General features: G+C 51.1%; 61 protein-coding genes and 1 pseudogene (2 of these 62 only partly in view). 31 read left to right on the top strand and 31 right to left on the bottom strand.

Annotated features, from left to right (window positions below; genetic code table 11):
- Positions 1-55, top strand: partial view of an urea ABC transporter ATP-binding subunit UrtE gene (gene urtE, locus ACMGGS_RS17835; RefSeq protein WP_414166308.1) — the 3' end only. 644 nt of this gene lie to the left of the window's left edge; only the last 55 of its 699 coding nucleotides appear in the window; the start codon falls outside the window, past its left edge; its stop codon occupies positions 53-55.
- Between the two features lie 235 nt (positions 56-290).
- On the opposite strand, the gene ydeE is transcribed toward urtE, so the two are convergent.
- The gene (gene ydeE / locus ACMGGS_RS17830; RefSeq protein ID WP_414163741.1) at positions 291-1,481 is read right to left on the bottom strand and encodes an efflux MFS transporter YdeE; all 1,191 of its coding nucleotides are present in this window, start codon (positions 1,479-1,481) and stop codon (positions 291-293) included.
- A 183-nt stretch (positions 1,482-1,664) separates the two neighbouring features.
- Between ydeE and eamA the strand changes: the two genes are divergently transcribed.
- Positions 1,665-2,564 carry an O-acetylserine/cysteine exporter gene (eamA, locus tag ACMGGS_RS17825; RefSeq protein ID WP_414163740.1) on the top strand — a complete coding sequence of 300 codons (900 nt, stop codon included), beginning with the start codon at positions 1,665-1,667 and terminating at the stop codon, positions 2,562-2,564.
- Positions 2,565-2,635: 71 nt separating this feature from the next.
- On the opposite strand, the gene ACMGGS_RS17820 is transcribed toward eamA, so the two are convergent.
- From ACMGGS_RS17820 to ACMGGS_RS17780, 9 genes are all read right to left on the bottom strand, one after another.
- Positions 2,636-3,997: a hypothetical protein gene (locus ACMGGS_RS17820; protein WP_414163739.1), complete on the bottom strand. Its 1,362-nt coding sequence runs from the start codon at positions 3,995-3,997 to the stop codon at positions 2,636-2,638.
- 24 nt (positions 3,998-4,021) lie between these two features.
- Positions 4,022-5,377, bottom strand: coding sequence for a gluconate:H+ symporter (locus ACMGGS_RS17815; RefSeq protein ID WP_414163738.1), 1,356 nt, complete (start codon positions 5,375-5,377; stop codon positions 4,022-4,024).
- 97 nt (positions 5,378-5,474) lie between these two features.
- Complete coding sequence (locus ACMGGS_RS17810) at positions 5,475-6,266, bottom strand: DeoR/GlpR family DNA-binding transcription regulator (RefSeq protein WP_414163737.1); 792 nt, start codon at positions 6,264-6,266, stop codon at positions 5,475-5,477.
- A gap of 10 nt (positions 6,267-6,276) precedes the next feature.
- Positions 6,277-6,933 (bottom strand): aldolase, encoded by a 657-nt coding sequence (locus tag ACMGGS_RS17805; RefSeq protein WP_414163736.1) that lies wholly within the window; start codon positions 6,931-6,933, stop codon positions 6,277-6,279.
- Positions 6,926-8,185 carry a 3-oxo-tetronate kinase gene (gene otnK, locus ACMGGS_RS17800; protein ID WP_414163735.1) on the bottom strand — a complete coding sequence of 420 codons (1,260 nt, stop codon included), beginning with the start codon at positions 8,183-8,185 and terminating at the stop codon, positions 6,926-6,928. The genes ACMGGS_RS17805 and otnK overlap by 8 nt, the downstream gene beginning before the upstream one ends.
- A 332-nt stretch (positions 8,186-8,517) precedes the next feature.
- Entirely contained in the window at positions 8,518-8,736 is a 219-nt protein-coding gene (gene marB, locus ACMGGS_RS17795) for a multiple antibiotic resistance protein MarB (protein WP_414163734.1), read from the bottom strand.
- A 30-nt stretch (positions 8,737-8,766) separates the two neighbouring features.
- Complete coding sequence (gene marA, locus ACMGGS_RS17790; protein ID WP_176917351.1) at positions 8,767-9,150, bottom strand: MDR efflux pump AcrAB transcriptional activator MarA; 384 nt, start codon at positions 9,148-9,150, stop codon at positions 8,767-8,769.
- A gap of 17 nt (positions 9,151-9,167) precedes the next feature.
- Positions 9,168-9,602: a multiple antibiotic resistance transcriptional regulator MarR gene (gene marR / locus ACMGGS_RS17785; protein ID WP_176917352.1), complete on the bottom strand. Its 435-nt coding sequence runs from the start codon at positions 9,600-9,602 to the stop codon at positions 9,168-9,170.
- 239 nt (positions 9,603-9,841) lie between these two features.
- Entirely contained in the window at positions 9,842-11,032 is a 1,191-nt protein-coding gene (locus ACMGGS_RS17780; RefSeq protein ID WP_414163733.1) for a sugar transporter, read from the bottom strand.
- A 199-nt stretch (positions 11,033-11,231) separates the two neighbouring features.
- Here ACMGGS_RS17780 and ACMGGS_RS17775 point away from each other — a divergent pair, with 199 nt between their 5' ends.
- Positions 11,232-12,020: a PhzF family phenazine biosynthesis protein gene (locus ACMGGS_RS17775; protein WP_414163732.1), complete on the top strand. Its 789-nt coding sequence runs from the start codon at positions 11,232-11,234 to the stop codon at positions 12,018-12,020.
- Positions 12,021-12,055: 35 nt separating this feature from the next.
- On the opposite strand, the gene ACMGGS_RS17770 is transcribed toward ACMGGS_RS17775, so the two are convergent.
- From ACMGGS_RS17770 to ACMGGS_RS17755, 4 genes are all read right to left on the bottom strand, one after another.
- The gene (locus ACMGGS_RS17770) at positions 12,056-13,375 is read right to left on the bottom strand and encodes an MFS transporter (protein WP_414163731.1); all 1,320 of its coding nucleotides are present in this window, start codon (positions 13,373-13,375) and stop codon (positions 12,056-12,058) included.
- A gap of 64 nt (positions 13,376-13,439) precedes the next feature.
- On the bottom strand, positions 13,440-14,390 hold the full coding sequence (locus ACMGGS_RS17765; RefSeq protein WP_414163730.1) for a phosphoglycerate dehydrogenase: 951 nt from the start codon (positions 14,388-14,390) through the stop codon (positions 13,440-13,442).
- A gap of 52 nt (positions 14,391-14,442) precedes the next feature.
- Entirely contained in the window at positions 14,443-15,324 is an 882-nt protein-coding gene (locus tag ACMGGS_RS17760) for a dihydrodipicolinate synthase family protein (RefSeq protein WP_414163729.1), read from the bottom strand.
- A gap of 16 nt (positions 15,325-15,340) precedes the next feature.
- Positions 15,341-16,486, bottom strand: a complete 1,146-nt coding sequence (locus ACMGGS_RS17755) for an iron-containing alcohol dehydrogenase (RefSeq protein ID WP_414163728.1) — start codon at positions 16,484-16,486, stop codon at positions 15,341-15,343.
- A 176-nt stretch (positions 16,487-16,662) separates the two neighbouring features.
- Here ACMGGS_RS17755 and dtnK point away from each other — a divergent pair, with 176 nt between their 5' ends.
- Genes dtnK through ACMGGS_RS17740 form a run of 3 tightly spaced genes read left to right on the top strand, consistent with a single transcriptional unit; the run spans position 16,663 to position 19,652 of the window.
- Positions 16,663-17,910, top strand: coding sequence for a D-threonate kinase (dtnK, locus tag ACMGGS_RS17750; protein WP_414163727.1), 1,248 nt, complete (start codon positions 16,663-16,665; stop codon positions 17,908-17,910).
- Entirely contained in the window at positions 17,903-18,889 is a 987-nt protein-coding gene (locus ACMGGS_RS17745) for a D-threonate 4-phosphate dehydrogenase (protein WP_414163726.1), read from the top strand. The genes dtnK and ACMGGS_RS17745 overlap by 8 nt, the downstream gene beginning before the upstream one ends.
- A gap of 1 nt (position 18,890) precedes the next feature.
- A complete protein-coding gene (locus ACMGGS_RS17740; protein ID WP_414163725.1) occupies positions 18,891-19,652 on the top strand; it encodes a DeoR/GlpR family DNA-binding transcription regulator in 762 nt (253 codons plus the stop codon).
- An 11-nt stretch (positions 19,653-19,663) separates the two neighbouring features.
- Here the strand turns inward: ACMGGS_RS17740 and ACMGGS_RS17735 are convergent, their stop codons facing one another.
- Positions 19,664-20,608: an L-lactate dehydrogenase gene (locus ACMGGS_RS17735; protein ID WP_414163724.1), complete on the bottom strand. Its 945-nt coding sequence runs from the start codon at positions 20,606-20,608 to the stop codon at positions 19,664-19,666.
- A 94-nt stretch (positions 20,609-20,702) separates the two neighbouring features.
- Positions 20,703-21,572: a putrescine utilization regulator PtrR gene (ptrR, locus tag ACMGGS_RS17730; protein ID WP_414163723.1), complete on the bottom strand. Its 870-nt coding sequence runs from the start codon at positions 21,570-21,572 to the stop codon at positions 20,703-20,705.
- 106 nt (positions 21,573-21,678) lie between these two features.
- On the opposite strand from ptrR, the gene sad reads away from it, so the two are divergent.
- The 8 genes from sad to ACMGGS_RS17690 all read left to right on the top strand — a co-directional run bounded on the left by sad (position 21,679) and on the right by ACMGGS_RS17690 (position 30,443).
- Positions 21,679-23,064 (top strand): succinate-semialdehyde dehydrogenase, encoded by a 1,386-nt coding sequence (gene sad, locus ACMGGS_RS17725; RefSeq protein ID WP_414163722.1) that lies wholly within the window; start codon positions 21,679-21,681, stop codon positions 23,062-23,064.
- A 78-nt stretch (positions 23,065-23,142) separates the two neighbouring features.
- The gene (locus tag ACMGGS_RS17720) at positions 23,143-24,732 is read left to right on the top strand and encodes a methyl-accepting chemotaxis protein (RefSeq protein ID WP_414163721.1); all 1,590 of its coding nucleotides are present in this window, start codon (positions 23,143-23,145) and stop codon (positions 24,730-24,732) included.
- Between the two features lie 47 nt (positions 24,733-24,779).
- Positions 24,780-25,706 (top strand): glutaminase B, encoded by a 927-nt coding sequence (gene glsB, locus ACMGGS_RS17715; RefSeq protein WP_414163720.1) that lies wholly within the window; start codon positions 24,780-24,782, stop codon positions 25,704-25,706.
- The gene (locus ACMGGS_RS17710) at positions 25,706-26,068 is read left to right on the top strand and encodes a DUF4186 domain-containing protein (protein WP_414163719.1); all 363 of its coding nucleotides are present in this window, start codon (positions 25,706-25,708) and stop codon (positions 26,066-26,068) included. The genes glsB and ACMGGS_RS17710 overlap by 1 nt, the downstream gene beginning before the upstream one ends.
- Before the next feature lie 182 nt (positions 26,069-26,250).
- On the top strand, positions 26,251-27,243 hold the full coding sequence (locus tag ACMGGS_RS17705; protein WP_414166307.1) for a diguanylate cyclase: 993 nt from the start codon (positions 26,251-26,253) through the stop codon (positions 27,241-27,243).
- 52 nt (positions 27,244-27,295) lie between these two features.
- Positions 27,296-28,264, top strand: coding sequence for a sensor domain-containing diguanylate cyclase (locus ACMGGS_RS17700; protein WP_414163718.1), 969 nt, complete (start codon positions 27,296-27,298; stop codon positions 28,262-28,264).
- 82 nt (positions 28,265-28,346) lie between these two features.
- Positions 28,347-28,874, top strand: a complete 528-nt coding sequence (locus tag ACMGGS_RS17695; protein WP_414163717.1) for a GNAT family N-acetyltransferase — start codon at positions 28,347-28,349, stop codon at positions 28,872-28,874.
- A gap of 117 nt (positions 28,875-28,991) precedes the next feature.
- Complete coding sequence (locus tag ACMGGS_RS17690; protein WP_414163716.1) at positions 28,992-30,443, top strand: tagaturonate reductase; 1,452 nt, start codon at positions 28,992-28,994, stop codon at positions 30,441-30,443.
- Between the two features lie 139 nt (positions 30,444-30,582).
- Here ACMGGS_RS17690 and ACMGGS_RS17685 read toward each other — a convergent pair whose 3' ends face one another.
- Positions 30,583-31,512: a LysR family transcriptional regulator gene (locus ACMGGS_RS17685; RefSeq protein ID WP_414163715.1), complete on the bottom strand. Its 930-nt coding sequence runs from the start codon at positions 31,510-31,512 to the stop codon at positions 30,583-30,585.
- Between the two features lie 115 nt (positions 31,513-31,627).
- Here ACMGGS_RS17685 and ACMGGS_RS17680 point away from each other — a divergent pair, with 115 nt between their 5' ends.
- The 6 genes from ACMGGS_RS17680 to ACMGGS_RS17655 all read left to right on the top strand — a co-directional run bounded on the left by ACMGGS_RS17680 (position 31,628) and on the right by ACMGGS_RS17655 (position 36,371).
- Positions 31,628-32,641, top strand: coding sequence for an amidohydrolase family protein (locus ACMGGS_RS17680; protein WP_414163714.1), 1,014 nt, complete (start codon positions 31,628-31,630; stop codon positions 32,639-32,641).
- Positions 32,642-32,859: 218 nt separating this feature from the next.
- Positions 32,860-33,774: a bestrophin family protein gene (locus tag ACMGGS_RS17675; protein ID WP_414163713.1), complete on the top strand. Its 915-nt coding sequence runs from the start codon at positions 32,860-32,862 to the stop codon at positions 33,772-33,774.
- Positions 33,775-33,790: 16 nt separating this feature from the next.
- Positions 33,791-34,018: a DUF1272 domain-containing protein gene (locus tag ACMGGS_RS17670; RefSeq protein WP_414163712.1), complete on the top strand. Its 228-nt coding sequence runs from the start codon at positions 33,791-33,793 to the stop codon at positions 34,016-34,018.
- The gene (locus tag ACMGGS_RS17665; RefSeq protein ID WP_414163711.1) at positions 34,015-34,467 is read left to right on the top strand and encodes an NUDIX hydrolase; all 453 of its coding nucleotides are present in this window, start codon (positions 34,015-34,017) and stop codon (positions 34,465-34,467) included. The genes ACMGGS_RS17670 and ACMGGS_RS17665 overlap by 4 nt, the downstream gene beginning before the upstream one ends.
- Positions 34,468-34,587: 120 nt before the next feature.
- On the top strand, positions 34,588-35,295 hold the full coding sequence (locus tag ACMGGS_RS17660) for a phage antirepressor KilAC domain-containing protein (protein WP_176917365.1): 708 nt from the start codon (positions 34,588-34,590) through the stop codon (positions 35,293-35,295).
- Between the two features lie 215 nt (positions 35,296-35,510).
- Positions 35,511-36,371, top strand: a complete 861-nt coding sequence (locus tag ACMGGS_RS17655; protein ID WP_414163710.1) for an aldo/keto reductase family oxidoreductase — start codon at positions 35,511-35,513, stop codon at positions 36,369-36,371.
- An 18-nt stretch (positions 36,372-36,389) separates the two neighbouring features.
- On the opposite strand, the gene ACMGGS_RS17650 is transcribed toward ACMGGS_RS17655, so the two are convergent.
- Positions 36,390-36,605 carry a hypothetical protein gene (locus ACMGGS_RS17650; RefSeq protein ID WP_414163709.1) on the bottom strand — a complete coding sequence of 72 codons (216 nt, stop codon included), beginning with the start codon at positions 36,603-36,605 and terminating at the stop codon, positions 36,390-36,392.
- A 283-nt stretch (positions 36,606-36,888) separates the two neighbouring features.
- Here ACMGGS_RS17650 and ACMGGS_RS17645 point away from each other — a divergent pair, with 283 nt between their 5' ends.
- From ACMGGS_RS17645 to ACMGGS_RS17625, 5 genes are all read left to right on the top strand, one after another.
- On the top strand, positions 36,889-37,125 hold the full coding sequence (locus tag ACMGGS_RS17645) for a DUF2171 domain-containing protein (protein ID WP_414163708.1): 237 nt from the start codon (positions 36,889-36,891) through the stop codon (positions 37,123-37,125).
- Between the two features lie 215 nt (positions 37,126-37,340).
- On the top strand, positions 37,341-37,922 hold the full coding sequence (locus ACMGGS_RS17640) for a YrbL family protein (protein WP_414163707.1): 582 nt from the start codon (positions 37,341-37,343) through the stop codon (positions 37,920-37,922).
- Positions 37,923-38,065: 143 nt separating this feature from the next.
- A complete protein-coding gene (locus ACMGGS_RS17635) occupies positions 38,066-38,578 on the top strand; it encodes a GNAT family N-acetyltransferase (RefSeq protein ID WP_414163706.1) in 513 nt (170 codons plus the stop codon).
- A gap of 453 nt (positions 38,579-39,031) precedes the next feature.
- Positions 39,032-39,883: an aldo/keto reductase gene (locus ACMGGS_RS17630; RefSeq protein WP_414163705.1), complete on the top strand. Its 852-nt coding sequence runs from the start codon at positions 39,032-39,034 to the stop codon at positions 39,881-39,883.
- 26 nt (positions 39,884-39,909) lie between these two features.
- Positions 39,910-40,899 (top strand): aldo/keto reductase, encoded by a 990-nt coding sequence (locus ACMGGS_RS17625; RefSeq protein WP_414163704.1) that lies wholly within the window; start codon positions 39,910-39,912, stop codon positions 40,897-40,899.
- Positions 40,900-40,909: 10 nt separating this feature from the next.
- On the opposite strand, the pseudogene ACMGGS_RS17620 reads toward ACMGGS_RS17625, so the two are convergent.
- Positions 40,910-41,050: pseudogene (locus ACMGGS_RS17620) on the bottom strand (LysR family transcriptional regulator); the annotation flags it as partial.
- A 52-nt stretch (positions 41,051-41,102) separates the two neighbouring features.
- Positions 41,103-42,275 carry an MFS transporter gene (locus ACMGGS_RS17615; protein ID WP_414163703.1) on the bottom strand — a complete coding sequence of 391 codons (1,173 nt, stop codon included), beginning with the start codon at positions 42,273-42,275 and terminating at the stop codon, positions 41,103-41,105.
- An 84-nt stretch (positions 42,276-42,359) separates the two neighbouring features.
- On the opposite strand from ACMGGS_RS17615, the gene ACMGGS_RS17610 reads away from it, so the two are divergent.
- The gene (locus ACMGGS_RS17610) at positions 42,360-42,860 is read left to right on the top strand and encodes an Lrp/AsnC family transcriptional regulator (protein ID WP_414163702.1); all 501 of its coding nucleotides are present in this window, start codon (positions 42,360-42,362) and stop codon (positions 42,858-42,860) included.
- A 59-nt stretch (positions 42,861-42,919) separates the two neighbouring features.
- On the opposite strand, the gene ACMGGS_RS17605 is transcribed toward ACMGGS_RS17610, so the two are convergent.
- Positions 42,920-44,158 (bottom strand): MFS transporter, encoded by a 1,239-nt coding sequence (locus ACMGGS_RS17605; protein WP_414163701.1) that lies wholly within the window; start codon positions 44,156-44,158, stop codon positions 42,920-42,922.
- A 250-nt stretch (positions 44,159-44,408) separates the two neighbouring features.
- Between ACMGGS_RS17605 and ACMGGS_RS17600 the strand changes: the two genes are divergently transcribed.
- A complete protein-coding gene (locus ACMGGS_RS17600; RefSeq protein WP_414163700.1) occupies positions 44,409-45,737 on the top strand; it encodes a glycoside hydrolase family 10 protein in 1,329 nt (442 codons plus the stop codon).
- Between the two features lie 5 nt (positions 45,738-45,742).
- On the opposite strand, the gene ACMGGS_RS17595 is transcribed toward ACMGGS_RS17600, so the two are convergent.
- The 4 genes from ACMGGS_RS17595 to ACMGGS_RS17580 form a co-directional block, all read right to left on the bottom strand.
- Positions 45,743-46,282 (bottom strand): RNA polymerase sigma factor, encoded by a 540-nt coding sequence (locus ACMGGS_RS17595; protein WP_414163699.1) that lies wholly within the window; start codon positions 46,280-46,282, stop codon positions 45,743-45,745.
- 5 nt (positions 46,283-46,287) lie between these two features.
- On the bottom strand, positions 46,288-46,710 hold the full coding sequence (locus ACMGGS_RS17590; RefSeq protein ID WP_414163698.1) for a hypothetical protein: 423 nt from the start codon (positions 46,708-46,710) through the stop codon (positions 46,288-46,290).
- Positions 46,711-46,868: 158 nt separating this feature from the next.
- On the bottom strand, positions 46,869-47,600 hold the full coding sequence (locus ACMGGS_RS17585; protein ID WP_414163697.1) for a MerR family transcriptional regulator: 732 nt from the start codon (positions 47,598-47,600) through the stop codon (positions 46,869-46,871).
- 182 nt (positions 47,601-47,782) lie between these two features.
- Positions 47,783-49,003, bottom strand: a complete 1,221-nt coding sequence (locus tag ACMGGS_RS17580; protein ID WP_414163696.1) for a diguanylate phosphodiesterase — start codon at positions 49,001-49,003, stop codon at positions 47,783-47,785.
- 330 nt (positions 49,004-49,333) lie between these two features.
- Between ACMGGS_RS17580 and ycgZ the strand changes: the two genes are divergently transcribed.
- The 4 genes from ycgZ (at position 49,334) to ACMGGS_RS17560 (ending at position 51,190) form a co-directional block, all read left to right on the top strand.
- Positions 49,334-49,573: a regulatory protein YcgZ gene (ycgZ, locus tag ACMGGS_RS17575; protein ID WP_414163695.1), complete on the top strand. Its 240-nt coding sequence runs from the start codon at positions 49,334-49,336 to the stop codon at positions 49,571-49,573.
- A 163-nt stretch (positions 49,574-49,736) separates the two neighbouring features.
- Positions 49,737-50,030, top strand: a complete 294-nt coding sequence (locus ACMGGS_RS17570) for a hypothetical protein (RefSeq protein ID WP_414163694.1) — start codon at positions 49,737-49,739, stop codon at positions 50,028-50,030.
- Positions 50,031-50,057: 27 nt separating this feature from the next.
- Positions 50,058-50,336 carry a biofilm development regulator YmgB/AriR family protein gene (locus tag ACMGGS_RS17565; protein WP_414163693.1) on the top strand — a complete coding sequence of 93 codons (279 nt, stop codon included), beginning with the start codon at positions 50,058-50,060 and terminating at the stop codon, positions 50,334-50,336.
- Positions 50,337-50,518: 182 nt separating this feature from the next.
- A complete protein-coding gene (locus ACMGGS_RS17560; protein WP_414163692.1) occupies positions 50,519-51,190 on the top strand; it encodes an HAD family hydrolase in 672 nt (223 codons plus the stop codon).
- 30 nt (positions 51,191-51,220) lie between these two features.
- Here the strand turns inward: ACMGGS_RS17560 and ACMGGS_RS17555 are convergent, their stop codons facing one another.
- The 6 genes from ACMGGS_RS17555 to ACMGGS_RS17530 form a co-directional block, all read right to left on the bottom strand.
- On the bottom strand, positions 51,221-52,459 hold the full coding sequence (locus ACMGGS_RS17555; RefSeq protein ID WP_414163691.1) for a VWA domain-containing protein: 1,239 nt from the start codon (positions 52,457-52,459) through the stop codon (positions 51,221-51,223).
- Between the two features lie 119 nt (positions 52,460-52,578).
- Complete coding sequence (locus ACMGGS_RS17550) at positions 52,579-53,154, bottom strand: TerD family protein (RefSeq protein ID WP_414163690.1); 576 nt, start codon at positions 53,152-53,154, stop codon at positions 52,579-52,581.
- A gap of 58 nt (positions 53,155-53,212) precedes the next feature.
- Positions 53,213-53,791 (bottom strand): tellurium resistance membrane protein TerD, encoded by a 579-nt coding sequence (gene terD, locus ACMGGS_RS17545; RefSeq protein ID WP_176917384.1) that lies wholly within the window; start codon positions 53,789-53,791, stop codon positions 53,213-53,215.
- A 39-nt stretch (positions 53,792-53,830) separates the two neighbouring features.
- The gene (locus ACMGGS_RS17540) at positions 53,831-54,859 is read right to left on the bottom strand and encodes a TerC/Alx family metal homeostasis membrane protein (RefSeq protein WP_176917385.1); all 1,029 of its coding nucleotides are present in this window, start codon (positions 54,857-54,859) and stop codon (positions 53,831-53,833) included.
- 21 nt (positions 54,860-54,880) lie between these two features.
- Positions 54,881-55,336, bottom strand: coding sequence for a tellurite resistance TerB family protein (locus ACMGGS_RS17535; protein WP_414166306.1), 456 nt, complete (start codon positions 55,334-55,336; stop codon positions 54,881-54,883).
- 22 nt (positions 55,337-55,358) lie between these two features.
- Positions 55,359-56,117 carry the 3' portion of a TerD family protein gene (locus ACMGGS_RS17530; RefSeq protein ID WP_414163689.1) on the bottom strand. The gene runs 411 nt beyond the window's last position, so only the last 759 of its 1,170 coding nucleotides appear in the window; the start codon falls outside the window, past its right edge — the gene reads right to left on this strand; it ends in the stop codon at positions 55,359-55,361.

The following is a 56,117-nucleotide window of genomic DNA, read 5'->3' as shown; positions in this document are numbered from 1 at the left end:
GGGCCGGGGAGTGAACATGGAAGCCGAAGGCGTACGGGGAATGGTGGCAATTTAAAAGGGTGCGCATGTTATTGCCTCCGTGCAAAGAAGAGACTAACATCCGATTGTTGGGTTCGGACGTTGGCCTCAGGTGGATAGAAATATCTCCTGGGGCTTTCATCTTTCCGAACTCCGACAAGGCCTGAGACCGGAAAGCCTCAAGCACCCGCCGTGTATTCTATGCTTCGATAACGTCCGCACCAGCCTGTTTTCAGGCTTTATTCTCAGGCTGCGAGGAGGCTCGCAACGTCTCAGTTTGTTTGCACAACATCATGAATACGCTTGCTACCCATCCCGCGGATAATCATCAACCAGGCCAGGACGATGGCCGCCATTAAAATAACAAATAATGACCAGTGCGGGAGATGGGTTAATATTAATCCGGTCGCCAGCGGGTTTGCCGCTGCACCCAGCCAGCCCAGCGCCTGAGCAGAAAAATAGCTCGCTTTCATTCCCGGCGGCGCAATATTATCAATTAACATGTATTCACCCGGTGCATATATTATCTCCCCAATGGTAAATACCGCTGCCGATATTCCCCAGACGACCAGATTTACCCCCGAGAACATAAATCCCATCAAGCCTGCCACGAAGAAAACGGTGCCGACAGTCATCAACGGACGTAAATTTTTTGCCGTTAACCGACGACCAATCGAATACTGTAACGTGACGACCAGCGCGGCGTTAACCGGCAGCACCACCGCGACCACATGTTCGGCAACGTTGCTGTCGGCGACTGCCAGCACGTATTGTGAAATGCATGATGCAAAGGAGCCGCCGACAAACGAGGCCAGAAAGCCTGACAGGGTAAACCAAAACAGCGCTTTATCCCGCAGCAGAACGGAAGGTGACCAGGTAACAGGTTCGCCATTGGCATTGCTGGCCGCGACCCGCTGCACGAAACGTCCGATAAACACCAGCGGGAAGGCGGCGCAAAATGCGGCCAGCCAGAAAGGCAAATTCAGACTGTACATCACCAGCAGCGTGCCGATCGGCGGACCTATCGTCCAGCCAATATTCAGAAAACTGTAGTTAAGCGAAAATATCCGCGCTTTCTCTGTCGGAGAAAGAACATCGGCAAACCAGGCTTTCAGAACGGTGGCAAAGACCGAATATGCGCAGTTAATCATTGCAAAAAATATAACGACCAGCGCTACATTATTCACTGCGGGAATAGCAATAAAGCCAAGGATAAATACCAGTATTGAAACCAGCATATAGCGTTTTTTATCAAATTTATCCGCCATAATGCCGAAACCCAGACTAAATACGACGCCAATGGTCAATGCGACAGTCATCGCATAGCCGATTGCCTCAACGCTCATCGCATAGCGACGCGTGAGATAAATCGTCATAAAGGGAAGGGTTGCCCCGCGACCAATAGTTAAAAGTAATGACGATGCCAGCAGCGCAGTAATGGAGCGCCTGGTTGATGTGATCATTTTCCTGCCCGACAAGTGCTCTGTTTCATTATTTCGTCTTATCAGAAATATCATGCAATAAGAACAATGTATAGCGCGGCCAGGGGTAAGGATGGCCTACCAGAAATAATGATCTGTTAAAGCATCTTTTTTTCCGCTAACGTGGGACAGTTCACATAATTCTAACAATTACAGAGGCAGGGTATGACGCGTAAAGATGGGCTACTGGCGCTGCTGGTTGTCGTGGTTTGGGGGCTTAACTTCGTCGTCATCAAAGTCGGATTGCATAATATGCCCCCGCTATTGTTGGCTGGCCTGCGCTTTTTGCTGGTGGCCTTTCCTGCCTTGTTTTTTGTGGCCCGGCCGAAGGTGCCGCTGCGTTTACTGTTAGGATACGGACTCACCATCAGCTTTGGCCAATTCGCTTTTCTCTTTTCGGCGATCAAATTTGGCATGCCCGCAGGGCTGGCGTCACTGGTTCTTCAGGCGCAGGCTTTTTTCACCATCCTGCTTGGCGCGTTTGCGTTTGGTGAAAGGTTGCAGGGGAAACAGCTGGCCGGAATTACCCTTGCGGTATTTGGTGTGCTGGTGCTGATAGAGTCGAGCCTGAACGGACAGCATGTTGCGGTGCTGGGCTTTATGTTGACGCTGGCCGCCGCGCTGAGCTGGGCCTGTGGCAATATTTTTAATAAGAAAATTATGCAGCTTGAGAACCGTCCGGCAGTGATGTCACTGGTGGTGTGGAGTGCGCTTATTCCCATCGTGCCATTTCTGTTGGCGTCGCTAATATTCGACGGTCCCGCAGCGATCGTGCAAAGCCTGGTGGCAATCGATATGACCACCATTTTGTCGCTGATTTACCTGGCATTTATTGCCACCATCGTGGGCTACGGCATCTGGGGTTCATTGCTGGGACGCTATGAAACCTGGCGCGTTGCGCCGCTGTCGCTGCTGGTGCCGGTGGTTGGATTAGCCAGTGCGGCACTGTTGTTGGGAGAAACCCTCAACCTGTTACAACTCGTGGGCGCGACGCTGATCATGGCAGGGCTATATATCAATGTGTTTGGCTTGCGTTTTCGGCGGGTGAAAGCGGTCAGGGGATAAACCATTATGACGGCAGTTCGGGTACAGGTGATCAAAAGCCTGAACTCCCGGACTGCCGTTTCTGCCAGCGGTTAAAAAGTTTCCTTCCACGCGGTATACAGCAGCGAATCTTCTATTTGCAAAGCATCAAGGGGAATCAACTCGCCTTGTGGAATATCACGGGTTAATACTTTATTCGACAGCAGGTAATAAGGCGCAATGCCTGCACCAGCGGATTTTGGCAATAGCCGGGCGCTGACGTTGGGGATGGTATGATGATGACCACCCATTTCCAGCAGTTCTCCTTTTTTCAGCGGACGATCGGCATACCCTGCCATCACCGCGTGGATCTGCTGATTAGTCGCCCCGGAGGCGCGATGGTGCAGAACTGCAGAAAATATGGAGAGCGGCGATTCCAGTCCCATAATGTGATACGGCAGGTAAATACAGGCGTATTTTCCGTTTTTGCTTACCACATGCCCTTTGCCAGCCAGCATTTCCCAGGTGGCGTTATCTTTACAGCGCACAATGATAAACACACCGCCGCCAAAGCTCACTTCGTCATCGCGACGCAGGCAGTTAAACACATCAACCACGCCATGACGCGTCAGGATACCGCCATCCTCCTCGGGAATAAAAATATCAGCCAGCTCGCTGATATGGCACATCGGATAGCTCATTTCATCGCACGCCGGGGTTAACGCGGCGGAGTTTGCTACCACGTTCATTTCGCAATAGTCCGGCGTGGCGCTAAGCGGCAGCATACTGAGTAGTGATGTTCTCCTGGCGAGCGTGGCGGCAATATCGTCGCTTAACTGCCAGCACTCCGTCAGACCACTGACCTCAACCTGACGATCGCACCAGGTGATGGTGTTGCTCACAGGCGACCAGACAAAGTCATACTCACTGGATTTACCGGCAGCGACAATTTCCAGCCCCAGAACGTGCGCCCAGGTGATGAGACCCAGCAGATTCGAAGGCTGATCGCCATCGACAGTGGTGTAAACCGCATCATGTTTCAGCGCCAACTGATTCAGCCACGGACCCGCGACAGAATCGGTTTCTTTACTCACCATACCGACATGAACGCCGCGCTGTAATGCATGGATAGCGATAGCGATGCTGATCTCGGGTTTACCAGTAGCCTCAATCACCATATCCAGATCGAGCGCATCCAGAAGGGTGTAATCGCGTATGATGGCGGTTTTTCCCGCCTGCTGAGCGGCAATCGCATGGGCGGCGTCTTCGCAAATTTCCGCATCAGTACAGTAGTTAAGATCGTTAAGTAATGACTTTGAGCCTTCAGTATTCAGGTCGCAGAGGGCGATGATCTTTATTGACGGAATTTCCCGACATTGCACCAGTAATGAGCGACCAAATCCTCCCGATGCCCCGGTGATTGCAATGCGTATCTCACGGGTATTTAACGTGTCAAACAGCAATCTGTAGTTCATGTTCTTTCCTCATTCATAAACAGGTTAGCCAACGAGGGCATTAAGCAATAAAACGAAAATCAGACCGAGAACTGACAAGAACGACACCAGCAGAGTCCAGCTTTTCAATGTCTCGGTCACCGTAAGCTGAAAATACTCTTTAAACAGCCAGAAACCGGAATCATTCACGTGCGATAACATCAGACCGCCCGTGCTGGTCGCCAGTACCAGCAGTTCGAGGTTCACACCGCTGTGGCTGGCCAGTGGAGCAACGATCCCGGCTGTAGTGACCACGGCAACGGTTGCGGAACCAATGGCAATGCGAATTAAGGCGGCAACAACCCACGCCAGTACCAGTGGCGAGATGTTCCAGTGCATTGCAGAGTTAGCAATCAGCGTACTGACATTGGTCGCCAACAGCATCTCTTTAAACCCGCCGCCAGCGCCGAGAATAAGGATGATGGCAGCGCACGGGCCGAGGCTTTTGCCGACGATTTTTTGTAACTGGCTCATGCTGAAGCCGCTGCGCACGCCAAGTGCCCAGAGAGAAAACAAGACGGCAATAAGAAGCGAAACTATCGGGTCACCAATTGTGTTAAGCAATTCCGCAGGAACGGTGCCAGGTTCCACGTATCCTTTTGCCAGTGTTTTGAACATCATCAAAATTGGCGGCAGCAGGATGGTGAGCATCGACATCGCGAAGGAGGGCATATTCTGGCGAGTCGTCTCCTGCTCATTCTCTTTAGTTTGCATTTGACGATAATCCTGACGGCGCAGATCCGGAAACACCTTTAACGCAAAGTGAGTAAATACCGGGCCTGACAAGATAACCATCGGAATAGCCAGCAATAGTCCGTAGAACATACACATACCGGCATCAGCGCCATAGGTTGTCATCGCAAGCGTTGGTGCGGGGTGCGGCAACATTAAACCGTGGGCAACATATAATCCTGCCGCCAGAGGAATACCAATACGTAACAACTGACTGCGGGTACGGCGCGCAATGACATACACCAGCGGCACCAGCATGACAAAACTGACATCGAAAAGGTGTGGAAGGCCAATGATCAGTGCGGCTATGCAGATAGTCAGGGGGATCATGCGAACCGAGCCAAGACGAATAAAGGTATTGGCAATCCTGTCAGCCGCACCCGACTCCAGCATAACGCCGCCGAGCATGGTACCCAACCCCACCACCAGGCCGGTTGACCCTAATACGCCGCCAAAGCCTTTCTCAAAGCTTTTTATTGTTTGCGTTGGCGACAATCCCGCAGCAATACCTAAAAAACCTGCCGCAATAATTAATGCCAAAAAAGGATGGAACTTAAACTTCGTAATCAGAATAACTAATATCGCAATAGATGCAATGAGTGAAATAAAGTGGCTGATTTCAAATTGCATAGAGCCTCCGGGCTGACTGGTGCAGTAGCCTTATATTTATAATTGGAAACTGGTAATAGAATTTATCGATTGTAGGGAATGAGTAAAAATCTACATTTTATTTCTCCTTGCTATTCCATGCATGACTCACCTGGTGCAGGCGCAATGGTAGCTGTTGTAATTTATTGATAGCTTCTGCGGGAAGCTGATCGTCGCAAATAATGTCATCGATTTGATCAAGATGACAAATATGGAACATGCCGTATTTGCCATATTTACTGCAATCTGAGACCAGCACTTTATGCCGGGATGAAGCTATGACTGCCTGTTTTACCAGCATTTTTCCTTCATCAGGCGTGGAGATGCCGTGTTCACAATCCCAGGAGCTGGTGCTTATAAAGGCAATATCAATATTGTACTGACGAATAAACTGAGCCGCGCAATTTCCCACCGCTGAACGATTGCGAACGTCAACCCGGCCTCCGGTATGAAACAATTCGACACACGATGTCGACATTAAAAAATCTGCAATCGTAAAATCATTCGTAATAACGGTGACTTTTTTTAATTTATTAGCAATGACCTGGGCGATTTCATAGGTCGTCGTTCCGGCATCGAGATAAATCACGCTGCCTGAATCAATAAATTGCTCGGCAATGACCCCGATTTGTCTTTTAGTTGAATGATGGAGCATTGCTTTTTCAACGTAAGGTAATTCCTGAATAAGCACTTCATTCAACTTAGCACCACCGCTGATGAATTTGACTCTCCCTTCGTTCTCCATTTCTTTTAAGTCTCTGCGAATGGTCATGTGCGAGACACCGAGTAATTTAGCCAGATCGCCGATCGCTGCGTGTGCATAACGGTGAAGATGACTGTAGATAAAAACGCGGCGCTCGTCGGGCAACATTTCAGTATCCTTAGGGGGCTGGAGGCGTAGTGTTGACGCTGAAGCGTGTTTTCAGTTCATTGACCTGTTCATCATTCAGCATGTTCATTCCGTGGGGCCTGATCATAAACCAGATCCGTGCGGTATCTTCCAACTCTTCGGCATTGAATGTCGCCTCGCGCAGCGTGGTGCCCCCAATAACAGGACCGTGATTCGCCAGCAGCATCGCATTATGATCCGGGGCCAGTTTCGCCACTTCATCCGCCAGATCCGGATGCCCGGGGCGTAAATAGCGGATCAGTGGCAATTTACCTGTGCGCATAACGAAATAGGGCGTAATAGGCGGCAGGCAGTCATCCGGATCCAGATTTGGCAAACACGACAATGCCGTCAGAGAGGTAGAGTGAAGATGCACAATACCACCAATATCGGCGCGCTGGCGATAGAAAGCCAAATGCATCAATGACTCTTTCGACGGTTTTTCTCCTGAGAGCCACTGACCCTGCGCATCAAGTTTGCTGAGGGTTGAAGGATCGAGAGAGCCAAAACTGGAGTTGGTAGGTGTCACCAGAAACCCTCCCTCCGGCAGGCGCGTACTCATATTTCCTGCGCCACCGCTGCTATAGCCGCGCATAAACATTGAACTGGCCAACGTGACCATCTGCTCCCGCAGTTGTAACTCATTCATTAAAAAGCTCCTGAGCTTTGATAAAAAAGCGCTCGTCACCAAAATTACCTGATTTAAGCGCTAACCACATATTGCGCGAGACATCCTTTACCCACGGAACACCGGGAGCAATGGACTGGCCGATGGCAAACCCGTTTACGCCGAGGTGCTGAACTAACAGGCTGGAAGTTTCGCCGCCTGCAACAATGATTTTATTCACCCCGTGATGCGTTAGTTGCCTGGCAAGCGCAGCAATAAGCGACTCGATAGCGATGCCGGCAGCTTCTGCGCCATAGCGTTGTTGTATCACTTTCACCTCGTCGGCGGGACGCGTGGCATACACCATCGGCGCCAATGAGTCCGACTGGGATAAATACCAGCTGACCAGTTCATCCAGGTAGGCTGTTTTATCGTGTAACGCGCGTTCAACATTAATAGACAACGAAGGCGCGTACTGGCGATAGAAAGCAACCTGACGGTTGGTCATTGTTGAACTACTGCCCGCCAGCACCAGGCATTTTCCTTCAGTACCGGGAGTACAGATATCCGTGACGTTACGCGTTTCAGGCGCGAGGAAGGCCAGTGCGCCCGCCAGCCCTGAACCGCCAGTGAGTAAGAGGTTTTCCGGGATTGCCGCCGCAAGCACTTTCAGATCTTCATCGGTCATGGCATCCAGAACCGCGTAGCGTTTGTTTTGCTGTTGCAGAGCATTAAGTTGATGGGTTACCGCCTGACGGCCAGTCCGCACGTGATCCAGTGATACCAGGCCACACTGGCCTGATGCCTGTTGTTCCATTACGCGCAGCAGATTTGCATCGGTCATGGGGGTGAGCGGATGGTTTTGCATCCCGGACTCATTGAGTAGCTGACCGTTCACAAAAAGATGACCATGAACAACGGTTCTGCCATTCACCGGCAGTGCAGGGCATAACACTGCCATTGGCGATTGTGTGAGTTCCAGGAGCAGGTCCGTGACCGGGCCAATATTGCCTGCCGGACCAGAATCAAATGTTGAGCAATACTTAAAATAGATGCGCTGACAGCCCTGAGACTGGAGCCATTCGCAGGCTTCGCGAGTCAGACGTTTTGCCTCATTAACCGGACAAGAGCGGCTTTTCAACGAAATAACTACTGCATCGGCATGGGTGATATCAATGCTCCTGTCGGTAATACCATTGAGTTGTATGACCTGCCAGCCTGAAAGTGCAATAAAGCTGGCGATATCGGTCGCTCCTGTAAAGTCGTCTGCAATGATGCCCAGGCGTATGCTCATACTTTTTATTCCAGCGCTACGTTGTGATGATGTGCATTATTGTGAAGGGTATACTTTCACATTAAGATGATGAATATCACAAAAAAACGCATACATTTAAGGTTGTATTAATTAATAAGTTATTGATTTTAAATCAATAATTACGTTTTTGCGTCTTAACAACGCTCTGTGAAATTCTGTGAATGTTGTGATTTTATGTGTGGAACGAACTTGAGAAGCGCGGCGATATTGATTGCGTGCGTTGCAGCAGGGGAATTTATTACCGGGACGTGATAAACAAAACGGCAGATTGGGCGGGCAAAAAAAAGCCCCGCGCAGGCGGGGCAAACGAATCACAGGCTGTGCTGATTATAATAAGGCACACCCAGTGCGTCGGATTTGTCACTTCCTGTACCCATATGATTAAAATCAAAAGGAGACTGGTCAGACGCTGAAGGGATGATTAACGTCGCGCGGGCGCTACCATCAGCAGGGTGACGAGGTTGCTCCGCAAAGCTCTGACCGGCGGTCAGCATCGCTAATGCAAAAGTAGCGGAGACGAGCAGTTTCATGATTTCCTCGATACGTCTTAAAACAGGCGATTAGTGATTACAGTGATTTAACGGTTGTAGATAGCGTGCTTCGCCCGGCATATCCATGATCCGGTACTTGTGCGGCGGCACGTCGAAGTAGTTCTTGAACGTTCGGGTCAGCGTTTGCTGCGATTCAAACCCGTAACGCTCAGCCAGATACAGGATCGGCTCGTTACTTTGCTTCAGCTTCCTGGCGATTTCCGTCAGCTTACGGGTGCGAATGTACTGGCCCAGCGAGTGTCCGGTTTCTTTTTTAAACATTCTTTGCAGGTGCCATTTTGAGTAGCCTGAACGTTCGGACACTTTCTCCAGTGACAGCGGTGTCTCCAGATTGTCTTCGATCCAGTCCAAAATGCTATGAATGGTAATGGCGTCAGTATTACGTCTGGACATCGTCTTACCTCTTATGTTTACGGCAGGACTTTCTTGAGCAGGTATTCAAGAGTAGCCACTTCGTCCGCCGATAAGTTTTTTGTTAGTTCCTGATGCAGATCTTGCCCAACAAGCTGATGACACTGCTCACAAATGGTGGTGCCTTCCGGCGTCAGTCGTACCAGCACGCCGCGTTTGTCATTGGGATTCGGCAAGCGCTCAACCCAGCCTTTACAGACCAGTCTGTCGAGCATACGAGTCAGGGCGCCCAGATCGACCGACAGCACTTTTTTTAGCTCGACAGGGGTGACGCACACTTCGCAGCGAATAGAGCAAAGCACTTTGAACTGTGTGGCCGTAATGTCCTGCGGCGAAAGATAATCGTTGAGCAAGCGGTCTTTTTTTTGGTTAACCATGTGGATCAAACGTCCCAGCGGAATGATTTCGTTAAACAGATCCCCTGAACTTTTCACAATGGTTGCCCCGGCAAGTATATTAGTTGCGGAGGATATTATTGCCCAGGCAAACATAAGTCAACTGAATGAATAAGCTGATGCCACGATTTGCTAAAAAGTCGTTTAAGTCCGCGTCCGCCATGGGGTTGTAGTGCAACGAGAGGATATGTTGTCGATGCGAGAAGAGTAAAAAATAAACGGTATTATTTGCTGTGATGATGATTTGGGGCCAGTTAACGGCCCCATTCAATACGCCATTATTGCGTTTGTTCTTCCAGTGAAACCGGCCAGCGGCGGAAAATAATAACCGCCCAGATCAGCGCGGCCAGTGCCGGCACCGCACCGACATAGCCGATGGCCGCCATCGAAAAATGGCTGCTTACCTGGCTGCCCACCAGCGCACCGGCACCGATACCAATATTAAAAATGCCTGAGAACAGCGACATGGCGACATCGGTAGCATCCGGAGCCAGCGCCAGTACCTTCACCTGCATTCCCAGCCCGATGATCATAATTGCCACGCCCCAGAACACGCTCAGGATAGCCAGATGGTTTTCATTTTGTGCGGAGGGAACCAGTAATAGCAGGCAAATAAACAACAGGCCAATAGCACCTGAAATCAGGGTTGAGGCGTGCAGGTTGCCCAGCTTGCCGAAAAGCAGGCTACCGAGAATGCCGGAACCACCGAGGATCAGCAGCAGCACCGTCGCAAAATTACCACTCAGGCCGGCGACCGTTTGCACAAAAGGCTCAATGTAGCTGTACGCCGTATAGTGTGCTGTCACGACCACCACCGTTAAAAGATAGATGCTCATCAGCGCCGGGCGACGGAACAGCAGCGGCAGGCTTTTAAGAGAACCTGAATGCTCGCTAGGTAGTTTCGGCAGCAGTTTAATCAGGCACAGCAGAGTAATCAGTGCGCCGGTACCGATGGCAAAGAAAGTGGTACGCCAGCCAAAGTACTGGCCTACTATGCGGCCAATCGGAATACCCAACACCATTGCCAGCGCGGTCCCGGTAGCAATCAGACTCAATGCCTGCGCCCGCTTCCCTGGCGGGGCGAGGCGAATGGCAAGCGAGGCGGTAATCGACCAGAATACCGCGTGTGCAAACGCAATGCCGATACGACTAATAATCAGGGTGGTGAAGTTCCAGGCAAGAAAAGACAAAACATGGCTGGCGATGAACAGGACGAACAAGCCAATAAGCAATTTACGTCGCTCCATCTGGCTGGTCAGCAGCATAAACGGCAGTGACATCAGGGCAACCACCCAGGCGTAGATCGTCAGCATAATACCGACCTGCGCGGTTTCCATGCCGAAGCTCTGCGCAATATCGGACAGCAAACCCACCGGTACGAATTCAGTGGTATTAAAGATGAACGCTGCAATGGCAAGCGTAACCACCCGCAGCCACGCGACTTTGCGTGAAACAGTATTCGTTGTCATAGAGATAATCTGGGTTGGTTGTACAGAAGAAGAGGAGATGATCTTAAAACTATCGCTGGCGCAAATACAACCATTTTGTGACCCAGATCTCAATTTAACCGGTCGAAAATTAAAGATTCGTTATAGTTTGTATTAACGCTGGCGTAACCCATGGACGTCATGTCAGCGTAGTAGCGAGATAACAACAAGAGGAAAGATCATGCGGTTAATTGATTATTATATGGTCGATGCGTTCAGTGAACGCACTTTCGGCGGTAATGCCGCCGCCGTCTGCCCGCTGACAGACTGGTTGCCGGATGAGATCATGCTTAACATGGCGCGGCAACATAATCAGTCTGAGACCGCGTTTTTCGTTCCACATAATGACGGATTTTCCCTGCGCTGGTTCACTACCCGTAACGAAGTCAATTTATGCGGCCATGCTACGCTTGCGGCGGCACATGTAATTTTCAATCATCGGGGCTATACCCGACCAGCCATTATTTTTGATACTGCCTCTGGCAAGCTGACGGTCAGTCGTAATGATGACTGGCTGACTCTGGATTTTCCGGTGGATCGTACCGAACCGCAAACACCGCCAGCTGCCTTGCTGCGCGCGTTAGGTATTGCGTCATATCAGGCGGCGCATAAAGGCCGGGCATGGCTGATTGAACTGGCAGATCGCCAGCAGGTTGAAGCGGTTAAGCCTGATATCGCCGCAATGGTGCCGGGCGAGCATAAAGTCACCATCACCGCGCCAGGCGGGGAGGGATATGATTTTGTCAGCCGCTTTTTCTCACCAGGCGAAGCGGTATGGGAAGATCCGGTGACCGGTTCGGCCCATACGATGTTGATCCCTTACTGGGCGCAAAAGTTGGGTAAAAACCGCATGTTTGCCCGTCAGGTGTCAGCCCGTGGTGGAGATATTCGCTGCGAGTTGAAAGGCGACCGGGTATTGATGAGCGGGCAGGCGAAAACCTATATCGTGGGCAAGTTGATGCTCGATTAAAAAAGCGGCCCGGCAGCGACGCCGGGCTATAATGACTAATGTTGTTGAACGGTTGCTAAATCAGCTGTTTTTGGAGCATCTACAACAATTGGCTCGACCTTACCCATTAAGAAGAGATAGTTCAGGATCCCCACTACCACCAGTACGGCTGAGAACACCAATGCCCAGGTAAACGATCCCGTTGCCGCCACGATGGCACCGGTAATAATCGGTCCTACTGCACCGCCCATGTTTGACACGGTATTTTGTAAACCTGCCACGATGGAAACACTGTTTTTGGGCGCAACATCACCCGGTAAGGCCCAGACCTGAGAAGCGGCTACGGTCGTTCCTGATTTTGCCACGCAGAGCAAAAATACCGTCATAAATACCGAGTCGGTGAAAGGGGCAAATCCAATACATAGCGCCATCACTAAACCGAGCGTCAAAAACAATTTACGTGTGGCGGTCAGCGAGAGGAGTCGTTTATGAACAATACGGTCGGATGCCCAACCCGCCAGAACTTCAATTACCATGCCACATAACAACGGCAGGGCGGCGACCATCCCCATTTTTATGAAATCCATTCCCTTATCTTTAACCAGGTAAGTGGGTAGCCAGGTAATAAAAAAGTATGAAGTATAGTTAATGGTGAAGAAACCAATACACATTGCCCAAATATTCCGATAACGCAATAATTTGTACCAGCGCATAGGTAATACTGATTTATCACCATGCTTCTGGCGTTGCCCACCACGAATATGGTTAATTTCAGCCTGACTGATTTTTTTATGATCTTCAGGATTTTCCGCATAAATAAAATACCATGCAATAACCCACAGGAGCCCGACGCTACCGATGATTAAAAAAGTGAGTCGCCAGTCAAACTGATAGATCATCCAGACGATCAGTGGCATAGCAATAGCACCGCCAAACTTAGAGGCGCTATCGAACAGACCAGAAACGGTTGCGCGCTCCCTGTCCGGGAACCAGCGTGCAGCGATACCCGCATTACTGGGATAGGCAGCGGCTTCACCCACGCCCAGCGCAAGACGCAGCGCCAGCAGTGATTTAAACCCGGTCGCCAGACCCATCATTGATGTCGCGATAGACCACCAGGCTACCGCCAGCCCAAGCCCTTTTTTCTGCCCAAAGCGATCGGCAAACCACCCGGCAGGGATTTGCAATAATGAATAAGACCAGAAGAACGCAGCCATAATAAACCCCATCATTTCGGGGTCCAGAGACAGTTCATCTATAAGATGTGGGGCAGCGGCAGATAATACCGTACGGTCGATATAATTGATGGCAATAGCAAGCCACATTAACCCGGCGATCCACCAGCGAATACGTGTTTTATCAGTTATATTATTCATATATCTGGCTCATAAGTAGAGGTTCGTTGTTGTAGGGCAGTAATAAAAGAGGTCCGCCATTATTTTATAGTGAGTTCATGATATTAACGGGTCGCTGCTTGTGAATGATGCAGCTAATAATATTATTGACGCAGAGCTCACTAATGTTACTTATCGCTCCGTCGGTATAACCCGCAATATGGGCTGTGGGCAAAAAATTAGCCAGGGAAAATAACGGATGGTTCTCGCAGGGCTCCTGCATAAAAACATCACATGCCGCACCCGCGATAACATGGGTGGTGAGCGCCTGATAAAGCGCCTCTTCATTGACAACGCCGCCCCGCGATACATTGATTAAAAAGGCGCTCTTCTTCAGACTTTGTAACCGGGCCATATCGAATAAATCTTTGGTCTCTGCGGTTAACGGGGTATGTAGCGTTATGAAATCGCTGGCCTCGCAAAGGGTATCCAGCGACACATATTCAATATTATTTTCCTGCGCGAATTCGGTATCCTGCCAGGCGTCACACGCCAGAATGCGCATGTTAAACCCGCGCGCACGCAAAGCGACTTGTTTACCAATGTTGCCTAATCCAACGATGCCAATCGTCTTACCATAGACATCGGTGGCAAAAATCCGAGGCCAGTGGCCCGCACGAGTTTCCTGTACCGCCTGAGTCAGTTGTCTGGCGCAACCCAGTACCAGTGAAAACGCAAAATCAGCGACGGCATGTTTATTGGCATTCGGTACGTTAGTCACATAGATGCCGCGCTTGTGTGTGGCGTCAAGATCGATATTGTCCACGCCAACGCCGTGCTTACATACGATTTTGAGCTGGGGAGCAAATGCAAGCATGGCATCATTGATTTCTGTAAATGCCACTATCATGGCAACGGCATCGGCCAGATGTGGCTGAAGCATACTCAACGTGGCATCGGCAGGTAAGCAAATTAGCTCCAGATCGGCATCCTGCAAGGTGGCCAGCGGACGTGCGTCATATTTAGCGAATGAAGGTGAAGTACAAATAACTTTCATAATTCGATCCTCTGGTTATAGCGGCCGGATATGCCGCTACAGGGTTTAATTACTACAGCCAGCGATGAACAATTTGCTTAATCTGCTCAAGTTGAGTGGTGCTAAAATGCACCGCATAGCGACTATTGCCTACATCATGTCCCATAAGCTGTAGCGCTTTTTTCACCGCAGCGGGCGAAAAAGCCACTTTATACAGTTCGGTGCGTAGCCCCGTAACGCTTTCCTGTGCCTGATGTGAACCAGCAACATCGCCCGCTTTAAAACGTGACCAGATAGCATTAATTTCGCCTGGCGCGACGTTTGCCAGCCCGGAAATACAGGCAGAACAGCCGTCAACGAATCCCTGATGTATTAATGAGTCCGGTCCATTCAACACATCAAAACCATCAATATCTTTTACCGCATCCAGAAAGTTGCTCAGGCTTTCATAACTGCCCGCGCTGTCCTTAATACCAATAATATTGGGATGGCTGGCGAGAGTGCGCACCGTTTGTGGCTCAAGGGTGTTTCCGGTACGTGCCGGGATGTTATATAAAAAGATCGGGACGCTGAGGGCATCAGCCACGTCGGTGTAGTGAGCGATCAACTCGTCCTGTTTTAACGGCACGAACCAGGGAGTGATCACCGAGACGGCATCCACGCCCAGTTTTGCAATCTGTTTACCCAGGCGAATGGTCTCACGAGTAGAGATTTCACCAATATGGGCAACCACGCTGGCGCGGCCTGCAACCTCATCAACACAGGTTTCGGCAACGGTCACTTTTTCTCGCTCATTGAGAACAAAAAACTCACCGTTGGTGCCGCCGCAGAAAATGCCATTCCCGGCATCAAGCTGCCTGTTTACCTGCTGACGTAGCGCCGGGGGATTCACTGCACCATCACCATCAAAGGGGGTGACAATAGCGGTCAAAACACCTTCAATTTTCTTATTCATTATTCTCTCCTCAAGGTTAAGTCGCGGGAAACAGACGTTGATAAATGGCCTGGACCTCCGCATGGGTAACTGAACAGGGGGCGTTATTCATCAGACGTTTGACATTAAGCGCGGCGTCACTCAGCGCCGGAATGTCGTTACGGGGGACCCCCAGGGCTTCGAGATTGTCTGGCAGACCGAGGCGTTTCACGAGCGCGGCCAGATAGTCCACCAGTGCAAAAGATTTTTCTTCCGCAGAGAGCGTCCGGTCAGCGCGGGGGAGTAAATCCCAGACCTGTGCAAATTTATCGACTGCATACGCACGAACCACGCTCATGCAGGGTGCGAGCAGGATCGCATTCGCCACCCCGTGCGGCAGGTGGTATTTACCCCCCAGCGGATAGGAATGCGCATGGACCAGGTGCGTACCCGCATGGGTAATTGAGACGCCGCCGTAATAGGAGGCCCACAGCATTTCCAGTTTCGCCGTCAGGTTGCCCGGCTCATTAACGGACGTTTCCAGATAGCGCAGGAGTTTAGCCAGACCGGTAAGTGCCGCATTATCACTCACCGGATTCGCCACGGTAGCCGTGAAGCATTCAAGCAAATGACATAACGCATCAATGCCGGTAGAAGCGGCGATATGCGAAGGCATGCTGGTCGTCAACTCCGGGATGAGCGCCACATAATCCGGCAGCAGAACCGGAGAGATGATCCCGACCTTCGTGTCCTGTTCAGGGATCGCCAGAATCGCATTCGGCGTGGCTTCTGAGCCGGTCCCCGCCGTTGTTGGGATGAGCAGAGAGCATATGCGCTGTTGTGGCTTCTCCCCAGCAAGTAGCGCTTCAATAGTGTGTTCATCAGGGTGGCAAAGCACCGAAAACAGTTTGGCTACATCCAGAACGCTGCCGCCGCCAATCCCCACCACAATATCGATGTGCTTATTTTCAAGTGAGGCAAGAAGGGCAATAACATCATGCTGGCTGGGCTCCGCAGGAACGTTGTCAATGACCTGCACCTGGCGATGCTTTTCATGCAGGAGGGCGTTAATGCGTTGGGCTGCCTCCAGCCTGACAATGTTGCTATCGGTGATCAGCAAAACCCTCTGTTTTCCTTCCAGCAACGGTTCAAGCGCGTTAAATGCGCCTGCACCGCTGATTAATGTACTGTTAATGGTAAGCAAAGCTTTTCTCCTGTTTTGATGCGGGTGATTGAAGTCAATCACTTTGTTTCATCACAGCGACGACGTGCCGAAGATTTTAGCGTCACAGGCAAATTAAATAAATTGATCTTGCTCACATTTAATCAAATGTGATTGAATATAATCATAACGAGCATAAATAAGAGTAAGGGGAGCTGATGCGTTCTTTCACGACCAACGTTCTGGTGCTGGCGGATGACTTTACAGGGGCTAATGATGCGGGGGTCAGTCTGGCAGAGGCGGGGGCAACGGTAGAGGTGGTCTTCGCCGCTCCTGACGCCACCGACGCGCAGGTACTTATCGTTAATAGCGATAGCAGGGCATTAGCGCCTGACGAGGCCGCACGCCGGATCACCTCGCTGCTTCACCGCGTGCTGAATACGTTTCACGCGGACTGGAATGTCAAAAAGATTGACTCCACCCTGCGTGGCAATATCGGGGCAGAGATTGATGCCATGATGAACGCCATCGGTACATCTCTGGCGATCCTGACACCTGCTTATCCTGCTGCCGGTCGTATTACCCGACGCGGGCAGTGCCTGGTCAGCGGTGTCCCCGTCGCAGAAACCGAGTTTGCCACCGATCCGAAAACGCCGGTGGTAACCTCAGACCTTACCGCTCTGGTGCATTTACAGAGCGAAATAACGTGCACGCTGCTGACGGCCAGCGATCTTACCGACTGGCTCGCCAGTCACACCGTAGCAGCACATTCGCGTCATTTGCTGGTGGTGGATGCGGAAACCGACAGTGACCTCGATGCTATTGTCCGTGCGGTCAGCGGCTACAGGTTACGCCCTTTGTTGATCGGCTCGGGAGGGTTATGCGATGCGCTGGTTCGTAACCTGCGTACACCCGTAACAGGCAATTTGCTGGCCGTCGTCGGTTCAATGAGCGAAATCGCGCAAAAACAGATTGCACGGCTGGCGGATCATCCGGGAATGGTGCGACTGGTGATCACCCCTCAGGATGCGATACGGGGCGATATCCATGACGTCGCACGGCAGGCCATCGCGGCATTACAGAACAATCATCACTGCATTATTCAAACCAGCGTTGATGCTGATTCACGAGAATACGTCGGCGTGTTATGTGCCGATCTCAATATGACCCGTGCCGAACTGGGGGCGCGAATCTGTACCTTTCTGGGGACGCTGACCCGGGAGATCACTCAAGGTCAGGTCCCTGGCGGTCTCTATCTTTCCGGCGGCGATGTCGCTATCGCGGTGGCGCGAGCACACGGTGCGACGGGCTTTCGCATTCAGGGGCGTCTGGCGGGGTGTGTGCCCTGGGGACAATTTACCGGTTGTGATCTGCCCTGTCGGGTGATGACCAAGGCGGGAGGTTTTGGTGATGAAACCACGCTACTGAACATTTTGCATTTTATTGAGGAGAAACTGAGTGACTAACATTATTGCGGTAACGATGGGTGACCCGGCGGGTATTGGACCAGAAATTATTATTAAATCTTTAACGGAAGGCGAGCTGTCTGGCGCACCGGTGGTGGTGATTGGCTGCGCGCAACTTCTGCGACGTATTCTGGCGATGAATATCACCGGCAGCGCCGAATTACGGATCATCAGCCAGGTCTCTCAGGCCCGTTTTGCGCCAAGGGTCATCAACGTGCTGGATGAACAGCTGGCCGATCCCGACGGGTTACAGCCAGGCCGGGTTCAGGTACAGGCAGGGGATCTGGCGTATCGCTGCGTAAAACGTGCCACCGCGCTGGCCCTAGGGGGTGAAGTGAGCGCCATTGCCACTGCCCCCCTGAATAAAGAGGCATTACATCTCGCCGGGCATCACTATCCAGGGCATACCGAACTGCTGGCTCATCTCACCAATAGTAAAGATTATGCGATGGTGCTCTATACCGACACACTCAAAGTGATCCATATCACGACGCATATCTCGCTACGTAAGTTCCTGGATACGCTCAGCCAGGAGCGCGTGAAGACTGTAATCAATGTGGCCGATAAATTTCTTCGGCGCGTAGGGTTCACCCAGCCGCGTATTGCGGTGGCTGGCGTCAATCCCCATGCCGGAGAAAATGGTCTGTTTGGCGATGAAGAGGTCCGTATTCTGACGCCCGCCATTGAAAGCATCAAAGCGCAGGGGATAAACGTTACCGGCCCGTGCCCGCCGGATACAGTCTTTATGCAATGCAATGAAGGAATGTACGATATGGTCGTGGCGATGTATCACGATCAGGGGCATATCCCCTTAAAATTACTAGGCTTTTATGATGGCGTGAATATCACTGCCGGACTGCCGTTTATTCGAACGTCGGCAGACCACGGTACGGCATTCGATATTGCCTGGACAGGTAAAGCCAAGTCTGAGAGCATGGCGATCTCAATCCAGTTAGCCATGAAAATCGCCAGGGAATAACATGAAGGGATATAATCGGTTAGAGCAAATTATGGACTACCTGAAAGGCCATAATCTGGTCACGGTCGATCAGCTGGTGGCGGCGACCTCCGCGTCTCCGGCTACCATTCGTCGCGATCTGATTAAACTCGATCAGGAAGGCGTTATCAGCCGCACGCACGGCGGCGTGACGCTTAACCGATTTATCCCTGCACAGCCGACCACGCTTGAAAAATCCCAGCGAAATCTCGCTGAAAAACATTCTATCGCCAGTACGGCTGCGGCGTTTATCAGGGCGGGAGATTCCGTAGTGCTGGATGCCGGAACCACGATGATTGAACTGGCACGTCAAATCACCCATTTACCGTTACGGGTAATCACCAGCGATCTGCACATCGCCCTTTTTCTGTCTGAATTTAAACAAATTGAAGTGACGATTATCGGCGGGCGTATTGATGATACCAGCCAGTCCTGCATTGGCGACCATGGGCGTAAACTACTGCAAAATATCTGGCCGGACGTTGCCTTTGTCAGTTGTAACGGCTGGGATCTGGAGAAAGGCGTGACCTCGCCCACGGAAGAGAAGGCGGCGCTCAAACGCGATCTCATTGCCAATGCCCGGCGAAAAGTGCTGCTGGCGGACAGCTCGAAATATGGCGCGTGGTCGTTGTTTAACATCGCGCACCTGGATTCTCTGACCGATATCGTGACCGATCAACACCTTGATGAGATGGCGCGCAGGCAGTTAGCCGGGATTGCCCCCCGGCTTACGATTGCAGAATAACCCGATGATTTTCACGGCAGGCGGGCGATATTCGCTTTAATCACGCTGGCCGAGTGGCGGAATTTTTCCAGCTCATCGTCGGCAAGATGTAACTCAATAATCTGCTGTACGCCGTTTTGCGCCAGCACAGCCGGCACGCCAATCGCGACATCGCTTACCCCATACTCGCCGTCCAGAATGCAGGATATCGCCAGCGCACGATGGCTACCGGTAAAGATATTGCGACAAATTTCAGCAATGGTCCCGGCGATGCCGTATTCCGTACAGCCTTTACCGGCATAAATTTCGAAACCCAGTTTACGGACTTTCTCTGCCAGTATCCTCCGGTCGAGCGTTTTGCCGGTATGCCGCTGATAAACGTCGCTAATCGGTGAACCATACACGGAAGAGTGTGACCAGACCGGGAACTGAGTATCGCCATGCTCACCGAGAATAAAGGCATCAATACTCTGTGCGCCAATATCGAGGTGCTGTGCCAGCGTACGGCGTAAGCGGGTGGTATCCAGCCAGACGCCGGTCCCGATCACCTGACTTCTCGGCAGGCCGGAAAGTTTCCAAACCTGCCAGGTAATGATATCGCAGGGATTGGTGGCGATAAGAAAGATACCGTTAAAGCCGCCTGCCATCATTTGCGGGACGATACTTTTCACAATTTTTGCCGTATTAGTCAGCTCATCGAGACGCGTCTGTCCTGGTTTCAGTGCGCCGCCAGAGACGGTAATGACGGCGATATCGACATCCGCACAATCGCTGGCGTCGCGCGTGGAAATGGTCATCATGCCAGGCATATAAGCGGCTGCATCGCTGAGATCCTGGACATGGCCTTCGACCAGCGCCTTATTCAGATCGACTAAAATCAGCTCTTCACAAATTGACTGATTCAACAGGGCATAGGCGGCAGAGGCGCCGACATTGCCCGATCCAATAATCATCACTTTACGTGCTTTGGTGTTCATGGTTAATCCGTTTAACGTGAGAACAAAAAAGTAACCTACTGCCGGAACCGGCATCAACGCAACATTCTGCGTTATCTATATGATAATCCTATGGCTACACTTCTGGTAACGTCTCTTTTACCATCTCAATAAAGGCCTCCAGTGAACGCGTCATTCCGCCGCGACGCCATACCAGCCAGGTGGTCAGCCAGCGCCAGTTTTCCGCCAGCGGCCAGGCGGCTACCTGATGGCTACCTGGCATGGTCTCCAGCATTGAACGCGGGATCAACGCCAGGCCCGCGCCGGCGATCACGCAGGCCAGCATTCCGTGATAGGACTCCATCTCATGGATCCTGCCCGGCGTGGCCTGGTCGGCGTGAAACCAGTTCTCAAAATGACGCCGGTACGAACAGTTAGCGCGGAAGGCATAAATATTGACGCCATTAACGTCCCTGGCACGCGCGATGGGGGCGTGACCGTCGGGGGCGACAATCATCATCTCTTCCTGATAAACCGGCATCCCCTCCAGCGCCGGGTGGACAACAGGCCCATCCACAAACGCCGCGCTCAGTGTGCCAGCCAGTACGCCATCAAGCATGGTTCCTGAGGGACCGGTCGCCAGATCAAACTGGATTTTCGGGTAACGTTGAGTGTACTGCGCAAGCGTGGCCGGAATGCGCACGGCGGCGGTGCTCTCCAGCGAACCCAGCGAGAACAGACCCTGCGGCTCCTCACCGGCGATCACCCGGCGAGCCTCGTCCACCAGAGCGAGAATTTGCTGGCTGTAGCGCAAAAAACTGTGCCCGGCGGGCGAAAGACGTAAACGCTGATTCTCACGGATAAACAGCTCGACGCCGAGATCGGCTTCCAGTTGGCGAATACGGGTTGTCAGGTTTGACGGCACACGATGCACCTGCTGCGCCGCCTGAGTAATGCTGCCCGTACGGGCGACCGCATTAAACATTTCAAGCTGGGTTAAATCCATGGCTTTCTCATTTCGTGAATGGAATGGTCAGTATTATTCATTTTCCAGAAAGGAGTGAGTGTAGCAGAATAGTATCCTGCAAAGACATTCACGAAGAGAGAACCGCATGACGTCATCTGTAAATGAAGCCGTTTGTGTTAATCCGGCTAACGGCCACACCATCACTTCTCTGCCGTGGGCAACACGCGAGCAGGTAGAGAAGGCCATTGAGCAAGCCTCGCAAGGCTACCGCCAGTGGCGCGCCTATACCGTCAATGAACGGGCGGCAAAACTGCGCGAGCTGGGCGCTGCTCTGCGTGGACGAGGCGAAGAGATGGCGCAATCGATCTGCCGTGAAATGGGCAAACCGATTGTGCAGGCACGCGCCGAGGTGAACAAATCGGCCGATTTGTGTGACTGGTACGCTGAGCATGGTCCGGCGATGCTGGGCACTGAATCAACGCAGGTTGCTGGCGGTCAGGCGGTCATCGAATACCGCCCACTGGGGCCGGTACTGGCGGTCATGCCGTGGAACTTCCCTCTCTGGCAGGTGTTGCGTGGGGCGGTGCCGATCCTGCTGGCGGGCAACAGCTATCTGTTAAAACACGCCCCTAATGTGCCGGGCTGCGCTGCGCTCATCCAACAAGTCTTTGATGAGGCGGGCATCGCGCCGGGCGTGTTTGGCTGGATCAATGCAACCAATGACGGCGTGACGCAGGCAATTAACGATCCGCGTATTGCCGCCGTCACCGTCACCGGCAGCGTGCGCGCAGGCAGAGCGATTGGCGCTCAGGCAGGGGCGGCACTGAAAAAATGCGTGCTCGAACTCGGCGGCTCGGACCCGTTTATTGTCCTCAATGATGCCGATCTGGATCTGGCGGTGCGTGCCGCGGTTGCCGGGCGCTATCAGAATACCGGGCAGGTCTGTGCGGCTGCCAAGCGTTTTATCATTGAAGCGGGCATTGCCCATGAATTTAGCGACCGCTTTGTGGCGGCTGTGAAGCAACTTAAAATGGGCGATCCCACGCTGGAGCACACCGATCTCGGCCCGATGGCGCGTTTTGATCTGCGCGATGAACTACATCAGCAGGTGCTGAAGACGCTGGAGCAGGGCGCAACCTTATTACTGGGCGGCGAAAAAGTGGCGGGCGAAGGTAACTATTACCCGGCAACGGTTCTGGGTAACGTTACCTCTGACATGACTGCATTTCGTGAAGAGCTGTTCGGCCCGGTGGCTGCCATCACCGTCGCTCGCGATGCAGAACACGCGCTGGTGCTGGCCAACGATAGCGAGTTTGGTCTCTCCGCTACCGTTATGACGGGCAGTGAAGAAAAAGCGCACTATTTTGCTGAGCGTCTGGAGTGCGGCGGCGTGTTTATTAATGGCTTTAGTGCCAGTGATGCGCGGGTGGCCTTCGGCGGCGTGAAGAAAAGCGGCTTCGGCCGTGAACTGTCGCATTTCGGTTTGCGGGAATTCTGTAACATTCAGACCGTGTGGAAAGATCGCCGCTAGTTCTGTCACACTGCTGTCATGGCATTGTCATTTTCATCTTCTACACTCGCGCGTAACTTGTTGTTATAGATGAAAATTATGAACTTAACTCAAATTCTCCACCGCCATACACAGCGTGTCATACCCCGTCAGTTTGGTTTACTGGCGGGTATTCTTTGTATCATCGGCCTTTTTTCCGCGCTGCAAATCTCGTCCTCGCTGTTATTGTCACATTCGCTGCAGAACGCGCGGCAGAATGAACAGCGCAATCAGCAAACGCATTTGCAGCAGGTCAAAGTCGATGAAGCCCGGGTGGCCTTATTGACGGCCAGCGACTTGCTGAACCGGGCTGGCGTCTGGTTTATGCAGGATCGCGATACTGGCTCGGTAGGGAGCTGGAACGGCTTGCTTGACGATGCGCAGCGCGCGCTGGCGCACTCACAAAAAGCCTGGCAATCATGGCTGGCACTCAACCCTCCCGGTGATGACGATCTCATCAATAGTTACCAGCTATTTTATAGCGCCATTAAAGAGCAGGCCGATGCGCTGGGGAAAACCCAGTCTATTGATGCCTTTTTTGCCGTACCGGTACAGGCATTTCAGGCTGATTTTAATGATAACTATGCCCGCTTTCAGCAGGCCAGCGAGCAGCGCGCCGGGGAGGGCCGTCAGGCGTTAATGACCAGTCTGGCGTCATTGCAAACGCTCTTTTTGCTCGCTCCGGCCTTACTGTTGATTATTGCGGTGGCGGTCTGGACCGGGATGTCACGCTGGGTAATTGTGCCGCTGCGACGACTGATTGCTCATATTAATCGTCTGGCGGCGGGCGATCTCTCCGCACCGCTGCCTCCGGTATGTCGATTTAACCGGGAGATTAGCCAGCTCAGCCAGAGTATTGGCGAGATGCAAACAGGGCTTCAGCAACTGGTGATACAGGTAAATGATGCCACTGCCTCAATGGTGGGCAATATTCACCGTCTGGCAGAAGGAAATCAGACGCTTTATCAGCAGTCGGTGAAACAGACGCGTGAACTGGATGACGTCACCACCCATATTGCCACGCTTGAATCACATGTAGAGGGCAATACCGGTTATGCACAGCAGGCAAGCCAGCGAGCAGATGAGGCACGTCAGGTCGCGGCGGGCGGTGACCGGATGATGGAAACGGTTAATCAGTCGATGCGGGAAATCGTCGAGCGATCCGCCGAGATGCGTGGCATTGTCGCGATGATCGATAATGTTGCCTTCCAGACCAATATTCTGGCGCTCAATGCGGCCATTGAAGCGGCACACGCCGGCGAGCAGGGTCGCGGCTTCGCTGTTGTAGCAAAAGAGGTTGGCCTGCTGGCGCGTAAAAGCAGTCATTCCACGCAGACCATTCAGCAACTTATTAATCATTCTCTTCAGGGAATTGAAGATGGATCAAAAGCGGTGACCCGGCTCGAAGATAATCTTCAGCAGGTCACGGGACTGGTCGGTAAACTCAGTAGTCTGCTGAGCGATATCTCGGATGCCACGCTGAGCCAGGGAGAGAGTATTCATCAGATGACCCGTCAGTTACATGCCCTTAACCTCGTCGCGCGACAGACCGGCGATCTGGTCACTCACGCCTCGCAGGCTTCTCAACAATTACAGGATGACTCACAGCAGCTTACGCTGGCGGTAACGCGTTTTCGGCTTCCTGCCTGACCTGTTATACTCGCAGGCCGAAAATGGCCTGTGACAAGGAGCAACAGGTGGCAAAGGTCATCACAACGACGTTACTTGAATCCATTCTGGCCGACGTCAGACCGTTGATCGGTCAGGGCAAGGTGGCGGATTATATTCCGGCACTGGCTGCTGTTAACCCGCACAAACTGGGTATAGCGATCAGCACCGTTGATGGTCAGCATTTTGCCGCCGGCGATGCCGGTGAACGATTCTCGATTCAGTCTATCTCTAAAGTGCTCAGTCTGATTGTGGCGATGAATCACTATCCCGAAGACGAAATCTGGCAGCGCGTGGGTAAAGATCCCTCCGGACAACCGTTTAATTCGCTGGTGCAACTGGAGCTTGAGCAGGGGAAACCGCGTAATCCGTTCATTAATGCCGGAGCGCTGGTGGTGTGCGATATGCTACAAAGCCGTCTGAGCGCACCACGACAGCGGATGCTGGAAATTGTCCGTCAACTCAGCGGCGCGGCAGATATCAGCTATGATAGCGTGGTCGCACGTTCTGAGTTTGAGCACTCCGCCCGTAACGCGGCGATTGCCTGGCTGATGAAGTCTTTTGGCAACTTTCATAATGATGTCTCGACCGTGCTGCAAAACTATTTCCATTACTGTGCGCTGAAAATGAGTTGCGTGGAGCTGGCGCGAACCTTTTTGTTCCTCGCGGATAAGGGAAGGGCACCGCACCTGAGTGAGCCGGTGATCACCCCGCTCCAGTCGCGGCAGGTTAACGCCCTGATGGCGACCAGCGGCATGTACCAAAGCTCCGGCGAATTTGCCTGGCGCGTGGGGCTACCTGCAAAATCGGGTGTCGGTGGCGGTATTGTGGCTATTGTGCCTCATGAGATGGCGATTGCTGTCTGGAGTCCGGAGCTGGATAGCACCGGTAATTCGGTCGCTGGTGTGGCGGCGCTGGAAAAGCTGACGCAGCAGCCCGGACATTCGGTATTTTAATGGATCGTTTTGATACGCTTTTTACACGCCTGGCGCGTTCAACCTTTCGCTCCCGCTTTCGCCTGGGGCAGAAAGAGCGGCAATATTGCTTGGATAAAGGGGCGGAAAAGGTCAGTGAGCACGCGGCTGAGTTCGTCGCTCGCCGTCTGGCTCCTGCCGAGCCGATAAATGATGGCAAACAGACCCCTATGCGCGGACATCCCGTATTTATCGCTCAACATGCGACCGCAACCTGCTGCCGGGGCTGTCTGGAGAAATGGCATAACATCCCTCAACATCAGGCGCTTTCTGATGAGCAGCAGGCCTATATTGTGCGGGTCATTTTCCACTGGCTTGTGATCCAGATGAATCCGCCTCGTTAGCACTAATAAATGCTATTGTTTAAAAGAAGTTAGCCAGACGCTAAAATTTCTTAAATCGCTTGATACCGGCTTTTATCGTCAATAAGATAAGTCTGCATATGCAGCGGAAAAATCGTGTCATGAACGAATCTGACAAGCTAATAAAGAATGAGCGGGTTACCGGAGCCAGATTTGTCAGACGCATGTATCTGATGCGCACGCTCGGCACGCTGCTTTGCTTTTTTCCGGTTCTTTCCGTACTGGTCGAGCTTGACCGTCCTCCCTGGCTGCTGGTTTTACTGGCGGTCAATGCGTTTATCTGGCCGATGGTGGCCTATCTTCGTGCTAAAAATGCATCTCTGCCGCTGGATAAAGAACATCACAACCTTATTTTTGACGCTGCGGCGGGCGGTTTCTGGATCGCTACGATGGCAGTGAATCTTCTGCCGTCGGTGGTGATTGCGACGATTTTGATGTCCGATCGGGTTTCTGCTGGTGGCTTTCCGTTATTGCGTAAAGGCGCGGCGGTGATGCTCGGCGCGTTTGCTATTACCTGGCTGGCGCTGGGCTTTCCTTTTGCGCCAGTCGTCTCGCAAAAAACGTTGTACGCCACTTTACCGTTAATTGCTATTTATGTATTTGCGCTCAGCGTGCTGACCAACTCCATTGCCCGCAAGCTGCGTAAAAACAGTCGTGAACTGGAGCGGATTGCCATGATGGATCCGCTGCTGGATATTGCTAATCGCCGATTGCTGGAGCAGCGGATTGAATTTGAGCTGATCAAACTACGGCATAATAGCCATAGCTCAGCCTTAATGTTTATTGATATCGACAACTTTAAAGAGGTTAACGATCGCTACGGTCATGAAGTCGGTGACTCTCTTTTGGTGACAGTGTCACAAATATTGCACGTCGCTACCCGTAAAACGGATACGCCGGCGCGTCTGGGCGGCGATGAGTTCGTGATCCTGCTGCCCGAGACGCCCGATGACGAAGCAAAAAATATCGCCAGGCGAATTATGGAAGCGGTGTCGGTGATGACGGTTTTGCCTGATAACACACTCTCTCTGACACTTAGTATCGGGATTGCGCGGGCAACGAAAGAGATGATGTCCTCTACCGACTGGCTCAAGGCCGCCGATGACGCGCTTTATCAGGCCAAACGTGAGGGAAAAAATCGTATCTATGCACACTGATGAATTCGCTGCGCTGGCATAGACTGAAGTATCAATAAAAAAAGGAGATGCAATGAAGAGTCCGGCCATACCTGTGAACGAACCGCAACGCCTTGCCTCGCTACATGAGTCAGGGATCCTTGAATCCGGCGATCCGCAGCGCTTTGACCGTCTGACCCGTCTTGCAAAGCGCCTGTTTGATATTCCCGTCGCGCTGGTTACGCTGGTGGATGAAGACGTATTGATTTTCAAATCCCATGACGGCATTGATATCACCACCTTACCGCGCAACATTTCATTTTGTGGACATGCTATTTTCAGCGAATCGCCCCTGGTGGTAACTGACGCCACGCAGGATGCACGTTTTGCCGATAATCCGCTGGTGGAAGGGGATGCGCACGTGCGTTTTTACGCTGGCTATCCGCTGCGCCTGCCTGATGGGGCGGTAGCAGGTGCCTTTTGTCTGGTAGATCGGCAGCCGAGAACATTCAGCTCCAGCGATCTCGAGATGCTCAAAGATCTGGCGGCCATTGTTGAAGGTGAATTCGCGGCAATCAATGCGGCCACCACCGACGAACTGACCGGACTGTTCAATCGGCGAGGTTTTAACAACCTGGCAAATTATGCTATTCGCTCAGCGGCCCGCCGTGCCGTCCCGCTGACGCTTGGCTGGCTCGATCTCGACGGTTTCAAAAAAATCAACGATCGCTGGGGCCATGCAGAAGGGGATGTGGCGCTCAAAACCATGGCGACACTACTGAAGAACTCTTTCCGCGATACCGATCTGACCGTCCGCTACAGTGGTGATGAGTTTGCCATTCTTTTTTCAGACACTGATGAAAACGGCGCATGGATTGCGATGCAGCATCTGGTCGAAGAAGCCGAAGCGTTTAACCAAACGTCCGGTAAACCCTGGAAGCTTGCCTTTTCATGGGGGGTAACTGAATTTGACCAGGATGGTTCAACCCTGCAGGAATGGCTACGAACAGCCGATCAAAAGATGTATACCATGAAAAATAAGCAAGAAGGCAAAGGCCGCTAACATCATTAATTCCTATGAGAGAAAAGCTTGTGTAATTAGTTTGTTAAAATAATAGTGATGTGGTCATTTACAAGGAGTACGTATGGCTACATCAATTTCGCTGCATACCTTTTCACGTAACGATATTCTGCTTCATCTCGACGCCCTAACCGACATTCTTGAGAACTGCATTAATGGCGGTGCTTCCGTCAGTTTTATGCTTCCCTGCCAGCCCGACATCCTGCGGGCCTGGTGGACAACTATTGCCGAAAGCGTAGAAGCACAGGAGCGGCTTTTACTGGTGGCGCTTGATGCCCGTCAACAACCCGTCGGTACCGTTCAACTCATTGTCGCTCAGCCTGAGAACCAGCCCCATCGCGCAGACGTTGCGAAATTGCTCGTCCACGCGCGCGCGCGACGGCAGGGTGTTGCTGCCAGGCTAATGTCAGCGCTTGAATCGCTGGCGCGAAAGCATCAGAAAACGCTATTAATTCTGGATACTGCCACTGGCAGCGGGGCGGAGATGTTCTATCAGCGCTGCGGCTGGCGCAAAGCCGGTGAAATACCCGATTATGCCCTGATGCCGGATGGCGCTCTGACCGCAACCAGCGTCTTCTATAAGCAGATGTAATTTTTTTTTACTATAGCGTCACGATTTGATCAAAACAGGGTTTTATTGGTTTTAAAGTCTGTTAAGTTATTGGACCAATTCTTCTGAGTTGTATGATTAATTAAAAAGGACCCTATTGTGAAAACGCTGAACCGTCGTGATTTCCCTGGAGCGAACTATCCTGAACGCATCATTCAGTTTGGTGAAGGCAACTTCCTGCGTGCCTTCATTGACTGGCAGGTGGATTTGCTGAATGAAAACACCGACCTCAATGCCGGTGTGGTGATTGTTCGTCCGATTAAAAGTGATTTTCCACCGTCATTAAGCACTCAGGATGGTTTGTATACCACCATCATTCGTGGGCTGAATGAGCAGGGGGAGGCGGTCAGTGATGCGCGTCTGATCCGTTCGGTCAATCGCGAAATCAGCGTTTATGCACAATACGATGAGTTTCTCAAACTGGCTCATAACCCGGAAATGCGCTTTGTCTTCTCGAACACCACCGAAGCGGGCATTAGCTATCATGCTGGCGATAAGTTTGATGATGCGCCTGCGGTGAGTTATCCAGCAAAACTGACGCGCTTGCTTTTTGAGCGCTTTAGCCACTTCAACGGCGCGGCGGACAAAGGCTGGATCATCATTCCTTGTGAATTGATTGATTATAATGGCGAAGCATTGCAGGAACTGGTGTTGCGCTATGCACAGGAGTGGGCGCTCCCTGCCGAATTCACCACCTGGCTGAATGAATCGAATGCCTTCTGCTCCACGCTGGTCGACCGTATTGTCACGGGTTATCCGCGTGATGAAGTTGCACAGCTTGAAGCTGATTTAGGCTACAACGATGGCTTCCTGGACACCGCCGAGCATTTCTATCTGTTTGTGATCCAGGGGCCAAAATCACTGGCGTCCGAACTGCGTCTGGATAAATATCCGCTTAACGTCCTTATCGTTGACGACATCAAGCCATACAAAGAGCGCAAGGTGGCAATTCTCAATGGCGCGCATACCGCGTTGGTCCCCGTCGCCTGGCAAGCCGGTCTGGATACGGTCGGTGAGGCGATGAACGATCGCGACGTCTGCGCCTTTGTCGAGAAAGCGATTTATGAAGAGATTATCCCGGTGCTTGACCTGCCGCGCGATGAACTTGAATCTTTCGCCAGCGCGGTAACGGGGCGTTTCCGCAACCCGTATATCAAGCATCAGCTCCTGTCTATTGCGCTGAATGGCATGACCAAATACCGGACACGCATTCTGCCGCAACTGCTGGCAGGGCAGAGCACCGCCGGAAAATTACCGGCCCGTCTGACGTTTGCGCTGGCGGCATTGATTGCGTTTTATCGCGGGGAACGCAACGGTGAAACCTATCCGGTACAGGATGATGCTCACTGGCTGGAGTCCTATCAACAGCTGTGGGCGAAGCATCGCGACCAACAAATCACCACGTCTGAATTGGTTACCACCGTTCTCAGCGTCAGCGACCACTGGGAGCAGGATCTGACCCAGGTGCCGGGACTGGTAGAGCAGGTGACCGCGGATCTGGATGCCATTTTGTCCAAAGGAATGCGCGAAGCCGTAAAACCGCTTTGCTAAATAATCAGCCCGGCTTTTAGCCGGGTTTATTAGCGTTTAAATTAGTTACAACATACATTTTCCTTTGTATCTAATCTACCAACATTAACGCTTTACCTTGAAAAGGTTTTACACCGTCCTAAAGACGACCGCCTGTAATTTACGTCGTCTGAGATTTTTTCTCAGACTGACAAACAGCCCAAATCGTCTCACGCAGCCAACGATGCTCCGGGTCGGCGTGCAGACGAGGATGCCAGATCGCTGAAATTTTGATAGTCGGGGTTTCCACCGGCAATTCAAACCAGTTCATTGCGGGCATCTCCGGGTGCAGAGAGGAACTGGCTAGCGCAGATAACGGAACCAGCCCGATAAGATGCGAATGGCGTACGATATGAATAGCGTTGGTAAAGGCAGGGACGATCATAACAATCTGCCGTTTCAGGCCTTGTTTTGCGAGAGCCGCATCGACTGGTCCATGCAACTTATTTTTGCGTGAAACCACCACATGAGAGTAGCTGGCATAACGTTCGGCTGTTATGCAGGGAGTCTGAAGCAGAGGATGGTCAGATCGACAAATTCCCACGAATCGGTCGTTAAAAAGCCTTCGCGTTTTTAATTCTGGCGCTTCAGTACCCAGCACGCCGATTTCAAGATCTATCGTTCCATCACGCAGAGGCTGGGCGTGTTTATCATTTTTTCCGACAAAATTTAATCTCACCCGAGGCGCATTTTTTTGCAGTTCTAGTGCCAGCTTTGCCGCGGCCAGATCGATAAAACTTTCATTAGCCCGGATAACGAAGCAGCGATCAAGCGTGAAGAGATCAACTGTTTTCGGCGCTGGTTGTAACAGGGTATAGACACTGCGGGTAGTCTCATGAACGCGTTCAATCAGCGTCAAAGCATAAGGTGTTGGTACCAACTGGCGACCCGCTTGTACCAGTAACGGATCGTTGGTGACCCTGCGTAGACGAGTAAGATTACGACTCATGGCTGATACGCTAAGGCCCAGACGTTGCGCTGCGCGCGTCACGCTACGTTCAGCTAACAACGCATCCAGCGCCTTAAGTAAATTCATATCGATATCAGTCACAGTTCACCCATTCACTTGCATTTCATGCAATCTATTATTGCATGCATAGCGTCTGGTGCAATCAATGGGGTCTGTTTATGCTTTTCATTCATACCTTTTCAGGAGCATTGACCCTATGTCTGCAATAAATAACAACGGCCATTTGCCACTCATTGGCATTGAAGAACATTTTCTGACAGAAGAAGTGTTACACATCTGGGAAGAGGCTGGCTTATTTGCCACCGATCCCAGCACTGCCCATAACGCGGGTATTATAGGTGAACGTTTGCTGGATCTGGCCCAGGGCCGCCTTGATTTAATGGATGAAGCAGGCGTGGATGTACAGGTTCTTTCGCTTACTACGCCAGCATTGCACGAGATATCTACGGCAAGTGTCGACATCGCCCGACGCTGCAACGATGCCATCGCAGAAGCGATGGTCCGTCAACCGGGCCGTTTCCAGGGGTTAGCGACATTACCCGTTGCCAATCCCGAAGCGGCCGCTCTGGAACTGGATCGTTGCATCAAAACGCTGGGATTTAAGGGGACCATGTTAAGCGGACGAGTGGGGACCAGAAATCTGGACCATTCAGATTTCTGGCCGATATTTCACAGCGCCGCCAGACTTGGCGCACCTGTTCTTTTACATCCTCGCACGCCTCCTGTTGCCGTACGTGAAGCCTATTATAATGACCTTAATCCTGCATTAAATGTCGCTATGGCGACGTATGGTCTCGGCTGGCATTACGATGCCGGATTGCAGTTCGTACGACTACTGGTGTCAGGTATTTTCGACCGTCTGCCTGAATTGCAAATAATTTTAGGCCACTGGGGAGAAATGGTTCTTTTTTACGCTGAACGTTTTTCTGCCATGGATCGCGTAGCGGGACTCAAGCGACCTGTAGCTGATTATCTGAGACATAATTTATATGTGACCGCCAGCGGCATGTTTTCAGCAAACTATCTGCACCAAGCCGCCAGCATTGTAGGCAATGAGCGGCTACTGTTTTCAACCGATTATCCCTACCAGTACAGACCGGGCCATGATGCCAGACGTTTTTTAAACAACTGCGGTCTTGAAGGTGAAGCGCTGACAGGCTTCGCTCACGCCAACTGGCAGCGCCTGACACAGCATTGCGGCTCTCGCTAAAAAGGTGTGAGTGCGAATGCACAGGAAGATGAGAAGATCACCAGGGAGTTTTGACGAATCGGTAAACCTTGCCTGATTCAGTGCAACTTTATGCTCGCACCGCAGGACGCAGGACATAGCTGAGAACGGTAAATATAAAAGGTAAAAATGATTAGCTTTTGGCGCGCATTTTGGTTTCACTTAACATTTACACTATTATTTACCTGCAAAATTCTCAAATGATCATAAGACCGCAACAACACTGGCTGGCGCTCATCTTTGTCTGGCATGGCTCAGTGCTTTCAAAAGTTATTTCCCGACTGCTGCTTAACTTTCTGCTTTCCATTGCTGTGATCGTGATGTTGCCGTGGTATACCTCATTGGGCATTAAGCTCACCGTCGCGCCTTTCAGCATTCTTGGCGTCGCTATCGCCATATTTCTGGGCTTTCGCAACAATGCCAGTTACTCCCGCTTTGTGGAAGCGCGTCAGCTTTGGGGACAGTTGATGATAGCGGCTCGTTCATTATTTCGGGAAGTCAAAAATACCTTACCCGACGATCCGCGCCTCGGGGAGTTTGTTCGCCTGCAAATTGCCTTTGCCCATTCACTGCGCATGACACTTCGCCGTTTACCTCAGGAAGAGACGTTAACGTCATTATTACCGCCACATCAACTTCCGCAGGTGATGTCAGCCCACTCTCCGGCAAACCGTATTCTGCTGCTGATGGGGGAGTGGCTGGCCGTGCGCCGCCGCAGCGGTGATCTTTCCGACATCCTTTTTCACAGCCTGAATAACCGGCTGAATGATATGTCCGCCGTGCTGGCAGGCTGTGAGCGGATTGCAAATACGCCAATCCCTTTTGCTTATACCCTTATTCTGCACCGTACCGTATATATATTCTGTATTCTGCTGCCATTCGCGCTGGTCGTTGACTTGCACTATATGACGCCATTTATTTCGGTGCTGATTTCCTATACGTTTATTTCTTTGGATGCACTGGCTGAAGAGCTTGAAGACCCTTTCGGACTGGAAAATAACGATCTCCCGCTGGATGCTATCTGCAATGCAATGGAGATTGATCTCCTGCAAATGAACGATGAAACCGACATCCCGAAAAAACAACTGCCGGATAAAAACTATCAAATCACCTGATCATATTGAGGGACCTATGCTGGAATTCAGACCTAACTGTGAACGTTGCGATAAAGATCTGCCGGCCGAATCACCGGAGGCCGTGATTTGCTCCTTTGAATGCACTTTCTGCATTCAGTGTGCCGAACAGCATCTTCATCACCGCTGCCCAAACTGCCAGGGTGAATTAGTCAAAAGACCTGTTCGTCCGGCAGAGAAATTACTGCAATTTCCGGCATCGACTTTACGAGTAACAGCGCCATGAGAGAGCGACCGTCTGCCCGAATACTGATCATTGATGCCGCTGAACGTATTCTCCTTTTTCGCTTTACTCATACTAACGATGCGCTGCAAGGTCGCTCCTATTGGGCGACGCCCGGTGGCGCAGTGGAGGAGGGAGAAAGCTTTGAACAAGCGGCACTTAGAGAGCTTTATGAAGAAACCGGGATTATCGCTCGTCATCCAGGCCCGGCGGTGGCCGAGCGTTCATTCTCAATGCTATTACCCAGCGGCGAACAGGTGCTGGCAGTAGAGCGGTTCTACATCCTCAGAATAACTGACCACCATGTGAATAAAGACCGCTGGAGCCTGAATGAGAAACAGGTGATTAGCCATTTTAAATGGTGGGATCGTGAGGCACTGACTCAGACCACTGAGACCGTTTTTCCGGAAAATATTTTATCTATCCTCCAGAATGAGGGAAACGCAATCTGACGTAACAGGAACATCATCACGGTCTAAACCGCTCAAAAAAAGAACTGGATATTTAACCAGTACATTGTATACTATTTCAACTACCCGCATGGGTGTTGTGAGTAAGTGAGTGGTGAACCTATGATGATTACGTTTGATAGCCAACGGACCCTTGACCAGTCTTCCCTGATGAGTAGCCGTGAGATTGCTACCCTGACCGGTATCACTCATGGCGAAGTAAAACGTATTATTAATGGGCTGGAGACGGCGCAGCGTTTTACCCAGCCCGTTACGGTGAGTCTTTATGAACGTGAAGGCGAAACGTATCAGGAATTTTTCCTGAACAAACGCGATTCGCTACTCGCCGTAGCACGTTTGTCTCCAGGATTTACAGCCGAAACGCTGGACCGCTGGCAGGAACGTGAAAAGCGCGACAATCTGCCCGATTTTACTAATCCCGCGACAGCAGCGCGAGCCTGGGCTGAACAGTATGAACAGCGCCAGATAGCCGAGCAGCGGCTGGCGCTTTCGGTTCCGAAAGCGGAGTTTTTCGATCGCTACGTGCAGGTTGAAGATTCACTCGGTTTTCGTCAGCTCTGTAAAATGCTCAGGGCTAAAGAACCCGAGTTCCGCCAGTTCCTGCTGGAGCGCAATATTATGTATCGGGTAAATGGCGTGCTGACGCCTCATCATCATCATGCGCAGGCCGGCTATTTTACGCTGCGTTCGGGTGTGGGCGAAAACCAGCATACCTTCTCGCAGGCGCGTTTTACCGCAAAGGGGGTGAAATGGATTGCCAGCCTGTGGGCCGGTTATCTGGCGACGCAGTCCAGAAGCGCGGCAGCGTGATTTATCCTTTCTGTTGCTCAATAAAATGCCCGCAGCGTTGCGGACATAAAACGCCAGCATAGTATCGACCCCGAATGCAGGCACGCCGCCAGCCCCCGGACCGCATTCATAATTGTTTGCTTTTTCGTACACCCTATACGGATTGTGCCGTATATTATCAACACAGGAATAAGCGATTATTTTGGTATTTCATTCCGTGTAAAGGACGAACTCTCATGCAGACAAAACGTGATCACAGCTTCAAACTCGGCGATCGTCAGGTAAAACGCATTGGTTATGGTGCTATGCAATTAGCAGGGCCGGGGGTATTTGGTCCGCCGAAGAATATCGATGCCGCGCGTGAGGTTTTACGTGCGGCCCTGGCGGCAGGTGTCAACCATATTGATACCAGCGATTTTTATGGCCCACATGTTACCAATCAGCTTATCCGCGACACCTTATCCCCTTATCCGGATGATTTAGTTATTGTGACCAAAATTGGCGCGCGCCGTGATGACAAAGCCAACTGGCTACCCGCTTTTTCTGCACAGGAATTACGTCAGGCGGTGGAAGATAACCTGACCAATCTTGGGCTTCAGCAACTTGATGTAGTCAACCTGCGCCTGATGTTTGGTACTCACCAACCGGAGGAAGGTTCTCTTGAAGCACCACTGAGCGTGCTGGCAGAACTTCAACAGCAGGGTCTGGTCCGTCACATTGGCTTAAGTAATGTGACGATGACGCAAATCGAAGAAGCACAAAAAATCTGTAAGATTGTCTGTGTGCAGAATCATTACAATCTGGTGCATCGTCATGATGACGATATGATTGATGCATTAGCGGCTGAGGGCATTGCGTATGTACCGTTCTTTCCGCTGGGCGGATTTACTCCGATTCAGTCATCGAAACTCAACGATCTGGCCGCACGTCATCATGTCACGCCGATGCAGCTGGCACTGGCGTTTCTGCTACAGCGCTCAGACAATATTCTGCTGATCCCGGGGACCAGTTCGGTAACGCATTTGGGTGAGAACCTGGCGGCAGGTGAACTCACGTTGTCCGCAGACGTAATCGAGGAACTGAATTCACTAGCTTGAGTTCAAGCGCAGAGCGGACTAATTCCCGCTCTGCGCGTCTCGCTGCATCCGCTGTACCATCCAGTCGCGCCGTTTTCGGATATCATCCCGCTGAGCCACCTCATCAAGCGTCAAAAACAGATAACGAGCGCCGGGAAGCGGAGCATCGAAAGGCGTCACCAGCGACGGACTCGCCACGACGATAAAGCGATCTTCAAATAATCGGAGTTTCAGTGTGCGGAGGGCGCTGCACAAGGCTTTGCAATTGTGCTTGATGTTTCTCTGCTGGGGCTGGTATTTATAAAGATTCGAAAAGATGATGATGCTATTGATTTAACGAAATAGTGATGTGCTGTACGAAATTAATAATATGAATATTCCTCCATAAAATAGCCTCTTATCAAAAGTATTAAAAACAGGAATTCAGTGACTCAGCGAAATACCAATTTGTTTCAAAATGCTAACATCCAGTGCAACTCTGAATTTATGGTCTATGCTTTATAAGGTTACATTAACATCAACCAAAAAAAGGTATTTTATGATTAATAAAAGCGAAATTAAAGACCATACTCAGGTTGTAGCGAGCTGCGGTACCCATGTTGGTGTTGTGGATCACCTTGACGATCAAGATCGAATTAAGCTTTCAAAAAGCGATCCAGAAGCGGGCGGTAAACATCATTTTATCCCGCTAGCATGGGTAGAGAAAGTTGACGATAATAAAGTTATTCTCAACAAAAATAGTAAAGAAGTGTTTGCTGGTTGGCAAGAAGCATAACACGCTGCCGAAGCCCCTTGAACAGGGGCTTTTTTGCGTCTATAGGTTCAGTTAAGCCATGGACGATATCGAACGATTTTCGAACAAATGAGCAATTCGTTTACTCATTGTTGACGTTATTAATATATCATTATTTTTATAACAAAACGAGTCGCCACTGTTGGAATGCAACGAGGTGTTGTTATTTCCCATCGGCTAAGAGTCCAAAAACCATTATGAAGCAAGAGCTTGTGTTAACCGACGATGATTTGCTGGCCAGGGGCAACGATCGCTATGTCTTTCAGCATCCGCAAGACAGTAAGCTACTTATTAAGATCGTCATTCCTGGAATTGCAAAGTACAAAAGCAAGCAGCGTGAAGTTCACCGTGATATCAAAGAGTGCAAACCCCATAATGAGGCCGACTCGCTTTTTATGCAGAAAATTCTGGGGCTGGTCGAAACAAATAAAGGGGTAGGGCAAGTCATTGTAAAAGAGTGCGATGAACAAAATAACATCGCCCAAACCCTTTATCAGCTGGCAATGAACAAAGAGCTAGATGCACACAAGCTACAGAAGCTTAACGTTTTTTTAGCATGGTTCGTTAGCACTCGTGTGATTATTAACTCTCTACATTGCAAAAATATTGTCTATGCCTGGGATAGCACGCGTCAGGAGTATCGCTTTAAAGTCATTGATGGTTTTGGTGACAAAACGTTTTTCCAGTTGAGTAAAGTTTCAGGGGCGATACGCGATAAAAATAAAATTAAGTGCCTTAAGCGGATGCTCAGAGATTTGAACAGCCTCCAGCAAACTTAATGATGTCGGTTTAACATAATCTTATCCAGAAGCCCGGAGCGTGACATTTCCGGGCTTTGCTATCTTTAACACATCGATGATTTCCCGCTAGCGGGCCGGGAGATATAATAAAGAGCACATACCATTGCATTGCAGGAAAAACAATGCCCACCATTGTCACGGACCGATTGATTTTACGCCCCCAAATTATCACTGATTTCGCTGCATGGTATCCCATGTATGCCGATCCAAAACTCATGAATGCGCCAGGCTTCACGCCTGAAGAAGGCTGGAATCGCTTACTACGCAATATAGGTCACTGGGCCACCTTTGGTTATGGCATATTTGCGATCCTGCGAAAATCCGATGGCGTGTTTCTGGGAGAAACAGGCCTGGCAAATTTTCATCGGGATATCGACGAGAACTTCGGGAAGTATGCCGAGGCATCCTGGGTCGTATCGCAAACCGCCCAGCATCAGGGGATCGCAAAGGAAGCCGCCACCGCGGCACACACATGGTTTGTCAGCGCGTTTTCGCCAGTCAAAACGATCTGTCTTATTGCCAGGGACAATGTAGCTTCGCTCAACGTTGCTGAGCACATCGGTTATCAGGTGTATGACGAGTGCATTTATAAAGGAGCCGAGTGTCTGAAATTGGAATGCCTGTGGGAGAAGTGAAAAAATCCTGCCGATGACAGATGACAGATGACAGATGACAGATGACAAAGCAGGAAAAGCCACGCTGCTGAACAACAGAAGATAAGAGTAAGTAGACAAGATCTCGAGCGGGATTTTGCCATCATCAGAATCATTCGATGGTCGGTAAAGAGAAGAAGATGCCCAGATTGGCATGATTATTTATCCCTAACACTTTAGGTGCGCATAATGTATATTATGTTAAATGCGCTCAATTTGTAGTTAAGTTGATGAGTACCCAGAAACATTGGCCGATTCCTTAAGTATCTCAACTATCGATATATGAATCATCAACGTCGACTTTTGGCACAAAGCTAACCATCCCCTTCTCTCAATTAATGAACACATCTAATAAACCCTAGCTAATTATCCCACCTAATCGAATAAATCACTTTGCGTTATGCTTTTCCAACACAACAGCTGAAGGATAACGTCATGCAAACTGTAAAACTGAACAACGGTATTGAAATGCCCCTGCTGGGTTTTGGTGTCTTCCAGATGACGGATGCTGCGGAATGTGAAAGAGCCGTTATTGATGCCATCGATACGGGATACCGCCTGATCGATACCGCTGCGTCTTACCAGAATGAAACACATGTCGGGAACGCACTGAAACAAACCGGTATCGCCCGTAACGAACTCTTTGTAACGACCAAACTGTGGCTACAGGATACCAATTACGAAGGCGCTAAAGCACAGTACGAACGATCCCTGAACCGGCTGCAAATTGATTACGTTGACCTGTACCTGATTCACCAGCCTTACGGTGATGTCCATGGAGCCTGGCGTGCCATGGAAGAACTGCATCAGGCAGGAAAAATTCGCGCCATTGGCGTCAGCAACTTCCATCCAGACCGACTGGCCGACCTTATCGCCTTCAACAAGGTGACCCCTGCGGTGAACCAGATTGAAGTTAACCCCTTCAACCAGCAGCTGCATGCCGTTCCATGGAATCAAAGCCATGGCATTCAGCCGGAAGCCTGGGCGCCTTTTGCTGAGGGTAAAAATGGCCTGTTCCAGCATCCCGTGTTAACGGCAATTGGTCAGAAGTACGGCAAAAGCGTGGGTCAGGTTGTGCTGCGTTGGATCTTCCAGCGAGGCATCGTTTCACTGGCGAAATCGGTGCGCAAAGAACGCATGGAAGAGAACATCAACATTCTCGATTTTGAACTCAGCACTGAAGATATGCTGCAGATTGCCGCCCTCGACACCGCAACCAGCGCCTTCTTCTCACACCGCGACCCGGCGATGGTGGAATGGCTGACTGGCCGCAAACTTGATGTTTAAGTCGCGATAAAAGAGGTATTCATTCAATGCAAAAACGTTATCTGGGTCAATCCCGACTCGAAGTTTCCGCACTTGGGCTCGGTTGTATGGGCTTAAGCCACGGCTACGGCCCGGCGACCGATACGCGTCAGGCTATCGAGCTCATTCGCGCAGCGGTTGAACGTGGCGTCACCTTCTTCGATACCGCTGAAGTGTATGGACCCTTTCTTAATGAAGAGGTTGTCGGTGAAGCCTTAAAACCATTTCGTGACCGCGTGGCCATCGCCACTAAGTTTGGTTTTACTTTTGGCGACGACAACAAGCAGCAGATTTTAAACAGCCGTCCGGAGCATATCCGTGAAGCGGTGGAAGGATCATTACGCCGTCTTAAGACTGATGTCATTGACCTGCTGTATCAGCACCGCGTCGACCCGGATGTCCCGATTGAAGACGTTGCGGGAACCGTGAAAGACCTGATAGCTGAAGGCAAGGTTAAACATTTCGGTCTGTCCGAAGCGGGTGCGCAAACCATTCGTCGTGCGCATGCCGTACAACCTGTCACTGCCCTGCAAAGCGAATACTCCATGTGGTGGCGCGAGCCTGAACAGGAGATCCTGCCGTTACTGGAAGAACTGAGTATTGGTTTTGTCCCCTTCAGCCCATTAGGCAAAGGCTTCCTGACGGGCTCGATTAAGCCAGGAACTACTTTTGGGAAAGATGATTATCGCAGCATCGTACCGCGTTTCGCCGAGCAGGCGATTGAAGCCAACGAAAAGCTGGTCTCATTGCTGGGTGAACTGGCGGCAGAGAAAGGTGTGACGTCTGCACAAATCGCGCTGGCATGGCTGCTGGCACAAAAGCCGTGGATTGTTCCTATCCCAGGTACCACCAAATTGCACCGGCTGGAAGAAAACCTGGGGACTGCCGACATCATTCTTTCGCAAGATGACTCACGGCAGATAACCCAGGCGCTTGAAACGATCAAAGTCGTCGGCGAACGTTACTCTCCTGAGCATCAGGCTCGCGTGGGCCGTTAATACGGACCCGTTATTCCTGGTAGCGAAGCGCGTCGATCATCAGCGCAAAAGCGGGCGGATGCTGCTTACGGCTCGGGTAGAAAAGATAATATCCGGGGAAATATGGACACCAGTCCTGCAGAATCTGAATAAGCTCTCCTGACATTATATGATAGCGATAAAAAGCGCCCGCTTCTCTGTGGGCGCTCATCGTATACATTAAGTCACTCATGTATCGGCAAAATGTAACCTTTGCGGGCGCTTTGCCATGCCAGAAAAGCAAGACCTAGCGCAATAAAGGAGAGAATAGCCCCCGCCCAGTTCGGTGAGGCCAGACCAAAACCTGCGGCAATGGTCACGCCGCCAGCCCATGCACCCAGCGCATTTCCCAGATTAAACATGCCAATATTGACCGATGCGGCCATCGTGGGTGCGCCAGCGTGGCTGGCGCGTTCCATCACCAACTTCTGAATGGGCGAGACCGTCGCGAAGCCGAACGCCGCCATCAGGAAGACTGAGAGGCTTGCAATCCACCGACTTTCGACACCCGCCCAGAAAACCAGCAGTACCAGCCCCTGAGCGGCAAGCGTAACGAAAAGCGTGCCAAAAAGTGAGCGATCGGCGAAGCGCCCGCCTATCCAGTTTCCAACAGCCAGTCCCAGGCCAAACAGCACCATCAGCCCCGCCACGCCGCCTGCGGTGAAACCGGCCTCCTCAACCATCATAGGAGCAATGTAAGTGATGGAGGTAAAAAAGGCTGCCGGGCCGAAAATAGTGATCCCCATAACGAGCAGCACTTGCGGATCGACAAAGGCCCGCAGCTCGTTGCGTAAGGCAATGGCCTTGCCCTTCGCAATATGCGGAACCAGTACGGCTACGCTTGCCGTCGTCAGCAGCCCGATACCGGCAATCACCCAGAACACCAGTCTCCAGCTAAACGTCTGAGCAAGCCAGGTACCGGCCGGCACGCCAAGCAGATTGGCCAGAGTCAGCCCTGAAAACATAAAGGCAATGGCGCTTGCCTGACGACCTGGCGCTACCAACGAGGCGGCAATAATTGAACCAATACCGAAAAAGGCCCCGTGATTAAAGGACGTGATAATACGACCCGCAACCGCTATTTCCATCGTCGGCGCGATTGCCGTAATGATATTACCGACCGTAAAAATACCCGCCAGCGCGATCAGCATGGCCTTGCGAGGAACCTTTGCGCCCAGCACCGTTAACAACGGTGCACCAACAAAGACACCAAGGGCGTAGGATGTCGCCATCATTCCCGCTTTCGGGATACTGACACTAAATTCTGCGGCAATTTCCGGCAGGATCCCGGCAATGACAAATTCAGTCAGACCGATACCGAATGCGCCGACGGCAAGAGCGAAAAGTGCGATAGGCATTGCAACTCCATTAACTATTTTGTGGCTTAATAATATTAGGTAGAATGTAGTATATTCATACTTTCATTCAGACTGAGAAGCCCTGTGAGCACATTTGATAAAGAAAAAAATGGTATTCGGCAGACAAGGCATAAACCGGCAGAACTAGATGCTATTGACCGAAAAATATTAGGTGCCTTAGCGGAAGACACAGGCCGCAGTTACACGGAGTTGAGCGAGATTGTGAATTTATCGGCCCCCGCGGTTCACGATCGCGTAAAGCGACTGAAGCGCGATGGAGTAATCAAAGGCACCGTAGCAATACTGGATGGCTGCAAACTGGGACGGACGCTACTCACGTTTCTGGTGATCGATACCAGCAGCTATCAAGCGACGCGCGCCCTTCTGCAGTTCACCAGCCGCAAGGAAGTAGAAGAATTGCATACGGTTGCCGGAGACGGCTGCGTCTTTATTAAAGTACGCGCCGCCGATACCGAATCGCTGGAAAATTTCCTGATGGAGATTCAGAGCCTTGAGGGCGTACGCTCTGTGCGCAGCTATATCGCACTTTCCACGTTTCTGGAGCGCGGACCTTCACCTGACTAAGGCGTGCTGACCTTCTACCGTGTGGTGAAAAACGGTGGCCCTCCGGCGCTCAGAAGAACTCAGGCCACCTTTTCATTCTCCAGCTTCTGTCGTTTGCGCAAATGGGGAAATATCGTCATCCACACTGCGACAACCACTAACGTTCCAATTCCTCCCAATGCTGCTGCGGGTACAGCACCGAGCCATGCGGCCAGCACACCAGATTCAAACTCGCCGAGTTGGTTGGAAGTATTGATAAAAATTGCATTGACCGCATTGACGCGCCCGCGCATATCATCTGGCGTATCAAGCTGAACCAGTGCGCCGCGGATCACCATGCTGACCATATCGAAACCACCGAGCGCGACCAGCGCCACTAATGACAGCCAGAGCTGGGTGGAAAGCGCAAATATCAGCGTCGCCAGTCCAAAGCCTGCCACTGCGCCAAACATAATGATCCCGACATTTTTCTCCAGCTTGTGACGGCTCAGCCACACGCCCATCAACAGCGCGCCAACGGACGGTGCGCCGCGTAGTAATCCGAGTCCCCACGGACCGGTATGCAAAATATCCTGAGCAAAAATAGGCAACAGCGCAGTCGCTCCGCCAAGCAGTACGGCGAACAGATCAAGAGAAATTACGCCCAGTACATCTTTACGCTCCCGGATAAACCGTACGCCAGCAAACAAATTGGTTAAATTCATCGGCAAACGAATCTGTGCGGGACGTTCATAGCGCAGCTGGCTGACCAAAATGATGGAGCAAAGATAAAACAGCGCCGACACGCCATAGACAACTTCCGGCCCAATCACATACAGCAACCCACCCAGTGTGGGTCCAATAATCACCGCAGCTTCACCGCTTACCGAACTGGCGGCCATTGCTCGTGCAAGAATCGGCGGGGGTACCAGTGACGGCAACATTGATGTCATCGCGGGCCATTCCAGGGCTTTCGCCACTGAAATTAAAAAAACCAGACCCCAAATCTCGAATTGATCCGCCCAGTGCAGCAGCGTCAGGGCGACTAATCCCAGCAAAGCGCCCCACTCTATCAACTGTCCAAGAAGCACAATCCGGCGGCGGTCGAGTTGATCTGCCAGATGCCCGGCTGGTAGCGCCAGCAATACTGAGGGTAAGAATTGCATCAGGCCGATCATACCGAGCGCCATCGCGCTATGTGTTAAGGCATAGATCTGCCAGCTGACGGCGACGGAAAACATTTGAAAACCGAACGATGAGCAGGTTCGGGCCAGCCAAAAAGCAACAAACGACCTGTGCCGCAGCAGAGAGTCATCTGTTGCAGAGTCTTGTAATCCCATATTCATCCCATTAAAAATGTGCTTTCGGCTGACGTCATAGCATTAGCCTGATAAGAAGTTAGCAACTTAACCCTTATTAAACATAGGGCTAAGCTATTTTTAGCATCGAATTAACAATATCAGCCCCGCAGCAGACTGTCATTGGCTGGATGGGTCTGCATTTCGCAATTGCTCGCATTTCCTGCTTGTAAGTTTGCTTCACCAGAGGCCTAATATCCTGATTATAAACGTTGAAACTACCGGACTTCGCATGGCCTCCCATTGCCTTAAGGTTCCTTTCATTAAGCGGTTGAGTGTGCTGGCTTGTTGCGCCCTTTTCCTTGCCAGTTGCTCGTCTAAAACGCAAAAATCTGTCGTTACTCCCCTTCCTCCGGTAGCGAAACAGCCGTTGCCAGGAAAATCGCCGCAGGATCAGGCACCCGTGCGCGGGGTCTGGCTGGCAACGGTCTCCCGTCTCGACTGGCCCCCGGTGAACTCAATCAATGCCAGCAGCGCTGAGAGCCGCAACCGCCAGCAGCAGAAAGCCTTAACCGATAAGCTGGACGAGCTTAAAAGCCTTGGAGTGAATACCGTTTTCTTTCAGGTGAAGCCGGATGGCACCGCACTCTGGCCGTCTAAAATATTGCCCTGGTCGGATATGCTCACCGGTAAAATAGGTCAGGATCCTGGCTACGATCCGCTTCAGTTTATGCTGGATGAAGCCCATAAACGTGGGATGAAAGTGCATGCCTGGTTCAATCCCTATCGTGTGTCGGTAAATCTTAAACCTGGCACGGAAGCTGAGCTCAACCGAACGCTATCCCTGCATCCGGCAAGTGTTTTTGTTCTGCATCGTGACTGGGTCCGTACCTCAGGCGATCGCTATGTGCTCGATCCAGGGATCCCGGAAGTCAGGGACTGGATTACCAGCATCGTAGCGGAAGTGGTGGCTCGATATCCGGTCGATGGCGTTCAGTTTGATGATTATTTCTATACCGAATCTCCCGGTGCAACGCTTAACGACAATGAAACGTTCCGTAAATACGGTCAGAGCTTCGCGTCGAAGGCTGACTGGCGGCGAAATAATACCGAGCAGTTGATTGAACAGGTCTCACGTGCGATCAAACAACTGAAACCCGGGGTTGAGTTTGGCGTCAGTCCCGCGGGCGTCTGGCGTAATCGATCTTTCGATCCGGCAGGCTCCGATACCCGTGGAGCGGCAGCCTACGACGAATCGTATGCCGACACCCGCCGCTGGGTTCAGCAGGGCCTCCTTGATTACATCGCCCCGCAACTCTACTGGCCCTTCTCCCGCAGCGCGGCACGTTATGATGTACTGGCTAACTGGTGGGCGAACGTGGTGAAACCTACCAATACGCGACTGTATATCGGCATTGCATTATACAAAGTCGGTGAGCCGTCAAAAAAAGAACCTGACTGGATGATTGACGGCGGCGTTCCGGAGTTGAAGAAACAGCTCGATTTGAATGAGGCGAATCCGCAAATTAACGGCACGATTTTATTCCGTGAAAGCTATCTACATCAGCCGCAAACGCAGAAAGCCGTCTCTTATCTGAGGAGCCGCTGGGCGCACCAATAGTACAATTAACCTTCAATCAGTTGATCATAAAGGCTGTGCAATCTTACACGCAGATACAGCACAGCCTTATGTTTGCGTGACAATAGTGTTTGGCAGCTCAGACCGGTTTCTTCCGCCAGTTGTTTAACGCTATATCCCTGCAATTCAGTTTTTACAAACGCCTCGCGCTGTGCGGGAGGAAGTTCAGCGAGCGCCTCCTCCAGTTCCTCCCAAAACAGCGCGCTTAAATAGTCATCCTCAGGCGTCTGCGGTACGCCAAATAAGGTGGCTTCAAGTTCACTTTCCGTAAAATCAGCGTCACTATCGAGATCGGACAACGACAGTTCACGTTTTTTACGCGACCGGTCCGTCATTTCATTACGCGCTGCACGAAACAGCCAGGCGGCGATGTTTTCCACCGGCTGTTCTATTTTCATTAATTGATAAGTGACTTCCTGCAGAACATCGTCTGCCTCATCGCGCACTGCCATGCGGCCACGAATAAAGGCTTTCAGTCTGGATCGGCAGGCGTTTAGCGCCGATACCAGTATTGACTCGTTCTTCATTGGGCTTACTCGCCTGCTGACTTTTCTTCAGACGGTGAGGATGTTTTCTCGCTATCATTATGATGCCGGCAACCGCCAAAACGAGAGCGATGGCCAAAACCGGCGCGACGCTGCTGGATAAATTCCTCACGCTGCTCCGGGGTCATATTCATCCAGCGTTCATGCATGCGGCGATGCTCTCGCATCATGCCGAACATGCCAGGGCGCAGCCCGAGTCCGCCAAAAAGAATGCGGCATAATATCAGTAGCCCAAGCGCCTGCCAGAAACCAATCGCTGTCACCCCGACAATGCCTGGAAGCAATGCATTCCACAGCGTCATGACCACCACGCCCAGCAGGACGAACAGTGCTGCACCGATGATCGCCGGCTTACCCATGCGGTGTCTGCTAAATCGATGTCCGCGACCGTGTGAATCGAAATCTCTCATGATGTACTACCTCTTTATGTTAATGAAACGTGTCTGTAATGAGGTAGACGAATGACGAAGGGAAATATTGCTAAAAAAATGAAAATGATTTGCGAAAGGTAATATGTATTGAGGAAACTCGTTGTTAATAAAGAGAAAGGGTTCTAAGCCCTTTCTCTTTAAACGCCATGATAAGTAACGGCAAAGCCCTGCTCCTGCCAGTGAGCTAGCTGCTCATATTGTCTTCGTGACAACGCTTTGCCTGTCCATAAAAAAATTTGCTGTCCGGGAAAGAGTTCCGGCCTCGGTGAGTCAAGGGGTTCGGCCAGTACGGTAATATGCCAGCCGCGCTGAGAAAGTCGCCACGCCTCCAGCCATAATCGGGTATGGTCATCACTTCCCCACCCAATCAGTAATGCCTCTTTGCCCTCTTTCTTGCGCGCCTCAGAAAGGCATGAAACCGCATAATCTATCAACATTCCATCCAGTAAGCTGCACATTGTACGGGCAGTGTGTTGATCGAGGCTCAGTTTCTGACGGACAGGCACGAACACGTTATCGATAAGGTTTTCTGCTGAATGTTTACGTCCTATTTCAACTATTTTGGCGCGGAGGCTGACGGGATGAACATGACGCAATATGCTCATCATCTCTTCCTGAAGTGATGCCCAACCGTCATGAGCAGCAACCGCATCCCCCTCAAGCAACGCTTTTACCTTACCGACGGGCACACCGCTGTCCACCCAGCGTTTAATCTCTTCAATACGCTGAATATCGTCTTCATCGAACTGACGATGCCCGCCTGTGCTACGTTGAGGTTTAAGGAGACCGTAACGTCGCTGCCACGCCCGTAATGTCACGGGGTTGATTCCACATCGTTCAGCTACATCACCAATGCTGTAAAAAGCCATTCATACTCTCATACTTAAAACCGGGGTGTACAAGTTTAGGCTAGCAATTCACCATGGGTTGTACAAGTTTTTTTATTGTACAACGTGAAGTTGCTGGTCTGTACAAAAGATGCCTTAACCGCAGGCGTAAAAAAAGCTGCTGATAATGCTATCAGCAGCGTTTATTTTGACGAGGATAACGGTTAAAAGTTGGTTTTCTTTTCTGGCCAGAACACAGCGGGAACGGCCCCTAACGCTGGTTTCGCAAAAAGATGGCCCTGAAACAGTGAAATCCCCGCGGACTCCAGCCACATCCACTCCTCTGCCTTTTCGACGCCTACGGCAGTGATAGAGATTTCAAGCGATGTACAGCATTTGATAATGGCCTGAATAATGGCCTGACGCGGACCACTTTTATGCACATCCTTGATCAGATCGCGGTTTATTTTGATGCGGTCAGGTTGGAACTGCGCGAGAAGTGAAAGTCCGGCAAACCCCGCGCCAAAGTGATCGATGGCGACCCGGATGCCGGCTGCTTTTAACTGCCTTACCGCATCAGTGAACTCATCAAGACGCGAAATGATTTCGCTTTCAGTGAAATCGACAATAATCTGCTCCGGAACCAGCCCATTCGCGTCTATCTCCGTTAGCAGAAAGCTCACCGCGCCGGGGACATTGACCAGCGTCATCGGCTGCAAATTAACCGTCAGCGTCTGCTCCCCGAGATTCAGCGCCGCAGCCATTGCGAAGGCCACCTTTTTACTGTGAAGGTCCGCCTGGTAAAGCGCATCGCCGCTCAGGGATGCAAAATAAGTCTGCGGAGAAGCACCCTCGGGAGTACGAAGCAAGGCTTCAAGCGAGACGATTTCCTGGGCGAGCGGATCGATGGTCGGCTGGAAAGCGAAACTGCACTCTTCGGTTAAATCAACCTTCAAATCATGCGGTAGCACGGCATTATCATCGGAAATAAAGTCCCAGGAATCACCGGCGGGAATTTCGAAGTAGTTCTCTTTTTCCCGCGCCTCGACGAAGGTACGGAAGAACTGCAGCGCGCGGTCATCATAAATTAACTGATATTTAGACGTCCCTTTATCCAGCACGACCTGGAGCACTTCATCCCTGTCATGTTCGCGTAAATCAAAGAGTTCCATCCCGGCTTTACCAAAACGCCGTGAGGGTGAATAGTCACGCAGTAGCTCAACGACGTTGTAATGGCGATCATCCTCGCAAATGTGGCGATAAATAGTGTTTACGCTCTCCTGCGGGCCTTCAAGCAACTGGAAAAAATGGGTGCCATTAAACAGCAGAATACCAGTGACGCCTCCGTGGCTGTTCTTTTCGTTTGCCGCTGTAACCATCTCCTCCAGCGCTTTGTACGGGACGTTATCGCAGAAATGGCTGCGGTAAATGATTGTGGTGAGCATGAAGATCTCATAGGCAGGATGAATGAACCGCCACACTAGCAGATCCTCGTTTTTGAATCTTGCACTACTTGAGTATTTTCTTACTTTTTTCTGACAATCTGGTTACCTGATTGGGGTATTAACGGGCCGCGATGAGTAAGTTTTTAAACTGTACAACTCAGAAAAAAAACTAAGCATCAAAAAAATTTCATTAACTCCATGTAATTAAACAACAAAAAAGAAAAGCGGTTATGTTTTTTAATAATTGTACAATTATCTATGTACAAGTTTGAAGATTTTGTATAACTTTAGTCGTACTTGATGTGACAAAATATTTTACAGGAGTGACATATGCAGCAGAATGGTTACATTCCGGATACCGCTAATGCCATTGCCCGTTATTTCAATAAAGCCGCCCTGCCTTCTCAGCAGGAAACCTTAGGTGAAATTGTACGGGAGATTCTTACCGACGGACGCAGTCTAAACCGCAAAGCGATCTGTACCAAATTGCTTAAGCGACTGGAAACCGCTTCCGGCCCGGAAGAAGAAAACCATTATCACAAGCTGATTGGTCTGCTGTTTGACCGCTGAGGTTGATCGGCCCTGAATTACAGAAGCCCTTTTTTAAGTCAATTCGGGCGGAGGACTTATGCTTCATAAAGGACCGACGATCATCAGAGGACCTCTTCCAGCAGAGAACTGACTTTATGCCGCGCTTCCCAACCGGGACTCAGTGGCAATTAGAGATGCAGTTATGAAAAGAAGTGAAACAGAACAACTGACAGACGAGCTTATTGGCGAGGCAGTGTTATCTCTGCTGGTCGATAATAGTCCAATCAATAAACAGTCGTTGATTGCCAGGTTGCGGTCCATTGAGGCCAGTGAGCCTGACCGCCAGCGACGAGACATTCTTGCGAATATTATTACGGAAATCAGTGATAACGCAGGACGTAATAAAACAACACGTGAGCCGTCACAATGGGGCGGAGATAACGTTCATCAACTGTTTGGTACTGACCAGCAGTCTGGTAAACGCAAAAATCACTGATAACCTTATAAATCGCGGAGTAAATACATGAGCCAGGTTATGTTGCAGGAACGAGAAAGTTACGAAGATTTGCCTACCCTGGCGCTGACTCAGTATTTCCGTACTGCTGGCGATAGACTGGTGGAGGAATCCGCGATGCTCGGTGCGGCTATCAGAAGCATCATGGACTCGCACGGTGAATTGTCGAATAAAGCGATCATCCAAAAACTTATCTCTTTTCTGGAAACCAATGATGATGTGGTGACCGCCGACATCATTCGCAAGACTCTGGAAATCATTGTCGATCATACGATAGATGACATCTGAGCTGCCGGATAGCGGGCGTGATATTATCGCGCCCCAGGCAAACATTCCCCTCCCTGCCTCCACGATTTAAACAATGCTTCGCACGCAATAATTTGAGATGATATCAGCATCTTCGCTAAGGTCAGGAGTATCGCTTCGGTACCTTTGATAAATGCCACTATCATTGAGAGTCAAACGTTTTTATGGAAACCACACACGCAAACGTTCTGTCCGTCTTCGATTTTGATGGAACCCTCACGCGTCATGACAGCTTCATCCCGTTTCTGCGTTATGCTTTTGGCAATCGTTTTTTTATTCGCAATATTGCCAGGATGACCCTGCCTGCGCTGCGCTGCATGCGTCGCAAGCTAACCCGGGATGAACTGAAAGAAGTGTTGATTACCACCTTTCTGACCGATATTGATGAAAAATGGCTGCGTGCAAAAGCGGAAACATTTTGCGAGCTGTACTGGGATCGGTTGATGCGCTCCAGTGGATTACTGGCGGTCGCTTCAGAACGGATGTCCGGTGCTGAAGTCACCTTATGCTCGGCGTCCCCTGAACTGGTGTTGCAACCCTTTGCGGATAAACTGGGGGTAAAACTGATCGGAACTCAGCTTGAGATCCAGGACGGCAAGCTGACCGGCCGGATTAGCGGACATAACTGCCGGTGCATTCAAAAAATTAACCGGCTCGAAAGCGTTTATGGACCGCTGGCCGACTATCATCTGCGGGCCTGGGGCGATACCCGTGGCGATTACGAACTCCTTACCGCCGCCAGAGATGCCCACTGGCGTCATTTCCACCCGGCCTGGAAACGCCGCAAGTCGCCGCTGGAAATGCTTAAAGCCAACCAGCAAAACTACAATTTGTGATGATATCGCCCCGATGTCGGGGCGATATCGTTACAGAATACGCAATGACATAGCCTGATCGTGCCAGTCCCTGAACTCTTCGAGCAGTAAATCATACAACTGCTCATCTTTCATTTTTGCAAAATCATCAATCGCAAAGAAATGGCTGTTATCCACCCGCCGCTCGGTAAAGGTATCCAGTTTTTCGAGAATGCCGTAACTTGAACCACCGAGGCCAACAAATTTCCAGAAGATAGGCCCTTCCGCAGAACGCCGAATCACCTCTTTGATTTCCCGTGTTTTACTTATGCCGCCATCGGTAATAAAGACCACAAACACCGGCAATGTGCTTCCATGGTAGAAATCGACAATCTCATTCATCACCGGCGGTTCGTTATTCAGGCCACCCAGACCGGGCAAAATTTCCAGCATCGTGCTGCGGGATGCGCTCTGAATACGGGAGATATAGCCATCGAGATTATCAAGCGAGACATCCGGGTACTTTTTGTGCCGCTGGGCAAATCCCCATACATCCATCGCGCCATCGTCATCAAACTGGACGGCCAGAACGGCAATACGATCCAGAACGGACTGAACGTTGCCTTTTTTAAACTGCCCCTTCATTGAGCCTGAGGCATCCAGCACAAATGCCACGCGGGCCTGAAGAGACTCCAGCTTATGCTTCGTCAGACTCACCGTTGCCGTTTTCGCAAGGCTGACCAGACGCGGAGCTTTCTCCTGAAGTTTTTTCTCCAGGCTGATTTTGACCGGCACTGATTCGGCTGCCGGAGCGGCAACATCAACCCCATAATGACGCGCCAGCGGCTCCAGACCACCGTTAAAGCCCTGCCCGACAGCCTTTAGCTTCCACTGCCCCTGATAGCGATAAATCTCCGCCACGATCAATGCCTTTTCCTGACGACCGTTAACATCAACATCAAATTGAGCCAGCTCACCCGCCGCGACCGATAACTGAGCCAGCTGTCCCAGCGCATCTTCACCGTCGATGACGACCGTCAGGGCAATCTTGTGGATACGTGGCGGTACATCATGTAACCGGAGTCGAAAAGTGGCGCGTTGAGGTGAGAGGTCCATCTGGACCGCACCGTCTGCCGATTGCAGATTATTAAAGAAGATAAAGTCTTCATCCTGCGCCACCCTGCCGTTTTCTCCCAGCAAAAACGCGGAGGGATCGAGATCGCTGCGAAAGGAAGCGTTCCCCTGGTAATGAAGCGTGAGGGTGATATCTAAAGTGGTAATAACCGTATTTTGTCCTGCCTGAAGTTGCATGCACGTTCCCTTTTCGTTTGCCGGCAAAAAAGAGAGCACTTCGGATGCAGCTGAAATGGCGCTGTTTTTTGCGGACCAGGGAAAAAGCCCGGACGGATGCCGGGCTTCTGAGACTACTTTTAGATGTTCACACCGTGCTGAGAGGCCAGCGCACTCAGACCACCGGCAAAACCCTGACCTACCGCTTTGAATTTCCATTCGTTACCATGGCGGTAAAGTTCACCGAAGATCATCGCGGTTTCAGTCGACGCATCTTCAGAAAGATCAAAGCGAGCAATTTCAGTGCCGTTGTCGTTGTTGTAAACGCGCATGAAGCTGTTGCTCACCATGCCGAAGTTTTGTTTACGCGCTTCAGCATCATAAATCGTGACCGCAAACACCAGTTTTTTGACGTTCGCATCAACTTTAACCAGTTCGATTTTGATCTGCTCATCGTCGCCGTCGCCAGCACCGGTGCGGTTGTCGCCCTGGTGCTCCACTGCGCCACACGGGCTTAATTTGTTGTTGAAGAAAATAAAATGACTATCGGACAGCACCTTGCCATCTTCGCCAACCATAAACACTGAGGCATCCAGGTCAAAATCCTGACCATCAGTGACGCGAGCATCCCATCCAAGACCGACCATGGCAATGTTCATGGTTGGTGCTTCTTTAGTAAGGGATACGTTACCGCCTTTTACGAGAGAAACTGCCATTTTTAGCTCCTGCTGTTAATGATGGAGCTGCATTTGCAGCTCCGGTAGATAAGGATGATCAGGACGCGTTGATGCCGTACTGAGCACATACAGATGCCAGACCGCCAGCATAACCCTGGCCGACGGCACGGAATTTCCACTCACCGCTGTGACGATACAGTTCACCAAACAGCATCGCCGTTTCCGTAGACGCGTCTTCGGTCAGATCGTAACGCGCGACTTCGGTCTGGTTGTCATTATTGACCAGACGGATGAACGCGCCGGAAACCTGGCCAAAACTCTGGTGACGAGCCTGCGCATCGTGGATAGTGACTACGAAAATAACTTTATCAACGTCTGCCGGCACGGTATCCAGTTTCACGATCAGCGACTCATCATCACCGTCGCCTTCGCCAGTACGGTTATCACCGGTGTGAGTCACTGAACCGTCTGCGGACTTCAGATTGTTATAGAAAATGAAGTCTGCGTCACCGCGTACTTTGCCGTTTTGGCCAAGCAGGAATGCAGACGCATCGAGGTCAAAGTCCTGACCATCAGTAGAGCGAGCATCCCAGCCAAGACCAATCAGGACATTTTTCATTGCCGGTGCAGCTTTGCTTAAGGATACGTTGCCGCCTTTAGAAAGAGAAACGCTCATAAAAAATCCTCACTGGTTACGTTTTAAGATAGAAATTATTTACTCTGCATCCGCTTTTTCCGGGAACAGCACGCTGGCAATGATCCCGATAGCCAGTACCACCAGAACCACGATCAGGCTGGTTGTGGCGGAAAGACTGTAGCCATGATGCCAGATATGGTCGGAGGCATTAAGACCCAGTTTGGCTGCGATAAAGAACAGCAGCACGATAACTGCTTTTTCCAGATGCGTCAGATACTGTTTCAGCGCCTCAAGGACAAAGTAAAGAGTACGCAGGCCCAAAATGGCAAACATCATCGCACTGTAAACAATCAGTGGTTCACGGCTAACCGCGATGATTGCCGGGACGGAGTCAAAAGCGAACATCACGTCAGACAGCTCAACAACGGCGACGCAGAGCATCAGCGGAGTGGCATAAAGCGCCGCTTTTTTAACCCGTCCCACGACGATATCTTTGTTCTCCGGTTTTGCCAGTTCGGTATCCACTTCTTTCTGCGTCAGCAAAAAGGCGTGGCCGGAAAGCTTTGGCCAGATCGGGAAGAAGCGTCTGACCATACGGTAGGCAAGATGCTGTGAATAGTCTTCGACCTCCTCTTCATCACCACCGCTTTTCAGCATCATGACCGCCGTCCACGCCACCACAACAGCGAAGATCAGTTCGACGTATGGGCCGAGGGAAAGCAGACCGGTCCCGATAGCAACAAAGATACCCCTGAAGACAATGGCACCAATGATCCCCCAGTACAGCACGCGGTGACGATAGCGGTCCGGTACCGCAAACCATGAGAAGATCGCCATCATGACAAACAGGTTGTCGACGGAAAGCACTTTCTCAAGCGCATAACCGGTCACGAACAGGCTCGCCACTTCCGCACCGTGATGCACGTACAGAAAACCAGCAAAAGCCATCGCCACAATGACCCAGAATACCGACCATAACGCCGCGCTTTTCAGCGAGATCGGCTTGTCATGGCGATGCATGAAGAGGTCAATAAAGATGGCACCGACTGACAATGCAATAAATACAGTGACAGTTTCAGCCGGAAATCCGATATGTGTAGAAACCATGTTTTACCCTTTACAGAAAAATCAGAGGCCAAATTCGGCAGGCTCGAAGCCTAACGCAATGGCAATTTCACGAACGGCTTTCTGCTCATCAGGATCAAAATTACCGTCGCTCTTACCTACGGCAATACCTACCCGAATAGCCAGTTGCGCGGCTTCAGGCTGATCTTTCAGAGCCAGAATGTATTTCATTGTTTCGCCTTTACCGATTTCCATATCAAAGTCAAAACTTGAAATTAGTTTGTTAAAAAACTCGATAACTTCAGTGGTATCAAAGACTTTTAGTTCGTCGGATGAACGTAAGAAGCCGATCATCTTCTGCTTTTCTTCAGCACTCACGCCATCGCTGGCAACCGCAATTCGTGCACAGACGGCTACCGTCCCCTGCATGAATTTTTTGTTTTTAAACCGGCTGACCTGCTTTGTCAGCTCTTCACGGCTGGTATTAAATGCACCTTTAACTTTATTGAAAAAACTCATCACTCTGTCCTCAGCATTAACGTTATTTTGAACCCGTCGTCCAGCGAAAGCCCCAGCCGAAAGCACGGTCCATCTCCTGTTGTCCTTTAAAGAACTGATTAATACGCTCGATTTTAATTGCGCCGTTTTCGTTAACCAGACGCGCAATAGCGCACAGCGTTCGCTTGTTATCACCTTCGGTCAGACGCGTTTCAATCGGTGGCTGTTCAGGGATATGGAGGGTGACAATACCATCCGTTTTATCCCAGCTGGGGGCGCCCTGATAGATAAAGGTATAGATCAGCACTTCGCTAATATTCTTCCATTCGCGGCCATTAACATGGATCCATTCCCCGTCACTCACATCGCCGGTGCGATCGTCGCCCTGAAGCTGAACATAAGGGTGAGAATGGTAGGAACCAAACATGTTTCCCAGCGCCTGAACAATGGTTTTCTGCCCGTCACGCAGCTTGATAAACGCACCCAGATCGAGATCGATGCCTTTATCTCCGCCAAACATGCCCAGCAGGCCGGAGGATTTACTGCCCCGATGCCAGTTCAGGTTGATGCGGATCTCACCAAAGTTGTCCTGCTTGGCAAGGCTGATTGCCGGTTTCTCTTTGGTTAATGAAACCTTACTCAGGCTTATTTTGCTGGCCGGAGGCGTGGGCGGTACGGGCGCAGGCGCTGGAGATGGGGTTGGGGTTGGGGCTGGCGAATCCGCAATATCAACACCGAAATACTCGGCCAGCGGTTTTAACCCACCGTTGAATCCCTGAGAAATAAAGCGGAATTTCCACTC

It is taken from the genome of Superficieibacter sp. BNK-5 (assembly GCF_047456055.1).
GTDB lineage: Bacteria > Pseudomonadota > Gammaproteobacteria > Enterobacterales > Enterobacteriaceae > Superficieibacter.
The sequence above is the reverse complement of the archived record's forward strand: the minus strand, read 5'-3'. Positions and strand labels throughout refer to the sequence as shown.

Coding starts and splice junctions, on each gene's coding strand:
- ACMGGS_RS17595 (WP_414163699.1), bottom strand. CDS start 46,282: ATGAAGAACGAGTCAATACTGGTATCGGCGCTAAACGCCTGCCGATCC.
- ACMGGS_RS17585 (WP_414163697.1), bottom strand. CDS start 47,600: ATGGCTTTTTACAGCATTGGTGATGTAGCTGAACGATGTGGAATCAAC.
- otnK (WP_414163735.1), bottom strand. CDS start 8,185: ATGAGCATACGCCTGGGCATCATTGCAGACGACTTTACAGGAGCGACC.
- ACMGGS_RS17770 (WP_414163731.1), bottom strand. CDS start 13,375: ATGAATAATATAACTGATAAAACACGTATTCGCTGGTGGATCGCCGGG.
- ACMGGS_RS17810 (WP_414163737.1), bottom strand. CDS start 6,266: ATGTTGCCCGACGAGCGCCGCGTTTTTATCTACAGTCATCTTCACCGT.
- marB (WP_414163734.1), bottom strand. CDS start 8,736: ATGAAACTGCTCGTCTCCGCTACTTTTGCATTAGCGATGCTGACCGCC.
- ACMGGS_RS17630 (WP_414163705.1), top strand. CDS start 39,032: ATGCAAACTGTAAAACTGAACAACGGTATTGAAATGCCCCTGCTGGGT.
- ACMGGS_RS17670 (WP_414163712.1), top strand. CDS start 33,791: ATGCTGGAATTCAGACCTAACTGTGAACGTTGCGATAAAGATCTGCCG.
- dtnK (WP_414163727.1), top strand. CDS start 16,663: ATGCGTTCTTTCACGACCAACGTTCTGGTGCTGGCGGATGACTTTACA.
- ACMGGS_RS17605 (WP_414163701.1), bottom strand. CDS start 44,158: ATGGGATTACAAGACTCTGCAACAGATGACTCTCTGCTGCGGCACAGG.
- ACMGGS_RS17535 (WP_414166306.1), bottom strand. CDS start 55,336: ATGAGTTTTTTCAATAAAGTTAAAGGTGCATTTAATACCAGCCGTGAA.
- ACMGGS_RS17695 (WP_414163717.1), top strand. CDS start 28,347: ATGGCTACATCAATTTCGCTGCATACCTTTTCACGTAACGATATTCTG.
- ACMGGS_RS17600 (WP_414163700.1), top strand. CDS start 44,409: ATGGCCTCCCATTGCCTTAAGGTTCCTTTCATTAAGCGGTTGAGTGTG.
- ACMGGS_RS17820 (WP_414163739.1), bottom strand. CDS start 3,997: ATGAACTACAGATTGCTGTTTGACACGTTAAATACCCGTGAGATACGC.
- ACMGGS_RS17555 (WP_414163691.1), bottom strand. CDS start 52,459: ATGCAACTTCAGGCAGGACAAAATACGGTTATTACCACTTTAGATATC.
- ACMGGS_RS17635 (WP_414163706.1), top strand. CDS start 38,066: ATGCCCACCATTGTCACGGACCGATTGATTTTACGCCCCCAAATTATC.
- ACMGGS_RS17760 (WP_414163729.1), bottom strand. CDS start 15,324: ATGAATAAGAAAATTGAAGGTGTTTTGACCGCTATTGTCACCCCCTTT.
- ACMGGS_RS17765 (WP_414163730.1), bottom strand. CDS start 14,390: ATGAAAGTTATTTGTACTTCACCTTCATTCGCTAAATATGACGCACGT.
- ACMGGS_RS17625 (WP_414163704.1), top strand. CDS start 39,910: ATGCAAAAACGTTATCTGGGTCAATCCCGACTCGAAGTTTCCGCACTT.
- marA (WP_176917351.1), bottom strand. CDS start 9,150: ATGTCCAGACGTAATACTGACGCCATTACCATTCATAGCATTTTGGAC.
- ACMGGS_RS17665 (WP_414163711.1), top strand. CDS start 34,015: ATGAGAGAGCGACCGTCTGCCCGAATACTGATCATTGATGCCGCTGAA.
- ACMGGS_RS17805 (WP_414163736.1), bottom strand. CDS start 6,933: ATGAATGAGTTACAACTGCGGGAGCAGATGGTCACGTTGGCCAGTTCA.
- ACMGGS_RS17705 (WP_414166307.1), top strand. CDS start 26,251: ATGTATCTGATGCGCACGCTCGGCACGCTGCTTTGCTTTTTTCCGGTT.
- ACMGGS_RS17615 (WP_414163703.1), bottom strand. CDS start 42,275: ATGCCTATCGCACTTTTCGCTCTTGCCGTCGGCGCATTCGGTATCGGT.
- ycgZ (WP_414163695.1), top strand. CDS start 49,334: ATGCAGCAGAATGGTTACATTCCGGATACCGCTAATGCCATTGCCCGT.
- eamA (WP_414163740.1), top strand. CDS start 1,665: ATGACGCGTAAAGATGGGCTACTGGCGCTGCTGGTTGTCGTGGTTTGG.
- ACMGGS_RS17675 (WP_414163713.1), top strand. CDS start 32,860: ATGATCATAAGACCGCAACAACACTGGCTGGCGCTCATCTTTGTCTGG.
- ACMGGS_RS17550 (WP_414163690.1), bottom strand. CDS start 53,154: ATGGCAGTTTCTCTCGTAAAAGGCGGTAACGTATCCCTTACTAAAGAA.
- ACMGGS_RS17710 (WP_414163719.1), top strand. CDS start 25,706: ATGGATCGTTTTGATACGCTTTTTACACGCCTGGCGCGTTCAACCTTT.
- ACMGGS_RS17560 (WP_414163692.1), top strand. CDS start 50,519: ATGGAAACCACACACGCAAACGTTCTGTCCGTCTTCGATTTTGATGGA.
- ACMGGS_RS17780 (WP_414163733.1), bottom strand. CDS start 11,032: ATGACAACGAATACTGTTTCACGCAAAGTCGCGTGGCTGCGGGTGGTT.
- ACMGGS_RS17570 (WP_414163694.1), top strand. CDS start 49,737: ATGAAAAGAAGTGAAACAGAACAACTGACAGACGAGCTTATTGGCGAG.
- ACMGGS_RS17655 (WP_414163710.1), top strand. CDS start 35,511: ATGCAGACAAAACGTGATCACAGCTTCAAACTCGGCGATCGTCAGGTA.
- ACMGGS_RS17645 (WP_414163708.1), top strand. CDS start 36,889: ATGATTAATAAAAGCGAAATTAAAGACCATACTCAGGTTGTAGCGAGC.
- ACMGGS_RS17660 (WP_176917365.1), top strand. CDS start 34,588: ATGATGATTACGTTTGATAGCCAACGGACCCTTGACCAGTCTTCCCTG.
- ydeE (WP_414163741.1), bottom strand. CDS start 1,481: ATGATCACATCAACCAGGCGCTCCATTACTGCGCTGCTGGCATCGTCA.
- ACMGGS_RS17590 (WP_414163698.1), bottom strand. CDS start 46,710: ATGAGAGATTTCGATTCACACGGTCGCGGACATCGATTTAGCAGACAC.
- terD (WP_176917384.1), bottom strand. CDS start 53,791: ATGAGCGTTTCTCTTTCTAAAGGCGGCAACGTATCCTTAAGCAAAGCT.
- ACMGGS_RS17580 (WP_414163696.1), bottom strand. CDS start 49,003: ATGCTCACCACAATCATTTACCGCAGCCATTTCTGCGATAACGTCCCG.
- ACMGGS_RS17720 (WP_414163721.1), top strand. CDS start 23,143: ATGAACTTAACTCAAATTCTCCACCGCCATACACAGCGTGTCATACCC.
- ACMGGS_RS17540 (WP_176917385.1), bottom strand. CDS start 54,859: ATGGTTTCTACACATATCGGATTTCCGGCTGAAACTGTCACTGTATTT.
- ACMGGS_RS17700 (WP_414163718.1), top strand. CDS start 27,296: ATGAAGAGTCCGGCCATACCTGTGAACGAACCGCAACGCCTTGCCTCG.
- ACMGGS_RS17775 (WP_414163732.1), top strand. CDS start 11,232: ATGCGGTTAATTGATTATTATATGGTCGATGCGTTCAGTGAACGCACT.
- ACMGGS_RS17735 (WP_414163724.1), bottom strand. CDS start 20,608: ATGAACACCAAAGCACGTAAAGTGATGATTATTGGATCGGGCAATGTC.
- sad (WP_414163722.1), top strand. CDS start 21,679: ATGACGTCATCTGTAAATGAAGCCGTTTGTGTTAATCCGGCTAACGGC.
- ACMGGS_RS17565 (WP_414163693.1), top strand. CDS start 50,058: ATGAGCCAGGTTATGTTGCAGGAACGAGAAAGTTACGAAGATTTGCCT.
- ACMGGS_RS17640 (WP_414163707.1), top strand. CDS start 37,341: ATGAAGCAAGAGCTTGTGTTAACCGACGATGATTTGCTGGCCAGGGGC.
- ACMGGS_RS17815 (WP_414163738.1), bottom strand. CDS start 5,377: ATGCAATTTGAAATCAGCCACTTTATTTCACTCATTGCATCTATTGCG.
- ACMGGS_RS17680 (WP_414163714.1), top strand. CDS start 31,628: ATGTCTGCAATAAATAACAACGGCCATTTGCCACTCATTGGCATTGAA.
- ptrR (WP_414163723.1), bottom strand. CDS start 21,572: ATGGATTTAACCCAGCTTGAAATGTTTAATGCGGTCGCCCGTACGGGC.
- ACMGGS_RS17740 (WP_414163725.1), top strand. CDS start 18,891: ATGAAGGGATATAATCGGTTAGAGCAAATTATGGACTACCTGAAAGGC.